General features: G+C 72.4%; 42 protein-coding genes and 1 rRNA gene (1 of these 43 running past the window's edge). 23 read left to right on the top strand and 20 right to left on the bottom strand.

The window, feature by feature from the left end; translation table 11 throughout:
• Positions 1 to 133 precede the first annotated feature (133 nt).
• Positions 134 to 250 (top strand): 5S ribosomal RNA (gene rrf, locus JL475_RS11805).
• 107 nt (positions 251 to 357) lie between these two features.
• Here the strand turns inward: rrf and JL475_RS11810 are convergent.
• Genes JL475_RS11810 through JL475_RS11830 form a run of 5 tightly spaced genes read right to left on the bottom strand, consistent with a single transcriptional unit; the run spans position 358 to position 5977 of the window.
• Entirely contained in the window at positions 358 to 1668 is a 1311-nt protein-coding gene (locus tag JL475_RS11810; protein WP_202277514.1) for a DUF58 domain-containing protein, read from the bottom strand.
• Positions 1668 to 2657, bottom strand: coding sequence for a MoxR family ATPase (locus JL475_RS11815; RefSeq protein ID WP_202277648.1), 990 nt, complete (start codon positions 2655 to 2657; stop codon positions 1668 to 1670). The genes JL475_RS11810 and JL475_RS11815 overlap by 1 nt, the downstream gene beginning before the upstream one ends.
• Positions 2657 to 3856 (bottom strand): DUF4350 domain-containing protein, encoded by a 1200-nt coding sequence (locus JL475_RS11820; RefSeq protein ID WP_202277515.1) that lies wholly within the window; start codon positions 3854 to 3856, stop codon positions 2657 to 2659. Before JL475_RS11820 ends, JL475_RS11815 begins: the two co-directional genes overlap by 1 nt.
• Positions 3853 to 4641 (bottom strand): DUF4129 domain-containing protein, encoded by a 789-nt coding sequence (locus JL475_RS11825; RefSeq protein ID WP_202277516.1) that lies wholly within the window; start codon positions 4639 to 4641, stop codon positions 3853 to 3855. The genes JL475_RS11820 and JL475_RS11825 overlap by 4 nt, the downstream gene beginning before the upstream one ends.
• Before the next feature lie 4 nt (positions 4642 to 4645).
• Positions 4646 to 5977, bottom strand: a complete 1332-nt coding sequence (locus JL475_RS11830) for a glycerophosphoryl diester phosphodiesterase membrane domain-containing protein (RefSeq protein WP_202277517.1) — start codon at positions 5975 to 5977, stop codon at positions 4646 to 4648.
• 156 nt (positions 5978 to 6133) lie between these two features.
• On the opposite strand from JL475_RS11830, the gene mtnA reads away from it, so the two are divergent.
• From mtnA to JL475_RS11865, 7 genes are all read left to right on the top strand, one after another.
• Positions 6134 to 7282 (top strand): S-methyl-5-thioribose-1-phosphate isomerase, encoded by a 1149-nt coding sequence (mtnA, locus tag JL475_RS11835; protein WP_202277518.1) that lies wholly within the window; start codon positions 6134 to 6136, stop codon positions 7280 to 7282.
• 4 nt (positions 7283 to 7286) lie between these two features.
• Entirely contained in the window at positions 7287 to 7976 is a 690-nt protein-coding gene (gene mtrA / locus JL475_RS11840; RefSeq protein WP_193478414.1) for a two-component system response regulator MtrA, read from the top strand.
• Position 7977: 1 nt separating this feature from the next.
• Positions 7978 to 10173, top strand: a complete 2196-nt coding sequence (gene mtrB / locus JL475_RS11845) for an MtrAB system histidine kinase MtrB (protein WP_202277519.1) — start codon at positions 7978 to 7980, stop codon at positions 10171 to 10173.
• 34 nt (positions 10174 to 10207) lie between these two features.
• Positions 10208 to 12019: an LpqB family beta-propeller domain-containing protein gene (locus JL475_RS11850; RefSeq protein ID WP_202277520.1), complete on the top strand. Its 1812-nt coding sequence runs from the start codon at positions 10208 to 10210 to the stop codon at positions 12017 to 12019.
• Positions 12020 to 12107: 88 nt separating this feature from the next.
• The gene (locus JL475_RS11855) at positions 12108 to 13118 is read left to right on the top strand and encodes a ComF family protein (RefSeq protein WP_202277521.1); all 1011 of its coding nucleotides are present in this window, start codon (positions 12108 to 12110) and stop codon (positions 13116 to 13118) included.
• A 312-nt stretch (positions 13119 to 13430) separates the two neighbouring features.
• Complete coding sequence (gene raiA, locus JL475_RS11860; protein WP_109378276.1) at positions 13431 to 14123, top strand: ribosome-associated translation inhibitor RaiA; 693 nt, start codon at positions 13431 to 13433, stop codon at positions 14121 to 14123.
• Positions 14124 to 14320: 197 nt separating this feature from the next.
• The gene (locus JL475_RS11865) at positions 14321 to 15103 is read left to right on the top strand and encodes a response regulator transcription factor (protein ID WP_202277522.1); all 783 of its coding nucleotides are present in this window, start codon (positions 14321 to 14323) and stop codon (positions 15101 to 15103) included.
• Between the two features lie 2 nt (positions 15104 to 15105).
• On the opposite strand, the gene JL475_RS11870 is transcribed toward JL475_RS11865, so the two are convergent.
• Complete coding sequence (locus JL475_RS11870) at positions 15106 to 16293, bottom strand: winged helix-turn-helix domain-containing protein (RefSeq protein ID WP_202277523.1); 1188 nt, start codon at positions 16291 to 16293, stop codon at positions 15106 to 15108.
• 109 nt (positions 16294 to 16402) lie between these two features.
• Positions 16403 to 16972 (bottom strand): GNAT family N-acetyltransferase, encoded by a 570-nt coding sequence (locus tag JL475_RS11875; protein ID WP_202277524.1) that lies wholly within the window; start codon positions 16970 to 16972, stop codon positions 16403 to 16405.
• A gap of 278 nt (positions 16973 to 17250) precedes the next feature.
• On the opposite strand from JL475_RS11875, the gene secA reads away from it, so the two are divergent.
• The gene (gene secA, locus JL475_RS11880) at positions 17251 to 20088 is read left to right on the top strand and encodes a preprotein translocase subunit SecA (RefSeq protein WP_202277525.1); all 2838 of its coding nucleotides are present in this window, start codon (positions 17251 to 17253) and stop codon (positions 20086 to 20088) included.
• A gap of 105 nt (positions 20089 to 20193) precedes the next feature.
• Here the strand turns inward: secA and JL475_RS11885 are convergent, their stop codons facing one another.
• Positions 20194 to 20853 (bottom strand): Rv3235 family protein, encoded by a 660-nt coding sequence (locus tag JL475_RS11885; RefSeq protein ID WP_202277526.1) that lies wholly within the window; start codon positions 20851 to 20853, stop codon positions 20194 to 20196.
• Between the two features lie 349 nt (positions 20854 to 21202).
• Between JL475_RS11885 and JL475_RS11890 the strand changes: the two genes are divergently transcribed.
• The 4 genes from JL475_RS11890 to JL475_RS11905 all read left to right on the top strand — a co-directional run bounded on the left by JL475_RS11890 (position 21203) and on the right by JL475_RS11905 (position 29544).
• Positions 21203 to 21703, top strand: a complete 501-nt coding sequence (locus JL475_RS11890) for a hypothetical protein (protein WP_202277527.1) — start codon at positions 21203 to 21205, stop codon at positions 21701 to 21703.
• A gap of 48 nt (positions 21704 to 21751) precedes the next feature.
• Positions 21752 to 22417 (top strand): HAD family hydrolase, encoded by a 666-nt coding sequence (locus tag JL475_RS11895; RefSeq protein WP_202277528.1) that lies wholly within the window; start codon positions 21752 to 21754, stop codon positions 22415 to 22417.
• 471 nt (positions 22418 to 22888) lie between these two features.
• A complete protein-coding gene (locus tag JL475_RS11900) occupies positions 22889 to 27817 on the top strand; it encodes an NAD-glutamate dehydrogenase (protein WP_202277529.1) in 4929 nt (1642 codons plus the stop codon).
• 236 nt (positions 27818 to 28053) lie between these two features.
• Positions 28054 to 29544 carry a hypothetical protein gene (locus tag JL475_RS11905; RefSeq protein ID WP_202277649.1) on the top strand — a complete coding sequence of 497 codons (1491 nt, stop codon included), beginning with the start codon at positions 28054 to 28056 and terminating at the stop codon, positions 29542 to 29544.
• Positions 29545 to 29553: 9 nt separating this feature from the next.
• Here the strand turns inward: JL475_RS11905 and JL475_RS11910 are convergent, their stop codons facing one another.
• From JL475_RS11910 to JL475_RS11925, 4 genes are all read right to left on the bottom strand, one after another.
• Positions 29554 to 31245, bottom strand: coding sequence for a glycosyltransferase family 2 protein (locus JL475_RS11910; RefSeq protein WP_202277530.1), 1692 nt, complete (start codon positions 31243 to 31245; stop codon positions 29554 to 29556).
• A complete protein-coding gene (locus tag JL475_RS11915) occupies positions 31245 to 33542 on the bottom strand; it encodes a CDP-glycerol glycerophosphotransferase family protein (protein WP_202277531.1) in 2298 nt (765 codons plus the stop codon). The genes JL475_RS11910 and JL475_RS11915 overlap by 1 nt, the downstream gene beginning before the upstream one ends.
• A 99-nt stretch (positions 33543 to 33641) precedes the next feature.
• On the bottom strand, positions 33642 to 34559 hold the full coding sequence (locus JL475_RS11920; RefSeq protein ID WP_307825027.1) for an ABC transporter ATP-binding protein: 918 nt from the start codon (positions 34557 to 34559) through the stop codon (positions 33642 to 33644).
• Positions 34552 to 35481 (bottom strand): ABC transporter permease, encoded by a 930-nt coding sequence (locus JL475_RS11925; protein WP_202277532.1) that lies wholly within the window; start codon positions 35479 to 35481, stop codon positions 34552 to 34554. Before JL475_RS11925 ends, JL475_RS11920 begins: the two co-directional genes overlap by 8 nt.
• 250 nt (positions 35482 to 35731) lie before the next feature.
• On the opposite strand from JL475_RS11925, the gene JL475_RS11930 reads away from it, so the two are divergent.
• The gene (locus tag JL475_RS11930; protein WP_202277533.1) at positions 35732 to 36370 is read left to right on the top strand and encodes a TetR/AcrR family transcriptional regulator; all 639 of its coding nucleotides are present in this window, start codon (positions 35732 to 35734) and stop codon (positions 36368 to 36370) included.
• Positions 36371 to 36380: 10 nt separating this feature from the next.
• On the opposite strand, the gene galE is transcribed toward JL475_RS11930, so the two are convergent.
• From galE to JL475_RS11945, 3 genes are all read right to left on the bottom strand, one after another.
• Complete coding sequence (galE, locus tag JL475_RS11935) at positions 36381 to 37361, bottom strand: UDP-glucose 4-epimerase GalE (RefSeq protein ID WP_202277534.1); 981 nt, start codon at positions 37359 to 37361, stop codon at positions 36381 to 36383.
• Positions 37362 to 37424: 63 nt separating this feature from the next.
• Entirely contained in the window at positions 37425 to 39053 is a 1629-nt protein-coding gene (locus tag JL475_RS11940; RefSeq protein WP_202277535.1) for a glycosyltransferase family 2 protein, read from the bottom strand.
• Positions 39054 to 39151: 98 nt separating this feature from the next.
• Positions 39152 to 39679, bottom strand: coding sequence for a MarR family winged helix-turn-helix transcriptional regulator (locus tag JL475_RS11945; protein ID WP_237406892.1), 528 nt, complete (start codon positions 39677 to 39679; stop codon positions 39152 to 39154).
• Positions 39680 to 39818: 139 nt separating this feature from the next.
• Here JL475_RS11945 and JL475_RS11950 point away from each other — a divergent pair, with 139 nt between their 5' ends.
• On the top strand, positions 39819 to 40232 hold the full coding sequence (locus tag JL475_RS11950) for an organic hydroperoxide resistance protein (protein ID WP_202277537.1): 414 nt from the start codon (positions 39819 to 39821) through the stop codon (positions 40230 to 40232).
• 244 nt (positions 40233 to 40476) lie between these two features.
• Here JL475_RS11950 and JL475_RS11955 read toward each other — a convergent pair whose 3' ends face one another.
• The 4 genes from JL475_RS11955 to JL475_RS11970 form a co-directional block, all read right to left on the bottom strand.
• Positions 40477 to 41382, bottom strand: a complete 906-nt coding sequence (locus tag JL475_RS11955; protein ID WP_202277538.1) for a carbohydrate ABC transporter permease — start codon at positions 41380 to 41382, stop codon at positions 40477 to 40479.
• A complete protein-coding gene (locus tag JL475_RS11960) occupies positions 41379 to 42725 on the bottom strand; it encodes a carbohydrate ABC transporter permease (RefSeq protein WP_202277539.1) in 1347 nt (448 codons plus the stop codon). Before JL475_RS11960 ends, JL475_RS11955 begins: the two co-directional genes overlap by 4 nt.
• A 7-nt stretch (positions 42726 to 42732) precedes the next feature.
• Positions 42733 to 44169: an ABC transporter substrate-binding protein gene (locus JL475_RS11965; RefSeq protein WP_202277546.1), complete on the bottom strand. Its 1437-nt coding sequence runs from the start codon at positions 44167 to 44169 to the stop codon at positions 42733 to 42735.
• Between the two features lie 228 nt (positions 44170 to 44397).
• Positions 44398 to 48009 (bottom strand): FHA domain-containing protein, encoded by a 3612-nt coding sequence (locus tag JL475_RS11970; RefSeq protein ID WP_202277556.1) that lies wholly within the window; start codon positions 48007 to 48009, stop codon positions 44398 to 44400.
• 520 nt (positions 48010 to 48529) lie between these two features.
• On the opposite strand from JL475_RS11970, the gene JL475_RS11975 reads away from it, so the two are divergent.
• The 4 genes from JL475_RS11975 to JL475_RS11990 all read left to right on the top strand — a co-directional run bounded on the left by JL475_RS11975 (position 48530) and on the right by JL475_RS11990 (position 53812).
• On the top strand, positions 48530 to 50215 hold the full coding sequence (locus tag JL475_RS11975) for a serine/threonine-protein kinase (protein WP_202277558.1): 1686 nt from the start codon (positions 48530 to 48532) through the stop codon (positions 50213 to 50215).
• A 154-nt stretch (positions 50216 to 50369) separates the two neighbouring features.
• Positions 50370 to 51647, top strand: a complete 1278-nt coding sequence (locus JL475_RS11980) for a serine/threonine-protein kinase (protein WP_202277560.1) — start codon at positions 50370 to 50372, stop codon at positions 51645 to 51647.
• A gap of 100 nt (positions 51648 to 51747) precedes the next feature.
• The gene (gene prfB / locus JL475_RS11985) at positions 51748 to 52854 is read left to right on the top strand and encodes a peptide chain release factor 2 (protein WP_202277561.1); all 1107 of its coding nucleotides are present in this window, start codon (positions 51748 to 51750) and stop codon (positions 52852 to 52854) included.
• Between the two features lie 307 nt (positions 52855 to 53161).
• The gene (locus tag JL475_RS11990) at positions 53162 to 53812 is read left to right on the top strand and encodes a hypothetical protein (RefSeq protein WP_202277563.1); all 651 of its coding nucleotides are present in this window, start codon (positions 53162 to 53164) and stop codon (positions 53810 to 53812) included.
• Positions 53813 to 53958: 146 nt separating this feature from the next.
• Here JL475_RS11990 and JL475_RS11995 read toward each other — a convergent pair whose 3' ends face one another.
• A complete protein-coding gene (locus JL475_RS11995) occupies positions 53959 to 54150 on the bottom strand; it encodes a hypothetical protein (protein ID WP_109378301.1) in 192 nt (63 codons plus the stop codon).
• 264 nt (positions 54151 to 54414) lie between these two features.
• Here JL475_RS11995 and ftsE point away from each other — a divergent pair, with 264 nt between their 5' ends.
• The 4 genes from ftsE to smpB all read left to right on the top strand — a co-directional run.
• Positions 54415 to 55104 (top strand): cell division ATP-binding protein FtsE, encoded by a 690-nt coding sequence (gene ftsE, locus JL475_RS12000; protein ID WP_109378302.1) that lies wholly within the window; start codon positions 54415 to 54417, stop codon positions 55102 to 55104.
• Between the two features lie 29 nt (positions 55105 to 55133).
• Positions 55134 to 56051 carry a permease-like cell division protein FtsX gene (gene ftsX / locus JL475_RS12005; RefSeq protein WP_202277565.1) on the top strand — a complete coding sequence of 306 codons (918 nt, stop codon included), beginning with the start codon at positions 55134 to 55136 and terminating at the stop codon, positions 56049 to 56051.
• Between the two features lie 68 nt (positions 56052 to 56119).
• Positions 56120 to 57280, top strand: a complete 1161-nt coding sequence (locus tag JL475_RS12010) for a S41 family peptidase (protein WP_202277566.1) — start codon at positions 56120 to 56122, stop codon at positions 57278 to 57280.
• Positions 57281 to 57336: 56 nt separating this feature from the next.
• Positions 57337 to 57671 carry the 5' portion of an SsrA-binding protein SmpB gene (gene smpB / locus JL475_RS12015; protein ID WP_109378307.1) on the top strand. 145 nt of this gene lie beyond the right edge of the window, so 335 of the gene's 480 nt are visible here — the first part of the coding sequence; the start codon lies at positions 57337 to 57339; its stop codon lies off the right edge, out of view.

The raw sequence follows: 57671 nt of genomic DNA on the forward strand, positions 1-57671 counted from the left end.
AAGGTGTGGAGTTGACCGGTACTAATAGGCCGAGGGCTTGTCCTCAGTTGCTCGCGTCCACTGTGTTGGTTCTGAAACCACGAACGACCCCATGCCCGCGGGTGTGGTGCGGTTGTTGTCAGTTTCATAGTGTTTCGGTGGTCATAGCGTGGGGGAAACGCCCGGTTACATTCCGAACCCGGAAGCTAAGCCCCAGAGCGCCGATGGTACTGCAGGGGGGACCCTGTGGGAGAGTAGGACGCCGCCGAACAAATCGTGGGAAAGCCCCGCACCGATATGGTGCGGGGCTTTCTGCGTTTCAAAGGCGGGCCTTCACCCGCCTTTTCTGGCCGCTTTTCCTGGTCGTTGGGTTCTTTGTCAGAGGCGGCCCGCTGCTTTCAGCGCCAGATAGGCGTCGGCCAGTGCCGGCGCCAGGCTGTCCGGGGTCGCGTCGACGACGGTGACGCCGTGGCGGCGGAGCTGCTCCGCTGTCCGGTCGCGTTCGGTCTGGGCCTGGGCGGCCGCCGCTGCCTCGTACACCGCATCGGCGTTTCCGCGGGCCTTCGACATCTGGGCCAGGTGTGGGTCCGCGACCGATGCGAGCAGGACTGTGTGCCGCTGGGTGAGTTGAGCCAGTACGGGAAGCAGGCCCTCCTCGATGGGGGCCGCGTCGAGCGTGGTGAACAGGACGATCAGAGAACGGCGGGGAGCTGTCCGCAGGGCCGTGGCGGTGAGGCTTCGGACGTCGGTTTCGACGAGCTCCGGTTCGAGCGTGGCCATGGCGTTGACCAGGGACGGGAGGACATCGCCTGCAGACCGGCCCTGTACGAGGGCGCGGAGGCGGCGATCATGGGCGAGGAGGTCCACGCGGTCGCCGGCCCTGGAGGCGAGCGCCGCGAGGAGCAGGGCCGCGTCCATGGAGGCGTCGAGGCGGGGGATGTCGCCGACACGGCCCGCGGAAGTGCGGCCGGTGTCGAGGACGAGCAGGATGTGGCGGTCTCGCTCGGGGCGCCAGGTGCGTACCGCCACGGCGGACTGGCGGGCTGTGGCACGCCAGTCGATGGAGCGGGTGTCGTCGCCGGGAACGTACTCGCGCAGGCTGTCGAACTCCGTGCCCTCACCGCGGGTCAGGACGCTGGTGCGGCCGTCCAGTTCGCGCAGGCGGGCCAGTTTGGACGGCAGGTGCTTGCGACTGGTGAACGGCGGCAGCACCCGTACCGTCCAGGGAACCTGGTGCGTGCCCTGGCGGGCGAAGAGACCGAGCGGGCCGTAGGAGCGGATGGTGACACGGTCGGCCCGGCGGTCGCCTCGGCGGGTGGGACGCAGCCTGGTGGTGATGCGCCGGCGTTCACCGGCGGGGACCGACAGGAGGTGGCGGGAGGCCGCCACCTCGCTGCCGGGCTGCCAACTGCTGGGAGGCCAGGCGTCACGGATGCGGGCACGGAGCGGACGGCGGGACGTGTTGGTGAGTGTCAGGGTGACGTCCGCGCTGTCGCCCAGCCGCACCGAGGTGTCGCCGGAGCGGCTCAGGCCGAGCCTGCGTACGGGGGCGGCCAGGGCGAAGTCGCAGGCACAGGCCACCGCCAGGGGAGCGTTGACGGCGAGGATGCCCGTCCAGCCGGGTTCCCAGATGCCGACGGGGAGGGAGCCGAGTGCCGCGAGGAGGGCGGCGCGTCCGGTGAGGGCCATCAGCGGGGGACGGGGACGTGGGCGAGGATGGCGTTGATGACCGAGTCGGTCGTGACGCCTTCCATCTCGGCCTCCGGCCGGAGCTGTACGCGGTGGCGGAGGGTGGGGAGGGCGAGAGCCTTGACGTCGTCGGGGATGACGTAGTCGCGTCCCGTCAGCCAGGCCCAGGCGCGGGCGGTGGACAGGAGGGCGGTGGCTCCTCGGGGGGAGACGCCCAGGGCGAGGGACGGCGATTCGCGCGTGGCGCGGACGATGTCGACGACGTAGGCGGTGATCTCGGGGGAGACCGTCGTCCTGGCGACCGCGGCGCGGGCCGCTTCCAGGTCGGCGGCGCTCGCGACGGGGCGTACCCCGGCGGCGCGCAGGTCGCGGGGGTCGAAGCCCTCGGTGTGGCGGGTGAGGACGTCGATCTCGTCCTGGCGGGACGGGAGGGGGATGGTGAGCTTGAGGAGGAAGCGGTCGAGCTGTGCCTCGGGGAGGGGATAGGTGCCCTCGTACTCCACGGGGTTCTGGGTGGCGGCGACCAGGAAGGGCTCCGGGAGGAGACGGGGGGTGCCGTCGACGGTGACCTGGCGTTCCTCCATGGCCTCCAGGAGCGACGCCTGGGTCTTCGGGGGCGTGCGGTTGATCTCGTCGGCGAGGAAGAGGTTGGTGAAGACGGGGCCGGGCTGGAAGGAGAACTCCGCGGTGCGGGCGTCGTAGACCAGGGAGCCGGTGACGTCGCTCGGCATCAGGTCGGGGGTGAACTGGACGCGTTTGGTGTCGAGTTCCAGAGCAGCGGCGAGGGTGCGGACGAGAAGTGTCTTGGCGACGCCGGGAACGCCTTCGAGGAGCACGTGGCCGCGGCACAGCAGGGCGACGGCGAGGCCGGTGACAGCGGGGTCCTGGCCGACCACGGCTTTGGCGATCTCGGCGCGCAGGGCTTCCAGGGAGGCCCTGGCGGCGGCCGGATCCCCGGTGTGCGCGGCGTTGTCAGTGGTCGGGTCCATCATGGACGGCGTACCTCTCTTTCGAGGGCGTCGAGTCGGTCGGCGAGGGAGGTCAGGGCTGCGTCGTCGCCGGGCGGCGGGCCGAACAGGAGATCGTGCGGGGACGGCTGTCCATCGCCGTGCAGGCGGGCGGACAGGGCGGGCAGCAGGGCCTCGGGCGCGTGTGCCTGGGAGGCGGGGACGCCTACGAGGGGGGCGAGGCGGGTGCGCGTGGTGGAGCGAAGAGCGGCGGCCGCGCGGTCCCGGGCGTTCGCCTTGCGATAGAGGCGGGCGCGGCCTTCGACGGTTTCGGAGGCGCGGATCGCGACGGGAAGTCTTTCGGGCACGAGGGGGCCGAGCCGGCGTGCCCGCCACAGGGCGGCCAGGGCTGCGGCGATGAAGAGCTGCAGGGTGCCCCAGAGCCAGCCGGAGGGGAGCAGGTCGAAGAAGCCGCGTTCGCCGTCCTCGGAGGCGGCGGGAGCGTCGGCGAGTGAGGGGAGGTACCAGACCAGATGGGGGCGGGAGCCGAGGAGTTGGAGGGCGAGCGAGGCGTTGCCGTGCTCGTCGAGGTGTTCGTTGAGGAGGATGTCGGGAGCACCGATGAGGACGGTGTCGCCGTCGCCGGTGGCCGCGGGGATACGCAGCAGGGTGGCCAGGCGCTCGCTGGGGTAGCACTCGTCGGCGTCGAGATGGGTGGTGGTGTAGCGGATGCCGCCCGTGTCCGCGGTGCCCGCGCTGCGGGCGGCGGGCAGGGAGCAGCGGGGGGAGAGGGTGGAGCCGAAGCTGGTGACCGGGTCGGCGATGACACCCGGGGCGAGCCGGTCGACGGACGCGCTGCCGGAGGAGACCAGGACGGTGCGGCCGCCGGAGTCGGCGACCGCGGCGTGCAGTCTCGACTGCTGGCGGTGGGTCAGGCGGTCGGGGACGGCGACCAGGAGGGTCGTGTCGGGGTTCGCGGCGGCGGACGCCTCGTGCAAGGTGGTGACCACGCGCGTGTCCACACCGCGGTCGGCGAGGAGTTCGGCGACGGCGCGGCTGCCGTAGGGGTCGGCGGAGCGCGGGTCGAGTGCGCCGTGTCGGGCGTCGGAGCGGACCACGGCGATGACGACGGCCGCCGCGATCAGCAGGACGAGCGCGAGGGCGACACCTCGCGCGCGGGTCCACACCTGGCGGGCGGTGGGCGAGGCCGAGGTGGAGGGGAGCGTGACCTCGGTCGTCATCCGGCGGCTCCCTGGCGGGCGCTGCCGCCCGTGTCGTCGCTGCGGTCGCTGGTGTTCGTGCCGTTGCCGTGGCCGGCAGCGGTGCCCGCGAGCTGGGGTTTGCTGCGTTCCAGGTCACGGTCGAGTTCGGTGAGGTGCCGGTACGACTGTTCCGTCGCGGTCCGGCCGCCGTATGTGACGTCGTCGAAGCTCCGCGCGGCGGTGTGCAGCCGGTCGGTGTGGACGGGCAGGACGCGGCCCGCCTCGGCTGCCGCCTCGTCGGCGGTGCGGCCCGGGCGGATGTCGAGCAGGGCGCGTTCCTCCAGGGCGCGGACGACGGCGCGCATGCGTTCCTGCACGGCCTGGTTCCAGTGGCCCTGGGCGGCGTGTGCCTCGGCGGCCGCGCGGTGTTCGGCGGCGCTGCGGGGCCGGTCGTCGAACAGCGCGGGCGCGGAGGCCGGCCGGCGTCGCGGGGTGCCCAGCCGCCACCACAGGGCGCCCAGGACGGCGACCACGGCGGCGATGACGACGATCAGTCCGAGCGCGCCGCCGGGCGTCGCGGTGGCGGCGGCGTCGAACAGCTTGCCGACCCACTCCCAGAAGGCGTCCAGGGCCCGCTGGAACCAGCTGGGCTCGTTCTCGTGGTACATCTGCTTGGACAGCTCGCGCCGGGCAGCCTCCCGCGCGGGGTCGCGCGGGATGGTGACGGGCGGCTCGCCGTCGCCGCTCAGCAGCGTGTGCACGGCGCCGCCGACGGCTTCGGGCAGCGCCCGTGCCGAAGTGAGAACTCCCCCCACGGTGTGCACCCGCTCAGCTCCCCGGGGTGGTGCCGGGACCGTAGCCCTGGACGCCGGCGGCGCGGCCCAGTTCGAGGTCGAGGGCTTCGCGGCGGATGCGCTGGTCGACGTAGAGGAGCACGGCGACGCCGGCCGTGATCGGGAACGTGATCGTGGAGCCGATGACCGCGCCGATCCCGCTGATGATGAGGAAGGCCCAGCCGATGTCACCGCCTGCGCTGTCGAGGAAAGCGGAGACGCCGTCACTGCTGAACACCGTGGCGAGAAGGGCGAAGGGGATGATGATGATCGACGCGACGACGTTCGCGATGATCAATGCGAGCAGTTGGATGCCGAAGATCCGCCACCAGGAGCCGCGCACCAGCTTCGCGGACCGGCTCAGCGCCTTCATGACGCCCTGCTTCTCCAGCATCAGCGCGGGCGGGGACAGCGAGAAGCGGACCCACAGCCACACGGTGACGAGGATGCCGCCGATGCTGCCCAGCACGGTGAGCGCCACGCCGGGCGGCCCGCCCACGAGGATGCCGGGCAGCGCGCCCACGGCGATGGCGACGAAAGTGATGAGCAGCAGCAGGAAAATCAGGCCGCACAGTTTCAGGACCTGGGGGCGGGCGTCGCGCCAGGCCTCGGCGGCGGTGACCGAGGTGCCGAGCACGGCACGGCTGGTGACCGTCGCGAGCAGGGCGGTGGCGGCGAGGGTGCCGATCAGGGTGATCACGGAGACCACCCCGCTGTTGAGCATGGAGACGCCCAGGGCGCCGGTCAGCTCGTCGAGGGTGGCGCTCGGGTCGCCGAGTACCGCGGCGCTGGAGCTGTTCAGGAAGAGTCCCTGGACGAGGACGACGACGATCTGGATGAGGACGGCGATGGTCAGCGAGATGCCGAGGACCGTGCGCCAGTGGGTGCGCATGGTGGAGACCGCGCCGTCGAGGATCTCGCCCACACCGAGCGGGCGGAGCGGGATCACACCGGGCTTTGCGGCGGGCGGGGGGCCGCCCCAGCCGCCGCCCCAGGCCCCGTAACCGCCGGGGCCTCCGTAACCACCTGGGCCGCCGTATCCTCCGGGCCCCGCGGGGCCGCCGGGGGGCGGGGTGCCCCATCCCGGGCCGGGCGGTGCGGGCGGGGGAACCCGGCCGGGGCCCGTGGCGCCGGGCGGGCCGGTGGGCGCGGACCACTGGCTGGGCGGCTGCTCCTTCGACCACTTGACGCCGGGCCCCTGGGGCGCGTTCTGCCCCGGCTGCTCGGGGTTCGGGCGGTCTGCGGGCCCGGCAGGTCGGGACTCGCCCGGCTCCTGCCCGTCGGACGGGGCGGATCCGGGCGAGGCCCAGCCCGGAGTGTCGTTCATCGTCGCTCCTTCACGGTGCCCGTCCGCGGTCGCGGCGGCAGGTTCGCAGCCATCGTGCCATGGGGGGTTCGTCAACGGACCTGCCGGACCTGCCGGATCTGCCGAGGGACGGGCTGCACCTTCAATTGTCCGTGCCGCAGGGGGCAGACTGACCGCATGGCTGATCAGTACGCACACGGCGGCGACAACAAGCGGCCGACCGAGATCCCTGCGCTCCGCTGGGAGGAGCCACCCGAAGGGCCCGTTCTGATCCTTCTCGACCAGAGGAGACTGCCGGCCGAGGAGGTCGAGCTGGTCTGCACGGACGCGTCCGCGCTGGTGGAGGCGATCCGCTCGCTGGCCGTGCGTGGTGCGCCGCTGCTGGGCATCGCCGGTGCGTACGGCGTCGCACTCGCCGCCGCGCGGGGCTTCGACGTGGACGACGCCGCGGCCGCGCTGGAGAGCGCCCGGCCCACCGCGGTGAACCTCGCGGTGGGGGTGCGCCGGGCCCTCTCCGCCCACCAGGGCGTCATCGCCCGGGGCGGCGACGAACGGAAGGCGGCGGTGGCCGCGCTGACCGCGGCACGGCGGCTGCACCGCGAGGACGCCGAAGCCAGCGCGCGGATGGCCGAGCACGGACTGGCGCTGCTGGACGAGCTGCTGCCCGGTGGCGGACACCGGATCCTCACCCACTGCAACACCGGCTCACTGGTGTCGGGCGGCGAGGGAACGGCGTTCGCGGTGGCGCTGGCGGCGCACCGGGCGGGCCGGCTCAGGCGGCTGTGGGTGGACGAAACGCGTCCGTTGCTGCAAGGTGCTCGCCTGACGGCATACGAGGCGGCCCGCAGCGCAATGGCGTACACCCTGCTCACCGACAGCGCGGCGGGATCGCTGTTCGCGGCCGGTGAGGTGGACGCGGTACTCATAGGGGCGGACCGCATCGCGGCCGACGGTTCGGTGGCGAACAAGGTGGGGAGCTATCCGCTCGCGGTGCTGGCGCGGTACCACCACGTGCCGTTCATCGTCGTGGCCCCGGTGACGACGGTGGATCCGCAGACGCCGGACGGGGCGTCCATCGAGGTCGAGCAGCGCCCCGGACATGAAGTGACCGAGGTCACCGCACCGCGGGTGCCGGTGGCCGGAACCGAAGCGGGAGGCGGGATTCTTGTGGCACCCCTGGGGACCCAGGCGTACAACCCGGCGTTCGACGTGACACCACCGGAACTGGTGACGGCGATCGTCACGGAGGAAGGTGCCGTCTCACCCGTGACGACCGAGGCCCTGGCCGAGCTGTGCGCCAGGTCACGCCCGGTCACGATGAGCTAATGGGATGATGTCGTTTATGAAGGGACGAGTCCTTGTCGTCGACGACGACACCGCACTGGCCGAGATGCTCGGCATTGTGCTGCGTGGTGAAGGTTTTGAACCGTCTTTCGTAGCCGACGGCGACAAGGCGCTGGCCGCTTTCCGTGAGGCCAAGCCCGACCTGGTGCTGCTCGATCTGATGCTGCCCGGCCGGGACGGTATCGAGGTGTGCCGCCTGATCAGGGCGGAGTCCGGTGTGCCGATCGTGATGCTCACGGCGAAGAGCGACACCGTCGATGTCGTGGTGGGCCTGGAGTCCGGTGCCGACGACTACATCGTCAAGCCGTTCAAGCCGAAGGAACTGGTCGCCCGGATCCGGGCGCGGCTGCGCAGGTCGGAGGAGCCGGCGCCGGAACAGCTCGCCATCGGCGACCTGGTGATCGACGTGGCCGGGCACTCCGTGAAGCGGGAGGGGCAGTCGATCGCGCTGACCCCGCTGGAGTTCGACCTGCTGGTCGCGCTGGCCCGCAAGCCGTGGCAGGTGTTCACGCGGGAGGTGCTGCTGGAACAGGTCTGGGGGTACCGTCACGCGGCCGACACCCGGCTGGTGAACGTCCATGTCCAGCGGCTGCGCTCCAAGGTCGAGAAGGACCCGGAGAAGCCGGAGATCGTGGTGACCGTCCGTGGCGTCGGATACAAGGCAGGACCGAGCTGACATGTCCGGGGACAGTGCCGCTCCGGCGCCCGGCCGGTCCGGGGACCGATCGGAGCGGCCTGTCGGCCGGTCGTCCGGCAGCCGGGCGTCAGGGCGCTCCCGCTGGGGGCGCCTGCTCAAGGACGGGCTGCTGCAGGGCGGGGTCCAGGGCAGCCCGGTGATCCGCCTGTTCGTCCGCTGGGTGCGTCGGCCGTTGTTGCCCGTCATGCGGCTGTGGCGGCGGAACATCCAGCTGAAGGTCGTCGCCACCACGCTGCTGATGTCGCTGGGCGTGGTCCTGCTGCTGGGCTTCGTCGTCATCGGCCAGGTGCGCAACGGTCTGCTGGACGCCAAGGTGAAGGCGTCGCAGATCCAGGCCACTGGCGGGTTCGCGGTGGCCAAGCAGCAGGCAGACGAGGCCACGAGCGGCACCGGCGAGAACGCGGTCGCGGTGGGCGACCGGTCCTCGCAGAGCGTCATCCAGTGGATGAGTGACCTCGTGGAGTCGCTCTCCAGCGGCGGCCAGGGCGCCTTCGACGTGGTCACCCTGCCCATGGGCGACGAGAGCGGCGGCGGGCGCGGCCCGCGTGCCTCGGGGCACGTCGACCCGTCGCAGAGCGTGCCCGGGGACCTGCGGGACAAGATCGACACCAACCCCTCGGCGGCGCAGCGGTACACGCGGATCGTCTACAGCAACGGCGCGGACTCGCAGCCCGGCCTGGTCATCGGCAAGCAGGTCAACGACCCCAACGGTGATCCGTACCAGCTGTACTACCTCTTCCCGCTCACGCAGGAGGAGAAGTCGCTGAGCCTGGTCAAGGGCACTCTGGCGACCGCGGGGCTGTTCGTCGTCGTCCTCCTCGGGGCGATCGCCTGGCTCGTGGTGCGGCAGGTCGTGACGCCGGTGCGGATGGCCGCCGGGATCGCGGAGCGGCTGTCCGCCGGGCGTCTCCAGGAACGGATGAAGGTCACCGGTGAGGACGACATCGCGCGGCTCGGCGAGGCCTTCAACAAGATGGCGCAGAACCTCCAGCTGAAGATCAACCAGCTCGAGGAACTGTCGCGGATGCAGCGCCGTTTCGTGTCGGACGTGTCCCACGAACTGCGGACGCCGCTGACGACCGTACGGATGGCCGCGGACGTCATCCATGAGGCGCGTGAGGACTTCGACCCGGTCACCGCGCGGTCGGCCGAACTGCTCGCGGACCAGATCGACCGGTTCGAGTCGCTGCTTTCGGACCTGCTGGAGATCAGCCGCTTCGACGCGGGCGCGGCGGCGCTCGAGGCGGAGCCGATAGACCTGCGCGAAGTCGTACGGCGCGTGGTCAGCGGGGCCGAGCCGCTCGCCGAGCGCAAGGGCACGCCGATCAAGATCGTCGGCGACCAGCAGCCCGTCGTCGCCGAGGCCGACGCGCGGCGCGTGGAGCGCGTCCTGCGCAACCTCGTCGTCAACGCCGTGGAGCACGGAGACGGCAAGGACGTCGTCGTCAAGCTCGCCGCGGCGGGCGGGGCGGTCGCGGTCGCGGTGCGGGACTACGGTGTCGGGCTCAAGCCCGGTGAGGCGACCCGGGTCTTCAGCCGCTTCTGGCGGGCGGACCCGGCCCGCGCGCGGACCACCGGCGGTACGGGACTGGGGCTGTCCATCGCCCTGGAGGACGCACGGCTGCACGGCGGCTGGCTCCAGGCATGGGGCGAGCCGGGCGGCGGCTCGCAGTTCCGGCTGACGCTGCCCAGGACGGCCGACGAGCCGTTGCGGGGCTCCCCGATCCCCCTGGAGCCCAGGGACTCACGGCGCAACGGCGGACTCCGCGGCGCCGGAGAGCCGCAGGGCGGCGGGAACGGCGGGAACGGCGGGAAACAGTCCACCGTGCCCGCGCGGTCCGTGGACACCGACGGATCGGCCCGCGCGGCCCGCGATCCGCTCGCGACGCTCTCGGCCACCGTGGCCCCCACGGCCGATCCGACGGCACTGCCCGGCAACGGCGCGCGCGTGGTGTCGCGGCCGTCGGGGGGCGGGGCGCGGCAGGGAGAGCCGGCGGGGGCCGGGGAGCCGGCCGACGCCGAGGCGGGCGCCGGTTTCGGCGAGCCCGGCGGGGAGAACGGGACGACGGCCCCGGGGAACGGGACGACGGCCCCGGACCGGCGGGAGAACGAACCCGAGGACCGGCCCGGGGGCCGGCAGACGGACAGGCAAGGGGAGGCTTCGCGTGGGCGGTGAGCGCGCAGGGCGCTGCAGGACGGCACCGGCACGAATGGTGGCGTGCGCCACCAGCGGTGTCGTACTGCTGGCCGGGTGCGCCTCGATGCCCGACAGCGGGGATGTGCGGGGTGTGGAGTCCACGCCCCGCCAGGACGCGCAGGTGCGGGTGTTCGCGATGCCGCCGAGTGAGGATGCGGCGCCGCACCAGATCGTGCAGGGCTTCCTGGAGGCGCTGACCAGTGACGATCCGGACTACAGCACCGCGCGCCGGTATCTGACCGCCGAGGCGGCGAAGGCCTGGCAGCCGGAGCTGTCCACCACGGTGCTGGCGGACGGGCCGGGTGCCCAGGCCGGCCCGTCGGGCCGCGAGGACGACGGGGAGCTCTCCTTCAAGCTGACCGGCGACAAGGTCGCCACCGTGGACGCGCAGCAGGCGTACACGGCCGACTCCGGGCCGTACGACCAGCTCGTGCACCTCACACAGGACGTGAAGACCCGACAGTGGCGCATCGACGGGGTGCCGCAGGGCGTCGTCATGGGCAAGTCGGACTTCCAGCGCAACTACATGTCCGTCAGCAAGTACTACTTCGCCTCGAACACCGCGGGAGCCGGTGGGTCCGAGGCGGACGGGCCGCCGGTGGCGGTCGCCGACCCGGTCTACGTGCGCAGTCACGTGGAGCCCACCACCCAGATGGTCCGCTCCCTCCTGGGCGGGCCCACGAACTGGCTGGACCCGGTCGTCAGGTCGAGCTTCCCCACGGGTACGGCGCTGCGTGAGGACGCCGGTCCGCTGACGGCGGACGACCAGGGCAGGCTGACCGTGCCGCTCAACGACAAGGCGTCCGACGTCGGTGCCAAGAGGTGCGGGGAGATGGCGGCCCAGCTGCTGTTCACGCTGCGCAACCTCAGCCCCGCCGTGGACGAGGTCGAGCTGCGGGCCGCCGGGAAGAAGCTGTGCTCGCTGGCCCAGGGGGCCACCGAGAGAGTGGCCGACCGGGGGTCGCTGGACCACCCCGACTACCTGTACTTCATCGACGAGGAGCACCGGCTGGTACGGATCGTCGCGGGCGACGACGCCACCCAGCCGGATCCGGTGCCGGGGCCGCTCGGCGAGGGCGCGGCGCCGCTGCGGTCGGTGGCGGTCTCGCGGGACGAGCGCACCGCGGCCGGGGTCGCGCTCGACGGGAAGTCGCTGTACGTCGGATCGCTGGTGCCGGGCGGTTCGCTCGGGGAGCCCGTGTTGACCAGCGCGGGCAAGTCCGAGGGCGACCGGCTGACCGCGCCCAGCTGGGACGCGCACGGCGGCCTGTGGGTGGCCGACCAGGACCCGGGGAACCCCCGGCTGCTCCTGCTGGAGGAGGGCGGGGGCGAGCCGCTGGAAGTACGCACACCGGGCCTGGACGGGCGGATCCAGGCGGTCCGGGTCGCCGCCGACGGGGTCAGGGTCGCGCTCGTCGTGGCCAAGGGCGACCGGCGGTCCCTGATGATCGGGCGGATCGAGCGGGACGGCCCGGACGGGCAGGAACGGACCACGGGCGAGCGGCCGACCGTCACCGTGCTGGAACTGCGGCCCGCGACGCCGGAGTTGGAGAAGGTCACCGCCATGTCCTGGACCGGGGACAGCCGGCTCGTGGTGGTCGGGCGGGAGGAAGGGGGTGTGGAGCAGATGCGGTACGTCGAGGTCGACGGCTCCATACCCGAGGTGCCCCAGCCCGCCGCCCTGACCGGCGTCAAGGCGGTGACCGCCTCCCCCGACGAACGGGTACCGCTGGTGGCGTACTCGGTGGACGGGATCGTGCGGCTGTCATCGGGTGCGCAGTGGCAGCAGGTGACGGAGGGGACCGCGCCGGTCTATCCGGGGTGACCGGTCCGTCCGGGGTGACCGGGCTGCGGGCCGTGCGAAGTTTTCCACAGGGGTGGCCGGAGGCCGCGGGCGTTGGCACAGTGGGGCCATGCGGGGCTGGTGGCAGGACCTGAGCGACCTGGTGCTCCCTGCCGAGTGCGGCGGGTGCGGCAGACCTCGTGCGGTGCTCTGCGAGCGGTGCCGTACGGCACTGAGCGGCGCCGCGCCGCGCGGGGTGTGCCCGGTGCCGCGGCCGGCCGGGCTGCCGGTCGTGCACGCCGCCGCCCCCTACGCGGACGAGGTGCGTGCCGCGCTGCTGGCCCACAAGGAGCGGGGCGCCCTGGCCCTCTCCCGGCCGCTGGGCGAGGCCCTGGCGAAAGCGGTGCGCGCGGGGCTGCGGGAGACGGGTCTGCTGGAGGCGGCGCGGTCGGGCCCCGGTGGGGTCCCGGGGGCGGTCCTGCTGGTGCCCGTGCCGTCCGCGCGGCGGGCCGTGCGGGCCCGTGGACACGACCCGGCGCTACGGATCGCGCGGGCGGCGGCGGGTGCGCTGCGGCGCCAGGGGCTACCCGTTTCGGTGCTGCCCGCGTTGCGGCATCGGCGGGACGTGGCCGACCAGTCGGGGCTCGACGCCCGGCGGCGGCTGGCCAATCTCGCCGGTGCGCTGGCGGTGGCGCCGGGCTGTGACCGGCTGCTGCGCGAGGGTTCCGTCGTGCTCGTCGACGACCTGATGACGACCGGGGCGTCGCTGGCGGAGGCCGCGCGCGCGGTGCGTCTCGCCTCGCACACCGAGCCGCGTGCGGGGGCGCTTGTGGGGGCGCGGGGGGCGCGAGGGGCGCGCATGGAGGTGGATGTCGGGCCTGATTCGAGTATTTCGGCGTCCGCGTTCGTGTACAGGGGTGAGACATGGGAAAGGAGAGGGGCACGAGGGGAAAGACAAGAACGACGGGTACGACGGGCACGACGGGAACAACGAAACGGATCGGCTCACGAGAGGGTGGATCAAGGGTCAGGCCGTTCGCCCCTGGCGGCGGGTACGGGTGGGGCCGATCGGCCCATTGACGTGAAGTGCGCGGCGGTTGTTGCGGCTTCACCAGATTCTTTCGAAATAAACCGGAACTGACTGGGAACTTGCATCGTTGCAGGTAGTGAGAGGGTAAATTCACCTGAACGGAGGTACGCGACAGTAGAGGGTGACGACATCCGTCCGGGCGAGATATGTTCGGTTGAGAGGGAAAGCCGCAGGCCACACCTCTCGAATCCGAATGCCGTGCCACGGGTTTTCTGTTATCACCCGGGCTGGTGGACTGGAGATCTCGTCCATGGGGGATGGAGGTGGAAGTCACCGAGTCCGAGGTTCCGGGGTCGACCGGGGCCTGGTGCAAAAGGGAGACGCTCCGCACCGAGGCGGAGTGATCCGGGAACGGAGTTCTGCGTGGACATCGTCGTCAAGGGCCGCAAGATCGAGGTGCCCGAGCGGTTCCGGAAGCACGTGGCCGAGAAGCTGAAGCTGGAGAGGATCCAGAAGCTCGACGGCAAGGTGATCAGCCTCGACGTCGAGGTGTCCAAGGAGCCCAACCCCCGGCAGGCCGACCGCAGCGCCCGAGTGGAGATCACGCTCCATTCCCGCGGTCCGGTGATCCGGGCGGAGGCAGCGGCGAGCGACCCGTACGCGGCGCTCGACCTGGCAGCGGAGAAGCTGGACGCACGGCTGCGCAAGCAGCACGACAAGCGTTATTCACGGCGCGGCGCGCGCAGGATCTCGGCAGCGGAGGTCCCCGACCACGTCCCGGGCGCGGCGACGCTCAACGGGACGGGCGCGCATTCCCCCGAGGAGGGGCAGGACGCAGTCCCCACCAAGAAGATCGGCACGCTGGAAGTACAGGGTGACGGTCCCCTCGTCGTCCGCGAGAAGACCCACGTGGCCGCCCCCATGACCCTCGATCAGGCCCTCTACGAGATGGAATTGGTCGGGCACGACTTCTACCTGTTCGTCGACTCCGAGACGAAGGAACCCAGTGTCGTCTACCGGCGGCACGCCTACGACTACGGCGTGATCCACCTCAGCACGGACACCATGGTCACGCAGCCGCATGCTCCCGAGGCGGGCGGGCCCCTCGGCGGCTGACAGTGGCTGAACCGGTGCCCCTGGGTGCGCGCGCGTGCGCCCCCAGGGGCACCGGTGTGCGACCACTTCGCGTCCCCCGGCGGCACCCCGGTGTCGTCCGGGCATGGAATCATGGCGGCAACGGCCCAATCGGTGGGCCGTTGCCTTGGGTTGGCGATGGCTCACGACCACGGCCACAGCCTTCAGGGGGAGGAACGATGGCGGACAGCTTCGGCCCTATGCGTGGAGAGGACTCCGACGACGGCGTCACCGGCATGGGACCGCACGCGGGCTCCAGGTACCAGGAGTCGGCCGGTGAACCGGCCGAGGAGGCGAGCAAGGAGCCGATCAGGGTTCTGGTGGTGGACGACCACGCGCTGTTCCGCCGGGGACTGGAGATCGTCCTCGCGGCCGAGGAGGACATCCAGGTCGTCGGCGAGGCGGGGGATGGCGCCGAGGCCGTGGAGAAGGCCGCGGACCTGCTGCCGGACATCGTCCTGATGGATGTGCGGATGCCCAAGCGGGGCGGCATCGAGGCGTGCACCTCCATCAAGGAGGTGGCCCCCAGCGCGAAGATCATCATGTTGACGATCAGTGACGAGGAGGCCGATCTCTACGACGCCATCAAGGCGGGTGCGACCGGCTACCTCCTCAAGGAGATCTCCACGGACGAGGTGGCCACCGCCATTCGAGCGGTGGCCGACGGGCAGTCGCAGATCAGCCCTTCCATGGCGTCGAAGCTGCTCACCGAGTTCAAGTCGATGATCCAGCGCACCGACGAGCGTCGGCTGGTACCCGCGCCCCGGCTGACGGACCGTGAGCTCGAAGTGCTCAAGCTCGTCGCCACGGGGATGAACAACCGCGACATCGCCAAGGAGCTGTTCATCTCCGAGAACACCGTGAAGAACCACGTGCGCAACATCCTGGAGAAGCTGCAGCTGCACTCCAGGATGGAGGCGGTGGTCTACGCGATGCGGGAGAAGATCCTCGAGATCCGGTGACGTCAGGCGAGGGCGCGGGTCAGTTCCCGGGTGAGCTGTTCGCGCAGTTCGGGCGCGTCGACGCGCTCCACGCGGACGTTCGTGCAGTCCACCCAGCTCGCCGCCTCGACCAGGGCCTGCGCGACGGCGGGGACCGCCTTGGGGCCGTCCAGTGTGATCTGCCTGGCCACCAGCGTGCGGCCCTCGCGCGCCGGGTCGACGCGGCCGACCAGCCGGCCACCGGCGAGTACGGGCATCGCGAAGTAGCCGTGCACCCGCTTCTGTTTCGGCACGTAGGCCTCCAGGCGGTGAGTGAAGCCGAAGAGCCGCTCGGTGCGCGCCCGCTCCCACACCAGGGAGTCGAACGGGGACAGCAGCGTCGTACGGTGACGTCCGCGCGGAGGCGCGGCGAGGGCCTCCGGATCGGCCCAGGCCGGCTTGGACCAGCCCTCGACCGTGACCGGCACCAGGCCCGAGTCGGCGATCACCGCGTCGACCTGCTCGCCCTTGAGACGGTGGTAGTCGGCGAGGTCCGCGCGGGTCCCGACGCCGAGGGACCGGCCGGCCAGACGGACCAGGCGGCGCAGGCACTCGGCGTCGTCCAGCTCGTCGTGCAGCAGGGCGTCGGGGATCGCGCGTTCGGCGAGGTCGTAGACCCGCTTCCAGCCGCGGCGCTCGACGCACACCACCTCGCCGTACATCAGGGCCCGCTCGACGGCGACCTTGGCACCGGACCAGTCCCACCACTCGCTGGTGCGTTTCGCGCCGCCCAACTCCGTGGCCGTGAGCGGGCCCTGGGCGCGGAGCTGCTTGACGACCCGGTCGTAGGCGCCGTCGGGAAGCTCGTGGTTCCAGTGCGGGCGGCCGCGGTAGGCGCGGCGGCGGAAGGCGAAGTGCGGCCACTCCTCGACGGGCAGGACGCAGGCCGCGTGCGACCAGTACTCGAACGCGTGCGGCGGCTGGGCGCCGGCCTTCCAGTACGCGGTCTCGACCGTTTCCCGGCCCACGGCGCCGAGGCGGGCGTAGGGGATGAGTTCGTGGGAGCGGGCGAGGACGGAGATGGTGTCGAGCTGCACCGCGCCCAGGTGACGCAGGACCCCCCGGACGCCGGAACGGCGGTCGGGGGCGCCCAGGAAGCCCTGGGCGTGCAGGGCGATGCGGCGGGCCTCTGCCGCCGAAAGGTCCGTGGCCGGACGCGGGAGAGTCGTCATACGTCCGCACGATAGAGGGCGGCGCTGACACCGGGCCCGGGTCCGGACGGACGCCGCCCCCTCCTCCGCTCCCGCCCCCCACCCGCCCCTCTTCCGCTCCCTCACCCGCTCACTCCCCGGCGGGCAGGTACGGCGTCGTGGACGGGAGTCCCAGGTCGGACGGCAGCAGGGAGCCCACCCAGCAGTCCCGCAGCACGTCCTTGTTGTTGATCGCGGAGCGCAGGGTGCCCTCGATGACGAAGCCCGCCCGTTCCGCCACCGCGCGGGAGGCCCGGTTGCCCACCTCGGCGCGCCATTCCACCCGGTCGATCGACATCTTCGTGAAGGCCCAGCGGGAGACGGTGACGACGGCCTCGGTCATGTAGCCGTGGCCGCGGTGCTCCTTGACGCCCCAATAGCCGATCTCGCCCACCCCCGGGGAGCGCATCGTGACGCCGAGCATGCCCGTGAACTCCCCGGAGCGGAGGAAGACGCCGAAGGTGAACATCGAACCGTCCGCCCAGCCGTCCGGACACATCTGCTCCGTGAAGCCCCGCGCGTGCTCGGGAAGATAGGGGGAGGGGACCGTGGTCCAGCGCTGGATGTCGGTGTCCTGGCAGGCGGCGTACACCGCGTCGGTGTCCTGCGGGCCGACCGTGCGCAGCAGAAGGCGGTCGGTGGTGAGCGTGACGGGTTCCATCGGCCGATTCTGCTCGTGGGGGAGTGATCGGCGCCAACCGTTTGCCGTACGTGAGGAAATGGTCACCCTTCGCACAATTCGACGGGTGGAGCGGCACCATCCGTGGGCTCCGGACGTTGTCCTCTTTGAAGCAGCCGTGAAACGGATATGAAGCCGTGCGTGGTCACCGTCGCGGCAGGCCTCCCGACGTGGTGGGGTCCTCGCATACGATGGCCGTTGCTCAGCAATGAAATGGAAACCGACCGTCCCAGGCCCGACCGGCAAGGAGACCACCCCCCGTGTCCGTCCTCTCGAAGATCATGCGTGCAGGCGAAGGCAAGATCCTGCGCAAACTGCACCGCATCGCGGGCCAGGTCAACTCCATCGAAGAGGACTTCGTCGACCTCTCCGACGCCGAGCTGCGTGCCCTCACCGATGAGTACAAGGAGCGGTACGCCGACGGTGAGAGCCTGGACGACCTGCTCCCCGAGGCCTTCGCCACCGTCCGCGAGGCCGCCAAGCGCGTCCTGGGCCAGCGCCACTACGACGTGCAGATCATGGGCGGCGCGGCCCTCCACATGGGTTACGTCGCCGAGATGAAGACCGGTGAGGGCAAGACCCTCGTCGGCACCCTGCCCGCGTACCTGAACGCCCTGGCCGGCAAGGGCGTCCACATCATCACGGTCAACGACTACCTGGCCGAGCGCGACTCCGAGCTGATGGGCCGCGTCCACAAGTTCCTGGGCCTCGAGGTCGGCTGCATCCTGGCCAACATGACGCCGGCCCAGCGCCGCGAGCAGTACAACTGCGACATCACCTACGGCACGAACAACGAGTTCGGTTTCGACTACCTGCGCGACAACATGGCGTGGTCCAAGGACGAGCTCGTCCAGCGCGGCCACAACTTCGCCGTCGTCGACGAGGTCGACTCCATCCTCATCGACGAGGCCCGTACGCCGCTGATCATCTCCGGCCCGGCCGACCAGGCCACCAAGTGGTACGGAGACTTCGCCAAGCTGGTCAAGCGCCTCAAGCGCGGTGAGGCCGGCAACCCGCTCAAGGGCATCGAGGAGACCGGCGACTACGAGGTCGACGAGAAGAAGCGCACGGTCGCCATCCACGAGTCCGGGGTCGCCAAGGTCGAGGACTGGCTGGGCATCGACAACCTCTACGAGTCGGTCAACACCCCGCTGGTGGGCTACCTGAACAACGCCATCAAGGCCAAGGAGCTCTTCAAGCGCGACAAGGACTACGTGATCATCGACGACGAGGTCATGATCGTCGACGAGCACACCGGCCGTATCCTCGCCGGCCGCCGCTACAACGAGGGCATGCACCAGGCGATCGAGGCGAAGGAAGCGGTGCCGATCAAGGACGAGAACCAGACGCTCGCCACGATCACCCTCCAGAACTTCTTCCGCCTCTACAAGCGCCGCGACCACAACGGCAAGGAACAGCCCGGTCTGTCCGGCATGACCGGTACGGCGATGACCGAGGCCGCCGAGTTCCACCAGATCTACAAGCTCGGTGTGGTGCCCATCCCGACCAACCGGCCCATGGTCCGCATGGACCAGTCGGACCTGATCTACCGCACCGAGGTCGCCAAGTTCGAGGCCGTCGTCGACGACATCGAGGAGAAGCACGCCAAGGGTCAGCCGATCCTCGTGGGCACCACCTCGGTGGAGAAGTCCGAGTACCTCTCCCAGCAGCTCAGCAAGCGCGGCATCCAGCACGAGGTGCTGAACGCCAAGCACCACGAGCGCGAGGCGACGATCGTCGCCCAGGCGGGCCGCCGGGGCTCGGTCACCGTGGCCACCAACATGGCCGGCCGTGGTACGGACATCAAGCTCGGCGGCAACCCCGAGGACCTCGCCGAGGCGGAGCTGCGCCAGCACGGTCTCGACCCCGAGGAGCACATCGAGCAGTGGGCGCACGCCCTGCCGGACGCCCTCGCACGGGCCGAGGACGCCGTCAAGGCCGAGAAGGACGAGGTCGAGCGGCTCGGCGGGCTCTATGTGCTCGGCACCGAGCGGCACGAGTCGCGGCGGATCGACAACCAGCTGCGCGGTCGTTCCGGCCGTCAGGGCGACCCCGGCGAGTCCCGCTTCTACCTCTCGCTCGGCGACGACCTGATGCGCCTGTTCAAGGCCCAGATGGTCGAACGCGTGATGTCCATGGCGAACGTCCCGGACGACGTGCCGATCGAGAACAAGATGGTCACGCGCGCGATCGCGTCGGCCCAGTCGCAGGTCGAGACGCAGAACTTCGAGACCCGTAAGAACGTCTTGAAGTACGACGAAGTCATGAACCGGCAGCGTGAGGTCATCTACGGCGAGCGGCGCCGCGTCCTGGAGGGCGAGGACCTGCACGAGCAGATCCACCACTTCATGGACGACACCATCGACGCCTACGTGCAGGCCGAGACGTCCGAGGGCTTCCCCGAGGACTGGGACCTGGACCGGCTGTGGGGCGCCTTCAAGCAGCTCTACCCGGCGAAGGTCACCGTGGAGGAACTGGAGGAGGAGGCCGGCGACCGCGCCGGGCTGACGGCCGAGTTCATCGGCGACTCCATCAAGGAGGACATCCGCAAGCAGTACGAGCAGCGTGAGGCGCAGCTCGGTTCCGAGATCATGCGTGAGCTGGAGCGCCGGGTCGTGCTGTCGGTCCTGGACCGCAAGTGGCGCGAGCACCTCTACGAGATGGACTACCTCCAGGAGGGCATCGGCCTGCGCGCGATGGCGCAGAAGGACCCGCTGGTCGAGTACCAGCGCGAGGGCTTCGACATGTTCACCGCGATGATGGACGGCATCAAGGAGGAGTCCGTCGGCTACCTGTTCAACCTGGAGGTCCAGGTCGAGCAGCAGGTCGAGGAGGTCCCGGTCGAGGAGGCCGAGCCGGAGCCGGTGGCGCAGGACGCGGTGCCCGCGCAGGCGGGTGCCCGGCCGGAGATCCGCGCCAAGGGGCTCGACGCCCCGCAGCGGCGGCACCTGCACTTCTCCGCGCCGACCGTGGACGGCGCGGGCGGCACCGTCGAGGGCGAGTTCGCCGAGGACGAGCCGGTGCGCTCCGAGGCCGACGGCCTCACGCGCGCCGAGCGCCGCAAGCAGGCGCGGGGCGGTCGCCGCCGCAAGAAGTGAGCGAGCCGCGAGGCTTCTGAGCCGGGCGAGCGGTGAGGCTCCGTACGGAGCCGTGAGAGCAGGCGGAGGGCCGGGCAGACCCCAGGGTCGCCCGGCCCTTCGGCGTCAGCGGCCGTGGGGGCGGGGCGGGCGGGTACCGCCCAGTTCCACGGCGGTGCAGCGCCAGCGCAGGTCCTGGCCCTGTTCCAGGCGGAAGGCCATGGCCCGCAGCCGGTCGCCGGCACCGATCCGGGCGAACACCTCGAGCGCGCCCTCGCGAGGGACGTAGTAGCCGATGTCCCGCACCACCGGACGGGTGCCACGGGTGCGCAGCGGACCGCGCTCGGCGAGGTCCGCCAGTTCGTCGTAGGCGCGGCCCGCGGTGTGCCGCAGCATCGAGTGGACGGGCCGCTGGCCGCTCAGGACGGCGAGCAGCAGCTCGGCGAAACGGTCGGTGGGGCGGGGCTGGGCCGGCAGGGGAGACCGGGGCGTGGGGGCCGGGAGAGCCGGGCGCCGTCGCAGCAGGGCCGTGGCCGTGGCAGTGGCCGCGGTCGTGGCCCTGGCGCCGGCTGCCGGCGTGAAGGACGGCGGGCGGTTGTCGGCGGGACGCGTGGAGGCCGGGGCGGGTACGGGAGAGGGGCGGCCCCCGCCGGGGGACGGGGCGGGGGCGGCACCTCCGGCGGGGGTGCGCGGCGGGACGGTGCCGCCGGTGGGGCGGCGTGTGTCGCGGCGGCCGGGAGGGCGGGTGCCGGTGCGGTGCTGCGCCCTGGTCATGACCTTGTTCACGGGGCTCCGTTCGACGGGCCGGGAGTCGCCGTCGACCGGGGACCGAGGCGATACCGGGCAGTAACTTCGGGGTTGGGGATCTTGTACGGGGCGGCGGAGTGCGGCGGCAAGGAGCCGTGAGCCGTGTCGGGGCGGCGGTGGGATTCACTTATCCGAGTGAATGACGGCCCCTCGGCCCCGCACTGGAGCGGGCGCACCGGGTGAATTTCGGGCTCGGAGTGGACGCGGCCCGGAGGGTGGGCGGGGACCCGATGGGGGACGCCCGCACGTATCCTGAAGGCCCAGCCGGCCGGGTGCGACCACCCCTCGACGGAACGCCGGCGGACCTCCGACCACGAAAGCGGCCGACATGCGCGTCTACGTCCCCCTCACCCTCCCGGGTCTCGCCGAGGCGTACCGGACGGGTGAGCTGGGCGCGGGCCCGTTCGCCGCCTACGGTGTGACGCCCGCGCTGCGCGAGTGGTACCGCTCCGAGGACGTCGAGGAGCTGGAGTACGCGGCACTGGGCGGCGCCGCGCTGGCCTCGCTGCGGCTGCTGGCGGCGGACGCCGCGGCGCCGCGGCGCCGGGTCGTGGTCGCCGTGGACGTGCCCGACCGGGCGGCCTCGGCCGACCCGGCCCCCGGCCCCGGTGCGGTGCGGGTCGACGGGCCCGTCCGGCTGGACAGGGCGGCGGCGGTGCACGTGGACGCTCCGGACGCGGAGGCGGACGTGGCGTCGGCCGCGGACGCGCTGCCGGCCGCGGACGGCGGGGACGGCAGCGCCCAGTCCACGGTGGACGGGGCGGAGGACCACGAACTGCTGTGGTACGCCACCCAGGAGATCCCGAACCTGCTGGGCCCGACGGCCTAGTCCGAGTCGGCAGCCCGGTTGTCGGTGCCGGCGGGTACTTTTCCTTCCATGGGGATGCACACGGACACGCACATCGTCTGGGACTGGAACGGCACGCTGTTCCACGACGTCGACGCGGTCATCGGCGCGACGAACGCGGCCTTCGCCGAGCTGGGCCTGGAGCCGCTCACGCTGGAGCGGTACCGGGAGCTGTACTGCGTGCCGGTGCCGAAGTTCTACGAGCGGCTGATGGGGCGGCTGCCGAGCGGGGCCGAGTGGGAGCTGATGGACGCGACCTTTCACCGGTACTACTCCGAGCACCGGGTGCGGTGCGTGCTCGCCGAGGGCGCGACCGAGCTGCTGGCACAGTGGTCGGCGGCGGGGCGCAGCCAGTCGATCCTCAGCATGTACGGGCACGACGACCTCGTGCCGCTGGTCCGGGGCTTCGGCATCGAGCCGCACTTCATACGCGTCGACGGGCGGACCGGGCCGTCCGGCGGGGGCAAAGCGGAGCACATGGTGCGCCACCTCGGCGCGCTGACCGGCGTCGACCCGACGCGCACGGTGGTGATCGGGGACGCCGCCGACGACGCGCTGGCCGCCCGGCACGTCGGGGCGAAGGCCGTGCTCTACACCGGCGGTTCGCACAGCCGGGCCAGCCTCGAAGCGGTCGGGGTGCCGGTGGTGGACACGCTGGCGGAGGCCGTCGCGGAAGCGGAACGCCTGGCCGGCTGAACGCCGGGCCGCGCGCACTCAGCACTGAGCACCGTGGGCGCGCACTGTGCGGAACGTCCAAGTTCCACCCCGTGTTTTGTACACATACGGCTCATGACGGGCCCCCTGCGGGGGGCGATAGCCTGGGTGGCGTGATCAGCGCGATAGCTCGCGGGGGCCTCGCCGTTCCCGCCGTGCGCCCGGAGAGCACGGACGACATCCGTGGCCGGGCGGAGCTCGCTGGTCCTCGCGGGCGGGAGAGGACCCGAAGGGTTCCAGGGACGCGCGGCACTCCCCGGGCGCGGACGCGGAAGAGAGCAGCGTCACACCCGGCGGGCGCGTCGAAGTTGGCAGAGAAGCCCCCGCTCGTCTCATCTTGCGGCATAGCGTCGGAACGGACCGGACACCCCGCGTCGTACCACCGCACCGCAAGCGCGGAGACAGTACTTCCTTCTACGTCACGCAACGGCGCGCGACAGGAGCCAGAGGACAATGCAGACCAAGCTGGACGAAGCAAAGGCCGAGCTGCTCGAAAAGGCCGCCCGGGTAGCTGAGAACAGCCCGGCCGGCGGGAAACTGCCGACCGGGACGACGGACAAGGGCATGCCCGACCGGGACACCGTGCTCGCGTTCCTCCAGCGCTACTACCTGCACACCGCCCCGGAGGACCTCCTCGGCCGCGACCCGGTCGACGTATTCGGAGCCGCCGTCGCGCACTTCCGGCTGGCCGAGAACCGTCCCCAGGGCACGGCCAACGTCAAGGTCCACACCCCGACCGTCGAGGAGAACGGCTGGACCTGCAGCCACTCCGTCGTCGAGGTGGTCACCGACGACATGCCCTTCCTCGTGGACTCCGTCACCAACGAGCTGACCCGGCAGGGCCGGGGCATCCACGTCGTCATCCACCCGCAGATCGTGGTCCGCCGCGACCTCACCGGGCAGCTGATCGAGGTGCTCGCCACCCCGCCCGCCGGCGACCTCCCGCACGACGCCCACACCGAGTCCTGGATCCACGTCGAGATCGACCGCGAGACCGACCGCGGCGACCTCAAGCAGATCACCGCCGACCTGCTGCGCGTCCTGTCCGACGTCCGCGAGGCCGTCGAGGACTGGGGCAAGATGCGGCAGGCCGCCACCGAACTGGCCGAGGGACTGCTCGACGAACCCGTCCCCGGGGACGTGCCGGAGCAGCAGGTCGAGGAGGCCCGGGAGCTGCTGCGCTGGCTCGCCGACGACCACTTCACCTTCCTCGGCTACCGCGAGTACCAGCTGCGCGACGACGACTCCCTCGGCGCCCTCCCCGGCACCGGTCTGGGCATCCTGCGTGCCGACCCGCACCACGCCACCCCGGAGGGCCACCCGGTCAGCCCGTCCTTCGAGCGGCTGCCCGCCGACGCCCGTGCCAAGGCGCGCGAGCACAAGCTGCTCGTGCTGACCAAGGCCAACAGCCGGGCCACCGTGCACCGGCCGTCGTACCTGGACTACATCGGCGTCAAGAAGTTCGACGCCGACGGCAACGTCGTCGGTGAGCGCCGCTTCCTCGGACTGTTCTCCTCCGCCGCCTACACCGAGTCCGTCCGCCGGGTCCCGGTGATCCGCCGCAAGGTCGAGGAGGTCCTCGAGCTGGCCGGCTTCTCGCCGCACAGCCACGACGGGCGCGACCTGCTGCAGATCCTGGAGACCTACCCGCGCGACGAGCTCTTCCAGACCCCGGTCGACGAGCTCCAGGCCATCGCCACCTCGGTGCTCTACCTCCAGGAGCGCCGCCGCCTGCGGCTCTACCTGCGCCAGGACGAGTACGGGCGCTACTACTCCGCCCTCGTCTACCTCCCGCGCGACCGCTACACCACCGGGGTGCGCCTGAGGATCATCGACATCCTCAAGGAGGAGCTCGGCGGCATCAGCGTCGACTTCACCGCCTGGAACACCGAGTCGATCCTCTCCCGGCTGCACTTCGTGGTCCGTGTCCCGCAGGGCACCGAGCTGCTCCAGCTGTCCGACACCGACAAGGAGCGCATCGAGGCCCGCCTGGTCGAGGCCGCCCGCTCCTGGGCCGACGGCTTCGGCGAGGCGCTCACCGCCGAGCTGGGCGAGGAGCGCGCCGCCGAACTGCTGCGCCGCTACGCGGGCGCCTTCGCCGAGGGCTACAAGGACGACCACACCCCGCGCAGCGCCGTCGCCGACATCGTCCGGCTGGAACAGCTCGACGAGGAGAAGAACTTCGAGCTCAGCCTGTACGAGCCGGTGGGCGCGGCCCCCGAGGAGCGCCGCTTCAAGATCTACCGCCAGGGCGAGGCCGTCTCCCTGTCCGCCGTGCTGCCCGTGCTCCAGCGGCTCGGCGTCGAGGTCGTCGACGAGCGGCCCTACGAGCTGCGCCGCGCCGACCGCAGCGTCGCCTGGATCTACGACTTCGGGCTGCGGATGCCCAAGGCACCCGGCGGCGCCGACCACCTCGGTGACGACGCCCGTGAGCGGTTCCAGGACGCCTTCGCCGCGACCTGGACCGGCAAGGCGGAGAACGACGGCTTCAACGCCCTCGTGCTGAGCGCCGGGCTGGACTGGCGGCAGGCGACGGTGCTGCGCGCGTACGCCAAGTACCTGCGCCAGGCCGGCTCCACGTTCAGCCAGGACTACATGGAGGACACCCTCCGCGACAACGTCCACACCACCCGGCTGCTCGTCTCCCTGTTCGAGGCGCGGATGTCGCCGGAGCGGCAGGGCGCCGGGTTCGAGCTGCTGGACGCCCTGCTGGAGGAGATCGACGCCGCCCTCGACCAGGTCGCCTCGCTCGACGAGGACCGCATCCTGCGCTCCTTCCTCACCGTGATCAAGGCGACGCTGCGCACCAACTTCTTCCAGGGGGCGAGTGACGGCCGCCCGCACGACTACATCTCCATGAAGTTCGACCCGCAGGCCATCCCCGACCTGCCGGCGCCGCGTCCGGCGTTCGAGATCTGGGTGTACTCGCCGCGGGTCGAGGGCGTGCACATGCGCTACGGCAAGGTGGCGCGCGGAGGCCTGCGCTGGTCGGACCGCCGGGAGGACTTCCGCACCGAGATCCTCGGCCTGGTCAAGGCGCAGATGGTGAAGAACACCGTCATCGTGCCGGTCGGCGCCAAGGGCGGCTTCGTCGCCAAGCAGCTGCCCGACCCGTCCGTGGACCGTGACGCCTGGATGGCCGAGGGCATCGCCTCCTACAAGACGTTCATCTCGGCGCTGCTGGACATCACCGACAACATGGTGGCCGGCCGGGTCGTGCCCCCGGTGGACGTCGTCCGGCACGACGGGGACGACAACTACCTCGTCGTCGCGGCCGACAAGGGCACCGCGCGGTTCTCGGACATCGCCAACGAGGTCGCCGAGTCCTACGACTTCTGGCTCGGAGACGCCTTCGCCTCCGGTGGCAGCGCCGGATACGACCACAAGGGCATGGGCATCACCGCCCGCGGCGCCTGGGAGTCCGTCAAGCGGCACTTCCGGGAGCTGGGCGTGGACACCCAGACCCAGGACTTCACGGCCGTCGGCATCGGTGACATGTCCGGTGACGTGTTCGGCAACGGCATGCTGCGCAGCGAACACATCCGGCTGGTCGCCGCCTTCGACCACCGGCACATCTTCATCGACCCGAACCCGGACGCGGCCGTCGGCTACGCCGAGCGCCGCCGCCTGTTCGAGCTGCCGCGCAGCTCCTGGGCGGACTACGACACCGAGCTGCTGTCGGCCGGCGGCGGGGTGTTCCCGCGCAGCGCCAAGTCCATCCCGGTCAACGCCCAGATCCGCGAGGTCCTCGGCCTCGACGAGGGCGTCACCAAGGCGACCCCGGCCGACCTGATGAAGGCGATCCTCAAGGCGCCGGTGGACCTGCTGTGGAACGGCGGCATCGGTACGTACGTCAAGGCGTCCACCGAGTCCAACGCGGACGTCGGCGACAAGGCCAACGACGCGATCCGCGTCGACGGCAAGGACCTGCGGGTCGCCGTCGTCGGCGAGGGCGGCAACCTGGGCTTCACCCAGCTCGGCCGGATTGAGGTCGCGCTGCACGGCGGCCGGATCAACACCGACGCCATCGACAACAGCGCGGGCGTGGACACCTCCGACCACGAGGTGAACATCAAGATCCTGCTCAACGGCCTGGTCGCGGACGGCGACATGACGGTCAAGCAGCGCAACAAGCTGCTCGCCTCGATGACCGACGAGGTCGGCCGGATGGTGCTGCGCACCAACTACGCGCAGAACACCGCCATCGCCAACGCCCTGGCCCAGTCCAAGGACATGCTCCACGCCCAGCAGCGCTTCCTGAAGCACCTGGTGCGCGAGGGCCACCTCGACCGGGCCCTGGAGTTCCTGCCCACCGACCGCCAGATCCGCGAACGGCTGGCCGCCGGGCAGGGCCTGACCGGCCCGGAGACGGCCGTCCTGCTGGCGTACACGAAGATTACGGTCGCCGAGGAGCTGCTGAGCACCTCGCTGCCCGACGACCCGTACCTCAAGAGCCTGCTGCACGCGTACTTCCCGACCCCGCTGCGCGAGCAGTTCCTCGACCGGATCGACGGCCACCCGCTGCGCCGCGAGATCACCACGACCGTCCTGGTCAACGACACGGTCAACACGGGCGGTACGACGTACCTGCACCGGATGCGCGAGGAGACGGGCGCGTCGCTGGAGGAGATCGTCCGGGCCCAGACCGCGGCCCGCGCGATCTTCCGTTCCGCCCTGGTGTGGGACGCCGTCGAGGAACTCGACAACAAGGTCGACGCGGACGTCCAGACCCGGATCCGGCTGCACTCGCGGCGGCTGGTGGAGCGCGGCACGCGCTGGCTGCTCAACAACCGGCAGCAGCCGCTGGAGCTCGAGGAGACGGTGACGTTCTTCGCCGAGCGCGTCGAGCAGGTCTGGTCGCAGCTGCCCAAGCTGCTGCGCGGCGCGGACCTGGAGTGGTTCCAGAAGATCCACGACGAGCTGACGGGCGTCGGCGTCCCCGGTGAACTCGCCACCCGCGTGGCCGGCTTCTCCTCCGCGTTCGCGGCGATCGACATCGTCTCGGTGGCCGACCGCCTGGGCAAGGAACCGCTGGACGTCGCCGAGGTGTACTACGACCTCGCCGACCGGCTGCGCATCACCCAGCTGATGGACAGGATCAGCGAGCTGCCCCGCGCGGACCGCTGGCAGTCCATGGCCCGCGCGGCGATCCGCGAGGACCTGTACGCGGCGCACGCGGCGGTGACGGCCGAGGTGCTGGCGCAGGGCAACGGCGCGGCGTCACCGCAGCAGCGGTTCCAGGTGTGGGAGGAGAAGAACGAGGCCCTCCTCGGCCGGGCCCGCACCACCCTGGAGGAGATCCGCAGCTCGGACACGTTCGACCTGGCCAACCTGTCCGTGGCGATGCGGACGATGCGGACGCTGCTGCGCCCGCACGCGTAGGCCACGGCGCCGGCGAGGCGGCGACACGGCACTGACACACCCAGGGGTGCCCCGGACACGACGGTCCGGGGCACCCCTGTGGTGTGCTCGGGGTGCCCCGGAGCCGATGTGATGTTAAGGCTCTGAGAGTGACCGTCCGTCCCGCCCGCTCCGGCCGTCCCGGCCGCTCTGCCGGTACCCGGTCCGCCCTGCCCGGGAGGACCGGCGGGCCGCGGGCCGCGCCCCGGCCGGTGGGCATCGCCCGGACCGCCGTTCAGGTCGCCGCCGGGCTGACCCTGGTCCTGCTGCTCGCGGTGATCGTCCGGCTCCCGTGGGCCGGCGACCTCGGCATGCACGCGGCGACCCTGCAACGCCTGCGGCACGACCTGGCCGACCCCGGCAACCCCCTGGTCGACGCGGACACGCAGAGCCCGTACTACTCGCCGTGGACCGTGCTGCTCGGCGGCCTCGCCCGGCTGACGGGGCTGCCGGTCTTCGTCGTGCTGCGGCTCGCCGCCCTGGCCGGACTCGCGCTGCTGGTGACGGGCGTGTGGCGCTACGTACGGGCACTGACCGTGTGCGGGGCCGGGAACCGGGCCGCGCACGGGGCGGGGCAGCGGGCCGTCTTCGCGCTCGCCCTGCTGAGCCTGCTGTTCCTGTGGGGCACGGCCCCGTTCCTGTGGAGCGGCTTCCCGGGGCTCCACTCGCTCGCACTGACGGTCTCCTACCCGAGCACCCTCACCCTCGGCCTCGCCTTCCACCTCTGGGCCTGGCTGACGGCCGCGCTGCGCCGCCGGGCCGGGTGGGGAACGTGGGCAGGACTGGGCACGCTGTGGGCGGTGATCCTGCTGTGCCACCAGTTCGCCGGCGTCGTGGCCACGGTCGGCGCCCTCGCCACGGTGCTGTCGGCCCGGCCCGCGCGACTGCCGCGGGCGGTGTGGCCGCGGCTCGGCGCCGGACTGCTGCTGGGCGTCCTCGTGCTGTGGGCCTGGCCGTACTACGACTTCTTCGCGCTGCTGGGCGCCGGCGCCGGGCTGGAGTCGGTGCACCGGGAGCTGTACCGGGACCTGCCGGCCCGGTTCGGGCTCGTCCTGCTCGGCGTGGCCGCGCTGGCCGCGCGGTGGCGGCGCGACCGGTGGGACCCGCTCGCGCTGTTCTTCGCGCTGGGCGCGCTGGTCTTCGCGGCGGGCCTGCTGAGCGGCCACTACGCGTGGGGGCGCGCACTGCCCGCCGTGCTGGTCCCGGCGCAGCTCGCGGCCGCCCTGGAGACGTTCGGGGCGGCGCGGCGCACGCTGCGCGCCGGGTGGGCCGTCGTCCTGGCCGGTGCGCTGGCCGTCGGCGCGTGGGCGCAGGCGGGAGCGGTGGGCTACGTCGTCCCGCACGACGCACTGCCCCGGGCGGTCGAGGCCCGGTACCGGGAGCCGTGGACGGGGTACCACTGGATGACACCGTGGGTGGAGTACGGGGACGTCGTCATGGCGGAGACGGAGCCGGCCCGTCGGATTCCCGCGTACGGGCCCTACACGGTCGCCCCCGGTTACCCAGACTTCTTCCTGCCGGACGAGGAGCGCAGGGCGACGGCCACGGAGCAGTACTTCGCGCCGCGCACCCCGGAGCGGGTGCGCCGGGGCATCGAGCGGGCGTACGGAGTGCGGTGGGTGGTGGACACGACGGGCACACTGCACGACACCGGGCTGCGGGCCGTGACCCGGGGGCCGGAGGGCCAGACGCTCTACGCGGTGCGCTGACCGGGCACCTCACCGCCCCAGCAGGTTCGCCACCGGGCGGGCCAGGCGCCGTACCGCCGGGCGGGTCACCCGGGCCGTCACCCCCACGGGTTCCCAGCGGATCTGCAGGCGGCCCGCGCCGTGGCCCTCCGGTTCGACGGTGACGCGGTGCGGGGCCGTGCCAAAGCGGTACGGGACACGGGCGGTGAACGAGGGGAAGGCCAGGGGCGCCAGCAGGAGACCCGCGTTGCCCTGCCCCCGGAGGGTGAGGTGGAGCAGCGGATGGCGCACCCCGGCGAACCCGCCCACCGGCAGGGGGACGGCCGCCGGGTCGAGGCCGACACGGCCCTCGAAGACACCGGGGCGGACGGGGGAGAGGCGGAAGGGCACGGTGAGGCGGCGCCGGCCGGGAGAGACGAGGAGGGTCGCGCGCTGCGGGCCGAGCGGGAGGCGCAGCGCCGGATCGTAGGTGCGCACCGTCAGTTCGACCGAGGCGCCGGAGCCCCGGGCGATGTCCGTGATCTCGTGGCGGAACAGGGCGGTGGGGAAGGGGCGGGTGTCCGGTTCCAGGTCGGAGAGGTCCAGTTCGGCGCGGGCGGCGGCGGACGCGGGGACCCGGTCGCCCCAGTAGGCGCGGCCGTCCGGGCCCACGGTCAGCTGCCTCGGGGCGATGTCGTGGCCCAGGCCGCGGGCCGCCTGCCGGGCCTCGGACAGGCGGCGGTCACGGAGCAACCGGAGGACGACCCGTTCGGCGCGCGGGAGGCGGGCGTACGCGCTGGGCGACAGCGTCTCCAGGTACGGGTTCAGCAGGTCCGCGAAGCCCGCGAGCCACTCGTCGTCCCGGTGGGGCAGGTCGCCCGTGTACATCCGGACGTCGTGCTTGAGGAACTTGTGGTCCTTGTCCGCGCGCAGCGACGCGTGCCCGCTCTCCGTGAGGAAGGCGTCGATGAGGTGCTGGACGCGGACCCGGTCGCGGACGTTGGCCGGCTTGTGCCGCTGGTTGGAGATGGACGCCGACTCCTGGGCGGCGTAGGGGGCTATGTACCAGAGGTACACCGGCTCCGGGACGATCGTGAACCTCCTCGCCAGGCAGTACGCCTGCGCCGAGAACAACTGGTCCTCGTAGTGGATGCCCTCGGGGAAACGCAGGCCGTGCCGGTCGAGGAAGGCCCGGGAGTACATCTTGCCGGTCGACAGGTGCTCGAAGAACAGCCGCGGATCGGCCTCGATGCCCTCCAGGGTGCGGCGCTCGCGCACCAGGTGCGGCATCCAGGTGGAACGGCGGCCGGTGTCGGTGCGGACGCGCCGTACCGCGCCCATCGCGAAGTCGATGTCCCGTTCGCGATGGGCGGCGAGCAGCAACGCCACGGCGTTCGCGGGAAGTTCGTCGTCGCTGTCGAGGAACATCAGATACGGCGCGCGGGCGGTCTCCAGGGCGCGGTTGCGGGGCGCGCTGCAGCCGCCGCTGTTGTACGGCAGGCGCAGATACCGGATGCGCGGGTCCGAGGCCGCCAACCGCCGTGCCACCTGGGGGGTTTCGTCCGTCGAGTGGTCGTCGCTGATGACGATCTCGAGGTCGCGGTGGGTCTGCCGGCGGACCGACTCGACCGCGCGGGGGAGGCGTTCGGCGTCGTTGTAGACGATGACCGTCACGGTGACGTCCGGTGCGTCGGGTACGTCGGGTGTTTCTCGGAGGCCGCTCGCCTCGGGGGGTGGCCTCATCAGGAGCCCGCCTCCTCGGGGCCGGGCGCCGGGGTGCGCTCCTCCAGGGGCAGCACCGGCGGCAGCGACTCCTCGCCCTGGCCGAGGAAGACCCGGCGCACGACGCGTTCGGCGGCGCGGCCGTCGTCGTACTCGCAGAACCGGCGCCGGAAGACGGCCCGCGCCTTCGCCGCGCTCGCGTCGTGCCAGGCGTCGGTGGTGAGGATCCCGGTCAGCTCCTCCTGGGTGCGGGCCACCGGACCCGGTGCCTCGGCCGTCAGGTCGAAGTAGACGCCGCGCGTCTCCCGGTAGACCTCCCAGTCGTCGGCGTGGATCACCAGGGGGCGGTCCAGGTTGGCGTAGTCGAACATGATCGACGAGTAGTCGGTGACCAGCAGGTCGGCGGCCAGGCACAGGTCCTCGACCGGGTCGTAGGACGAGACGTCAACGATGCGGGCGCTGCGGCCGCCGCGCCGCAGCGAGGTGAGGGGGGAGGCGCCCCCGGCGGTTCCGGCGCTCCCGTCGTGGAAGTAGTGGCCGCGCACCAGCAGGACGGTGTCCTCGCCGAGGCGGTCGGCGAGCGCGGCGAGGTCCAGGTGCGGGACCCAGCCCGCCTCGTAGTCGCGGTGCGTGGGCGCGTACAGCACGGCCCGGCGGCCGGGGGCGATGCCGAGGCGTTCGCGGATCGCGCGGACGTCCTCGGCGCCGGCCGTGTAGTAGACGTCGTTGCGCGGATAGCCGTAGTCGAGCGAGACGTGGCGGGACGGGTACGCCCGCTGCCACATGCGGGTCGTGTGGCTGTTGCTGGAAAGGCTGTAGTCCCACTTGTCGACGCGCTCCAGCAGGGCCTGGAAGTCCAGGCCCCGGGCGGCGGCCGGGAACGGCAGCTGGTCCACGCCCATGCGCTTGAGCGGGGTGCCGTGGTGTGTCTGGAGGTGGACGGCGTCGGGGCGTTTGACCACGGCGTCCGGGAAGTTGACGTTGCTGACGAGGTACTTCGCGGTGGCGAGCACCTCCCCGTAGCGGCGGGTGCCGGGCACCACGTGGTCCGTGCCGGGCGGGAGCAGGGCGGCGTTGTGGGCGGTCACCACCCACACCGGGTGGATCCACGGGGCGAGTTCGGCGAGCTTGGCGGCGATCGCGGCCGGATTGCAGGCGACACCGCGGTTCCAGTACGCCGTGAACACCGCCAGGTCCGGGTCGACGGGTCGGCGCAGGGCCCTGCGGTAGTGGTGCTCGCCGAGCAGGGCGCCGAGCTGCCGCCTGCCGGTGCGCGCCGCGGAACCGGCGGCGCGGCGGGTGCGGTTGGTGGCCTGGAGGGCGCGGTACCGGGTGTAGGCGCCCTCCTCGAGCAGCGAGCGTCGGACGCCCTCGAGGCCGGCCGGGCGCCGGTGGTCCTCGGGACGGTGACGTACGGTGGCCAGCGAGGCGCGGCGGAAGAACTCCCGGGCGACCGGATCGGGCATGCCGCCGCGGACGAAGGTGCGCAGACAGTCGTCGACCATGAGCTCGTACAGCACACCGTGGACGGCGGGGCGGTCACCGGCGAGGCCGAGGAGGGCTTCGTAGTGCTCGACGAGGGCACAGCGCTGCTCGGGGGTGACCGGCGGGAGAGCGGCGGGACGCAGCCGCCGGTCCTCGTGGGCGACGCGGGGCAGACAGGCGACGCGGTCGGCGAGCAGGAGGGCGGCGCGGGCGGCGTACGGTTCGTCGAACGTGGCGTCGGCCGTGGTGCCGATGGCGGTGAGCCGGGTGTGGTGGGTCCGCCAGAAGGCGGCGCGCAGGACGCGGGTGCCGAGCAGCGGGGTGAGGCGCAGCAGGGGCGCACAGTCGTCGAGGGCGAGGCCGGCGCGGCCCGCGTCGGCCTCGCGGACGAGCAGGGGGCCGTCCGGGGAGGGCAGGCCGGAGCTGCGCCAGGTGCTGCGGACGTGGTCCAGGAGCAGGACGTCCACGGTGTCGGGGAGCCGGGCGAGGTGCTCGGTGACGGTCCGCGGACCGCCGGGCGGCAGGCCGTCCTTGGCGTGGACGAAGTGCAGCCAGCGGCCGGTGGCCAGGGTCGCCCCCGCCGCCCTGGCCGCCGCGTCGGAGGTGCCGTCGGGCAGGGGCAGCACCTGGACGTCGGGGGTGTGCCGCTCGGCGGTCTCCCGGGCCCAGTCGCCCACGGCGGCGACGATGACCTCGATGTCCGGGAAGGGAACTCCATTGCGGGTGGTGCGGGTGGTGAGGGCGAGGGAGTCGGGGGAGCAGAGGGATTCGAGGAGGCCGGTCAGGTGGTCCTGGGTGTTCGGCCCGTGGACGATGACGCTGAGCTCGGGCATCTCGGGGCTCCTTCGTCTCGTCACCGATCCGGGCGTTCCCTTCGGTCATAGTGGCATCAATGCGACGAAGGGGCCGCCCGGAGACGGACGGGCGGCGCTTCACGAGGGGGCGGTGGCGGCCTCCGGCTCGGTCACCGTCGTGGGCTCGGTCGCGGCCTTCGGTTCGGTCGCGGTCTTCGGCTTGGGCTTCGGTTTGGGCTTGCGGGCCTTGTCCGGTCCGCCGGTGAACGCCTCGTACTCCTTGAGTACCTCGTCCGTCGGCCCGTCCATGCGCAGTTCACCGCGCTCCAGCCACAGCACGCGCTCGCAGGTGTCCCGGATCGACTTGTTGCTGTGGCTGACCAGGAAGACGGTGCCGGCCTGCCGGCGCAGCTCCCGGATGCGCGCCTCGGAGCGCTTCTGGAAGGAGCGGTCGCCCGTGGCCAGCGCCTCGTCGATGAGGAGGACGTCGTGGTCCTTGGCGGCGGCGATGGAGAAGCGCAGCCGGGCGGCCATGCCGGAGGAGTAGGTGCGCATCGGCAGGGTGATGAAGTCGCCCTTCTCGTTGATGCCGGAGAAGTCGACGATCTCCTGGTAGCGCTCCCGGATCTGCTCGCGGGACATGCCCATGGCGAGCCCGCCGAGATGGACGTTCCGTTCGCCCGTCAGATCGTTCATCAGGGCCGCGTTGACACCGAGCAGGGAGGGCTGGCCGCCGGTGTAGATCCGGCCGTTCTCCACCGGGAGCAGTCCGGCGACGGCCTTGAGCAGGGTCGACTTGCCCGAGCCGTTGGTGCCGATCAGGCCGATGGCCTCGCCCCGGTAGGCGACGAAGGACACGTTCCGCACCGCGTGCACCGTGCGCACGCCGGCCGCCTTCTCGGTCTTCCGGCGCCGCACGATGCGGTTGAGGGCGGCGGTGGCGGAGCCGCGTCCGGCGCCGGTGCCGTTGACCCGGTAGACGATGTCGACGCCGTCGGCGATGACGGTGGGGATCTTCTCAGCAGTGTTGTCAGTGTTGTCAGCGTTGTCAGCCACGACCGTAGGTCTCCTCGGCCTTCCAGAAGTAGACGAAACCGATCACCCCGGCCAGCAGCGCCCAGCCCCCCGCCACCGCCCACACATGCGGCGGCAGATACGACGAGCCGTAACCGTCGATCAGCGCGAAGCGCACCAGATCCATGTAGACCGCGGCCGGGTTCCACTGCAGCACGTCGGTCAGCCAGCCCGGCACGTCCTTGTCCGCCAGCATCACCGGCAGGCTGAACATCACCCCCGAGGCGTACATCCAGGTCCGCAGCACGAACGGCATCAGCTGGGCCAGGTCCGGCGTCCGGCTGCCCAGCCGCGCGAAGATCAGCGCCAGCCCGGTGTTGAAGACGAACTGCAGCCCCAGCGCGGGCACCACCAGCAGCCAGGACAGCGCGGGCAGGCTGCCGAACGCCAGCACCACCGCCACCAGCACCACCAGCGAGAACAGCAGCTGCTGCAGCTGCTGCAGCGCGAAGGAGACCGGCAGCGCGGCGCGCGGGAAGTGCAGCGCCCGCACCAGCCCCAGGTTGCCGGAGATGGCCCGCACCCCGGCCAGCACCGAGCTCTGGGTGAAGGTGAACACGAACACCCCGGTCACCAGGAACGGCACGTAGACGTCGCCCGGGATGCCCCGGCGGGCGCCCAGCAGCAGCCCGAAGACGAAGAAGTACACCGCCGCGTTCAGCAGCGGGGTGGCCACCTGCCACAGCTGGCCCAGCTTGGCCTGGCTGTACTGCGCGGTCAGCTTCGCCCGGGAGAAGGCCAGGATGAAGTGCCGGCGCGCCCACAGCCGGCGGACGTACTCGGCCAGCGACGGGCGGGCGCCGCTGACCGTCAGTCCGTACCGGGCGGCGAGTGCCGGAAGGTCGTCCTCGACCGGGACCGGGCGGGCCGGTGGGGAAGGCGGTGTGTGGAGGGCCTGACTCACATCCGCTTCTTTCGCTAGGGGGTGGGGGTGGCGGCGGTGCGGTGCGGTGCCGTGTTCCGCCCGGTGTTCCCCGCGGGTCTGCGCGCGTTCACTCACGTCGGGACGGCACCGTATCGTCGCAACGTGAGCGTAGGGCGAACGCACGTCGGAACGCAACCGTTCCGTCGTGGCAGCCAGGGCGCGGCGCCACTCTGTGCCGGATCGGTGTACGTGTCGGCGTCAGAACGGGTCCGTATCGTCGTCACGCCCTATGCTGGGCCGCATGACGACCAACGCCGACGAGCCCCAGCCACGTCCGCGCCGCAGGGCCCCCGCCGGGGCCGCCGTACTGCGGGAGGACGTGACGGAGGCCATCCGGGCGGCCGTCTTCGAGGAACTCGCGGCCGTCGGCTACGCGCGGATGTCCATCGAGGGGATCGCGCGCCGCGCGGGCGTCGGCAAGACCGCGGTGTACCGCCGCTGGCGCTCCAAACTGCACCTGGTCCTCGACCTGGTCTCCGCCATCGCCGTGCAGGGGCTGCCCGCGCCGGACACCGGCTCCCTGGAGGGAGACCTGCGACTGCTGTACGAGGTCACCTCACGCGCCCTGCGCCACCCCGTCGCCTCGCAGATCCTCCCCGACCTCCAGGCCGAGGCCGCCCGCAACCCCGACATCGCCGAGGCGCTCCAGAAGGCGCTGCGGGAGGGTCAGGACGGGGTCGCCAGGGGTGTCGTCACGGCGGCGCAGCAGCGGGGCGAGATGCGCCCCGGCGTCGACCACGCCCTGGCCCTCGACCTGATCTCCGGCCCCCTGTACTGGCGCTCGGTGGTCATCCGCAACCCGAAACTCCCGAAGAGCTACCTGCCCGCCCTGGCCAGAGCCACGACGGCGGCCCTCAGGGCGCTGTGAGCGGGCGCGGTCACGCCGACGGGTGGAGGCGGAGCCAGCCCTTCCAGGCTGAGGTGATCATGTCGTCGACGGTGTGGCGGGCCTTCCAGCCGATTTCGGTGGCGGCGCGGTCGGCGGAGGCGACGACGCTCGCCGGGTCGCCGGGACGGCGGGGGGCGACCGTGGGCGGCAGGTCGTGGCCGGTGAGGGCGTTGATGCGGTCGATCATGCCCCGGACGGAGACGCCCTCACCGCGGCCGATGTTGAGGGTGAGGTCCCGGCCGGGAGCGGCGCGCAGGGAGCGGGCCGCGGCCACGTGGGCCTCGGCCAGGTCGACCACGTGGATGTAGTCGCGGACACAGGTGCCGTCCGGGGTCGGGTAGTCGTCGCCGAAGATGCACGGGGGCGCCTGCTCGGTGAGTTTCTCGAAGACCATGGGGACGAGGTTGTAGACGCCCGTGTCGGCGAGCTCCGGGCTCGCGGCGCCCGCCACGTTGAAGTAGCGCAGGCAGGCCGTGGACAGACCGGCGGCCCGGCCCGCCGCGCGGACCAGCCACTCGCCGGCCAGCTTCGTCTCCCCGTACGGGGACATCGGCGCGCAGGGGGCGTCCTCGGTCACCAGGTCGGCGGCGGTCTCCGGCATGCCGTACACCGCCGCCGAGGACGAGAAGACGAAGGACGACACGGCACCGGCCGCCGTCACCGCCTCCAGCAGGACGCGCAGGCCCTCGACGTTCTCCCGGTAGTAGTGCAGGGGCAGTTCCAGCGACTCGGCGACCTGCTTCTTCGCCGCCAGGTGGACGACGCCGGTGGCCTCGTGGTCGGCGAGGGCGCGGGCCACCCGCTCGCCGTCCAGGGTCGAGCCGACCACCAGCGGCACTCCGTCCGGCACCCGGTCGGGGATGCCGGTGGACAGGTCGTCGTACACCACCGCCCGTTCGCCCGCCTCGGTCATCGCCCGTACGACGTGCGCCCCGATGTAGCCGGCGCCGCCGGTGATCAACCAGGTCATGTGCGGACGTCCCCTCGTCGTTGGCCCGCGGTGGGTGGTCGGTTCCCGCCGCTTCCCCGGATCTTAGTGAAGCAGGCGCCGGAGTCTCCCGCGTACGACCGAGGCGGCACCGCGTACGCCGAGCGCGACCCGCAGCGCCAGCGCGCCCGAGTGGGTGGCGTACGGCCGGACCAGCACCACGCCGTGCCGGACGCTCGGCACCGCGCGGCGGCGCAGCAGACCGGGGCCCGCACACGCGTGCGCGGTGACCTCGCGGCTCGAGCCGTCGCCGAAGCGCACCCGCAGGCGCAGGTCCCAGGCGCCCGCGCCGAGCGCGGCCAGCCGGGCCGGCCGTACGGTCGTCTCCGCGGACCAGCCGCCCCCGGCCGCCGCCCGCAGCGGTACCGTGCACGCCCTCCTGCCGCCGCCGTCCCGGTGCCGCCACTCGATCTCCAGCTCCGAGGGGTGCGCCCGCTCCAGCAGGCCGTACAGCTCGTGCAGGTGAAGGCGCAGGTGCAGGCGGGCGGTACGGGCGCGGGGGCGCAGCTCCGCGTCGACGGCGAGCGGCAGCCGGGTCACGGGACGGGCCGGCAGGGGCTCCAGGGTGACCCCGGGCAGGTCGGCGGACCAGCAGGGCGTGCCGTCCGCCGTGCGGGGGTACGGCGGGCACAGCCGCGCCGGGCGGCCCGCCAGTTCCTGGAGGCGGGGCAGGTCGCGCGGCTCGGGGGAGGCCAGCAGGACCCGCCCGATCAGCCGGCCGGGCGCGACCGGGTCGCGGGCCCAGTCGGCCGCGTCGTACTCGGCGAGGAACGCGCGCGTGTGCGCCCACCACGCGCGCCGGTGGTCCGCGTCGTGCAGCCGCAGCTCCCGCACGTACATGCGCAGCTCGTGGTCGAGGAACTTGGCCCGCGCCGCCCGCGCCAGCTCCTTCTGCCCGGCGGCCAGCAGGATCTCGTACGCCGTGCGGCACGCGCGCGTGCGGTCCCGCCAGTTGTCGAGGCCCGCGCGGTCCAGCGAGATCGACAGCCGCCGGGCGGACCGGCGCACCTGCCAGACGTAGACCCGGTCCGGGACCAGGGCGACGCGCGGGGCGGCGGCCCACAGGTGCGCGGTGAAGACGAAGTCCTCGTAGGGGAAGTGTCCCTCGGGGAAGCGGATGCCGTGCGCGCGCAGGAACGCCGTCGCGTAGAGCTTGTTGACGCAGAGGGTGTCGTGCACCAGGCGGGGGCGCCGGGCGGGGTGCGGGAGCACCCGGGGCGCCGCGTACAGGCCGGGCTGCCACGGCACCTCGCGCCCCGACGGCAGTTCGCGGCGCACGCACAGCCCGCCGGCGACGTCCGCGTCCGCCGCGCCCGCCGCGTCGAGGAGCGCGTCCACGGCACCGGGCGGGAGGACGTCGTCGCTGTCCAGGAACATCACGTACGGCGAGGTCGCCGCGTCGAGCCCGGTGTTGCGCGGGGAGCCGCAGCCGCCGCTGTTGGCGCGGTGCCGGATCAGCCGGAGGCGGGGTTCGGTGCCGGCCAGCCGGGCGAGCAGGCCCGCGCTGCCGTCCGTGGAGCAGTCGTCGACGGCCACGACCTCGCGCACGGCCGGCCCCTGCTCGAGCGCCGAGCGCACGGCGTCGGTCACATGGGCGGCGTCGTCGTGGCCTATCACCACGACGGTGACACCGGTGCCGCCGTCGGCGGCGGTCTGGGGGCGATGGGGGTGCATAGGCGTCCCCTGGGGCTCGAGTGACTGGTCACTGACCTTTTGCCCGTTAAAAGGTGCTTTGTACCCCCGCGTCCGTTGCGATGATGCCGCGGTGGCCGTCAGGCGCCGTTCGCCGCCGCCGTGTCCAGTGCGGCGGTGAGCCGGTCGAGGCGGGCCCGCAGCGACTGGATCTCGTCGATCCCGAAGCCGGTCGCGGCGACGATCCGGCGCGGGACGTCCACGGCCCGCTCGCGCAGCGCGGCGCCCTCCTCGGTGGGCCGCACCTCCACCGAGCGCTCGTCGAGCACGCTGCGCTCCCTGTGCACCAGGCCGGCCGTCTCCAGCCGTTTGAGCAGCGGGGACAGGGTGCCGGAGTCGAGCCGCAGGTGTTCGCCGAGCTTCTTGACGGGCAGGGTGCCGTGTTCCCAGAGGGCCAGCATCACCAGGTACTGGGGGTAGGTGAGGCCGAGGTCCTTGAGGACCACGCGGTACACGCCGTTGAAGGCGCGCGAGGTGGCGTGCAGGGAGAGGCAGATCTGCCGGTCGAGGCGGAGCCAGTCGTCGGCGGAACCGGGCGGCGGGGCACCGGCCGGGTCCGTGGCCGGCGCCGAGGGCGCGGCCGGCGGAAGGTTCGGGGTCGGTGTCATGGCTCCAGGGTAGCCCTTTCGAGCCATTTGATTGTGCGCAATTGAATCGTGTGCTCTACTTATGGTCGTGCGGCGGCCGGAGCCCTCGAAGGCGGAGGGCTCCGGCCGCCCGGCCACGACTCGAGAGGGAAGGTTCCCCATGGACGCGCTCTACACCGCTGTCGCCACCGCCACCCACGGCCGCGAGGGCCGCGCCGTCACCTCCGACGGCAAGCTGGACCTCGGTCTCGGCGCCCCCGTGGAGCTGGGCGGCAGCGGCGAGGGCACCAACCCGGAGCAGCTGTTCGCCGCCGGTTACGCGGCCTGCTTCGGCAGCGCCCTCGGCCTGGTCGGCCGGGCGGCGAAGGTCGACGTCAGCGAGGCCGCGGTGACCGCCGAGGTCGGCATAGGCAAGCAGGGCGAGGGCTTCGCGCTCGCCGTGACGCTGCGCGTCGAACTGCCCGACACGGTGGACGAGGAGACCGGCCGCAAGCTGGTCGAGCAGGCCCACCAGGTCTGCCCCTACTCCAACGCCACCCGCGGCAACGTCCCGGTCGACCTTGTCATCGAGTGACCGAGTGACCGAGTGACCGAACAGCCGAGTAACCGAACAACCGGGTGATCGAGCGATCGAGCAGCCGACCCGGCTCACCGGCCGGGTCGCCCCGAAGGCCGTCCGGAGGGCCGCCAGGTGGGCGGCCGGGCCGCCCGGGTCACGCCGTGTACGGCGTCCGAGGGCATCCCCCACCCGACGGAGCGGACCCGGGGCCCTTTGTGCGGAGCCCCGGGTCCGTCCTCCGACTCTGCCGCCGTGCGGCTCACTTCACGGCGCCCGCCATCACACCGGAGACGAACTGCCGCTGGAAGGCGAAGAACACGGCCAGCGGGATCACCATCGAGATGAACGCGCCCGGCGCCAGCACGTCGATGTTGTTGCCGAACTGCCGTACCTGCGTCTGCAGGGCGACCGTGATCGGCTGGCTCCCGGAGTCCGTGAAGATCAGCGCGACCAGCATGTCGTTCCACACCCACAGGAACTGGAAGATGCCCAGCGAGGCGATGGCCGGCCCGGCCAGCGGCATCACCACCCGGGCGAACAGGCGCAGTTCACCCGCGCCGTCCAGCCGGGCCGCCTCCAGCAGTTCCTTCGGGATCTCGGCGAAGAAGTTCCGCAGCAGGAACACCGCGAACGGCAGACCGAAACCGACGTGGAACAGCACCACCCCGGCCAGCGAGCCGAAGATGCCGAGGCTGCCGAAGAGTTCGGCGATCGGGATCAGCGCCACCTGCACCGGCACCACCAGCAGCCCCACCACACCGAGGAACCACCAGTCCCGGCCCGGGAACTCCATCCACGCGAAGGCGTACCCGGCGAGCGAACCGATCACCACCACCAGGACCGTCGCCGGGACGGTGATGTACGCCGTGTTCAGCAGGGAGCCGGTGATGTCGCCGTTCTCCAACAGGGTCCCGTAGGCGCCGAAGGTGAGCTGCGAGGGCTCGGTGAACACCGTCCACCAGCCGTCGGCGGCCATGTCCTCGGGGGTGCGCAGACTGGCCAGCAGCAGCCCGATCGTCGGGACCAGCCAGAACATCCCGACGACGATCAGGAACGCCTGGACCAGCCCCCCGCCGACCCGGTCGGCGAGCCGGGAGGCGAGCGAACGGGAGCCCGGTGAAAGCGACTTGACCGGTGGCCGTGCCTTGAGCGGACGTGAGCTCATCGCCTGGCCTCCCGCCTCAGCCGCCGCACGTTGAACCACATCACCGGGATCACCAGGAGCAGCAGGAACACCGCGATCGCGCTGGCGATGCCCGGCTGGTCCTCGGAGAAGCCCTTGCGGTACAGCTCCAGCGCGAGGACGTCGGCGTCGTCCTGGGAGGAGCCGGGGGCGATGATGAAGACCAGGTCGAACACCTTCAGCACATTGATCATCAGGGTGACGGTGACCACCGCGAGCACCGGCGCCAGCAGGGGCACCGTGACCCGTCTGAACACCTGCCACTCGCCCGCGCCGTCGACCCGCGCGGCCTCCAGCAACTCCCGGGGTATGCCCGCGAGTCCGGCCGCGATCAGCACCATCGCGAAGCCCGCCCACATCCAGATGTACGAGCCGATGACGGCGGGCGTGACCAACGACGGGCCCAGCCAGTCCAGGCCGTTGTACGGCTCCTTGAAGTTGCTCGCCGGAAGCCGGAGTCGTGCCCCGTCCGCCTCGGACGACAGGGAGAACGTGCCGTCGGCCGCCGCCGTGGTGGTCTCCACCACCGTGCCGTCCCTGACCGCCTCGATCCTCATGCCGGGATAGCCCGACTCGTCGGCGTCGACGCCGTTCAGCGTGCCGACGCCCTTGCCGCGGGTGAAGTCCTGCCAGGTCGTGCCGGTGATCCGGTCCGGCTCCGGCTTCGGCGCGGCCGCCCGCTCGGCGTCGTCCGGGATCAGGTCCGGGGCGACACCGACCAGCGGCAGCGTGACGGTGTCCCCGACGCGCACCGTCCCCTTGGTGACGAAGGCGCCACCGTCGGCCGCCTCCAGCGGCGACTCGCGGCCCGGGTGCGCCTTCGGGTACGCCGACGACTCGGCGAAGGTGTCGTGCACCCCCACCCACACCGCGTTCGCGACGCCCTTGTCCGGGTCCTGGTCGTACACCAGGCGGAAGATGATGCCCGCCGCCAGCATCGAGATCGCCATCGGCATGAAGACGACCAGCTTGAACGCCGTGCCCCAGCGGATCCGTTCGGTCAGCACCGCGAAGACCAGACCGAGCGCGGTCGCGACCGTCGGCGCGAACACCACCCAGATGACGTTGTTCTTCAGGGCGGTGCGGATGCCGTCGTCGGTGAACAGGGCCCGGTAGTTGTCGAATCCGGCGAAGCCGCCACCGGACTGGTCGTAGAAGCTGCGGATGACGGAGTACCCGATCGGGTAGACCACGAGCGCACCGAGCAGCAGCAGCGCGGGCAGCAGGAACAGCGCCGCGACGGTCCTGCGGGTGCCGGTGACGCTCCTGCGCGACTTGGGGGCGGCAGGGGCCTCGGGGACCCCCGCCGCCGTGTCCGACGCCATCGCCGGATCAGTCCCCGTACGCCGCGGCCGCGTCGGCCTCCAGCTTCGCCTGCGTCCCCGCGATGTCCTTCGGGTTCTTCAGGAAGTCCTGCAGCGCCTTCCACTCGCCCTTGCCGGGGGTGCCGCCGAACGCCTGCGGAGCCTGGTCGGACATGTCGAAGCGGAAGTCGTCACCGGCGTCGATGAGCGCCTTGGCCATCTTCTGCTGCACCGCGTTCGGATACGCCGAGTTCGGCACGTTCTTGTTCGGCGAGAGGTAGCCGCCCAGCTTCGCCTGGACACCGGCCGCGTCCGGGGAGGCGAGGAAGGTCGCCAGGGCCTGCGACGCCTTGGAGTCCTTCAGGATCACGGCCGCGTCGCCGCCGGACACCACGGGCGGGCTGTCACCGACCGCCGGGAACGGGAACACCTTCGCGTCCGTGCCGACCTTCGCCTTGGTCTCACCGATGTTGACCTGCACGAAGTCGCCCTCGTAGACCATGCCCGCCTTGGGCTGGTCACCACCGGTGAACGTCTGCGTCACGGAGGCCGGGAACTCGGTCTGCAGCGCGCCGCCCGGGCCGCCCGCCACGTAGTCCGGCTTGCCCCAGATCTCCGCCAGCGTGGTCAGCGCCTCCTCCACGGAGGGGTCCGTCCACTTGATCTCGTGCGCAGCGAGCCGGTCGTACTTCTCCGGGCCCGCCTGGGAGAGATAGACGTTCTCGAACCAGTCGGTCAGCGTCCAGCCGTCGGCGCCGCCGACCGAGAACGGGGTGACGCCGGAGTCGTAGACCGTCTGCGCCGCGGTGAGCAGTTCGTCCCACGTCTTCGGCTCGCTCGCGCCCGCGTTCTCGAAGACCTGGGCGTTGTACCAGATCAGCGACTTGTTGGCGGCCTTGTAGTAGACGCCGTACTGCTTGCCGTCGACCGTGCCGATGTCCTGCCAGCCCTGCGAGTAGTTCTTGGCGAGCTCCGCCCGCGCCTCGGCGCCCAGCGGCTTGGCCCAGTTCTTCTCCACGGCCTGCTTGACGGCGCCCGGCTGCGGCAGCAGCGCCACGTCCGGCGGGGCGCCGCCCGCGATCTTCGAACCGAGGAAGTTGACGATGGGGTCCTGGGCGGGGACGAAGGTCACCTTCGCGCCGGTGCGCTTCTCGAACTCCGCCAGGACCTTCTTGAAGTTGGCCTGTTCGGTGCCGGTCCACACGGCGGCGACCTCGAGGCTCTCACCGTCCAACCGGGGAAGCGTGACGGTGGCGGCGGTCTCGTCGGCGGGACCGCCCGCGCCGTCCGCACCGTCGGAGGTGCTGCCGCCGTCGCCCCCTCCGCACGCGGTGAGCGAGACCGCGAGGACACCCGCGACGACGGCGGCCGAGGTTCTCGCCGCCCTGCGGGTGCGGGGAGTCGCCGTTTCCGTAAGCGTGCCGGGCGACCTGCGTGTCCGGATGATTCTGCTCGTCCTGCGCATCACTGCCCCGTTCTTCGTATCTCGTCGAACGTCGAGCGCTGTCCCGTGGGCTCTGTGTACGCCCGGGAGGACGGGGCGGCAAGACCGCGTCCTGTGTCAAGTCCGGGATCGTGACCGCGTCGTGACTCTCCGGGGCCGTGGAGCGCCGGATCGGGGCATGCCGGGGCGGGGCCGGGCGTGTCCGTGCCGCGCGGTGGCTGACGCGGGGTCAGCCGGCTCGGGGTCAGGTCAGAGCAGGGACGGCACCTCGGTGGCCGAGACCTGGCGGGCCGCGCGTTCCAGCGCGCTGGCGAGCAGCGCGAGGTCGGTCGGGCCGTTGCCGAGTTCCCGGACCGGGCGGCGGGCCGGCGGATCGCCCATGCGGTGCCACTCCAGCGGCACGACCGTGGGCCGCAGCGTCGCCGTGCGCGGGATGCGGCCGGTCACCCGTCCGCCCTGGAACGCGGTCGCCGTGCCGTCCGGGTGGACCAACTGCCCGCGGCCCGGCGCCGGTTCTCCCCCGCTGTCCCGGCCCTGCTCGAACGGGGAGGTGTCCCCACGGCCGCCCGGCGCGGGCGGGTCGAGCGCCACGCGCAGGGTCGCCCGCCTCACCGGCTCGGTCTCCGCCGTACGGGCGCAGGGGCCGGTGGCGGCCACCAGGTGCACGCCCAGCCGCTCGCCCTCCCGCGCGACCGCCTCCAGCGCCCGCAGCACCGACCCGGCGGCGGGCCGCCCCGGCGAGCCGAGCGCGGGGGAGACCAGCGCGTCCAGGTCGTCCACGACCACCACCAGCCGGGGCAACGGCGGCGGGGCCTCCGTCCTGCGCCGCGCGGCCCCGGGCCGCAGCCGCAGCGTCGAACTGGGCGGGGCGTCCAGGTCCCCGGAGTGCTCACCGCCGGCGGCCGCCTGGCCGCGGGGCGCGGTCGTGCGCTGGGCGACCATACGGTCCGACAGCTCACGCCCGGTGTGCCACTCCACGAAGTCCGACCGGCCGAGCAGTTCGGCACGCCGCTTCAGCTCGGCGCTCAGCGACTGGGCGAACTCCCGCATCCGCACCGGATCGTTGGCGCTGAGATGCGTGGTGACGTGCGGCACGTCCGTACACATCCGCAGTCCGTCGCCCGGTGCGCCGCCCGACGCGGCGGCGCACCGGCCGTCCACCAGGACGATGCCCAGCCGGTCCGGCCGTTCGGCCGCGGCCAGGGAGGCGACGACGGCCCGGAGCAGTTCGGTACGGCCGCTGCCGGTCGGCCCCTCCACCAGCAGATGCGGCCCTTCGGCCGCGAGGTCGGCGGGGACCGGGCCGCGCGGGCCGGCGCCCAGCACCGCGGACACCCGGCCGCCGACGCTCTCCTTGTCGTCGGCAGCGTCCGCCCAGCGGGCCATCAGCGAGGCCGGGGTGGCGCGGGCCAGCCCCAACTCGTCCAGCAGCCGCGCCGACTGGGGCAGCGGCGCCGACACGCGCGTGTGCACCGTGCCGGGGACACCCTCCGGGCGCAGCGGCGCCAGCGCCCGCGCGAAGCGTTCGGCCCACGCCGGGGAGACCGCGTCGACCGTGGCGACCGTGCCGTGACCGACCGGCCCCCGCGTCGCCCCCGTACCGGTGCCGGCCACCCGCAGCAGCCGCAGGGTGGTCGCCACGTCCCCGCTGAGCAGGGCGACGGCACCGCACTCCCGGAACGCCGGGGTCACCGCGCAGGCCGCCTCGTACGTCTGCGCGACCGGGGACGCGGCGGAGGCGGCGGACGTCTCGGCGAGACACACCAGGTGGATCCCGGCCCGCGGCCCCTCCACGGCCAGCCGCACCAGCGCGTCGCGCACCTCCGGGGCACCGGGGTCACCGTCCACGACGACCACGGTGTACGGCCCCGCGAAGCCGTCCGCCGGGCCGGCGCCGTCGCCCACGGCCCAGGAGGGACGCCGGTGCTCGCTCCGGTCGGCGTCGGCGGGCCGGGGCTGCTCCGGGATGAACGGGGCGGCGGGGGCCGGTCGGGTGGGCGGGGCCGGTGCCGCGTGGTCGTGGTCCGCCAGGCGGCGCAGCAGTTCCTCGGTGCGGGCCGCGGCCTGTTCGCGGTCGTGGGCGAGGAGCAGCCGGCAGTCCTGGCCGTGCCCCGGGCGTACGTGCGGCAGCCAGCCCAGCCAGGCCCATTCGGCGGTCCGCTCCTCCAGGGGGCGGGAGCGGTCCGCGGTGATCAGGACGATCTCCAGCGCGTCGGGGGAGTGCAGCGCGGCGAGTTGGGCCAGCACCACGCGGGCCAGCCCAGTGAGCCGCTCGCGCGGGCCGGCCAGGCCCAGCGAGCCCACCTCGCGCAGTCCCGAGGTCATCGGTACGGCGGGCAGCAGGCCCGAGCCGCCCGGCACCGCCCGGTCGGCCGTGCCGAGGCGTATCGCGAGGGTCTCCGGATGGCCGGGCCCGCGCTCCCACAGCCGGGGGCCGGGGCCCAGCGCGGTCAGCAGCAGGGCGGCGGGGTCGGGCCAGGTCTCGGGCGGCCCCGGCGCGGCCACGGCCCGTTCGGGCGGGACGGCGCCGGCCGCCTCCCCGCCGGACCCGTCCGCCCCGGCGCTCTCCGGTCCCTGGCGTCCCCCGGCCAGGCGCCGCGCCCACGCGGAGAGCCCGCCGCGCCTGCGGGCGCCGGAAGGCTGCTGCGTGAGCCCGGCGCCGTCCAGGTCGGTGCCGCGCAGCGGGGTGCCCTTGCGGCTGGTGGGGGGAGGGGTTCCGGGGCCGCCGGTGCCCGAGTGGGTGAGCCCGGTGGGGGGCGCCGGGGGTGCCGGGGGCTCTGGGGGCGTCCCGCCGTACGGGTCGTCCGGGCGCCCGGTGTCCGGGTCGCCGTCGGCGGACCTCGGCTGCGACACCCGGCGCCCCCGGGGGACCCGCGGCAGCTCGCCCCGGGGAACGACGTGCACCGTGCGCCCGCCGGGACCGGAGGTGTCCGTCCCGTGGTTCTCGATCCCCGGTGCGCCGCCCTGGCCGGGGACCAGCGGCGTGTCCGCCCCGTACCCGCCGGAGGCGGTGGCCCAGGGTGCGGAACCGTGGCCGTGGTGGGTCAAACGGCCCGGCTGCACCGGCTGCGCGGCCGGTACCCGCGCATACCCCGACCCCAGCGTCCCCGTCCCCGAGGTCGTCCCGGCCGACGCCCCTGCCCCGGCCGGCTCCCCGCTGCCACCACCGCCGGCCCGGTCGCCGCCCGCGCGGGGACCCGGCACGCGTACGTGCCCCTCCCCGTCCGGGGTCGTCCGCGCGCGTGCCCCCGGCCCGGCGGCCGGGGTGAGGCGCAGGGCCGACTCGCCGATCCGCAGCAGCGCGCCCGGTGCCAGTGCGACCGGGCGCGGGCCCACCCGCCGGCCGTCCAGGGTCGTGCCGTTCGTGGAACCGAGGTCGGCGACCGAGACCCTGCCGTCCGGGCCGACCGTCACCGCGCAGTGCAGCCGGGAGACGTCCGGGTCGTCGAGCGGCACATCGGCGTCGGCCGAGCGGCCGATGCGGATCTCACCGCCGTGCAGCAGATGGACGCCGCCCGCGTCGGGCCCGGCGACGACATGGAGCCTGGTCGGGGTGTCGTCCAGCTCGGGATGCGGCTCGGGTGCGCCCGGGGCGCCCACGGCCAGCACCGCGCCGTCGGTCAGCGGAGGCTCGCCGAGGGTGCAGCGCTGGGCGTCCAGCCGCTGGTCACCGGCGTACAGCACCGGGGCGCCCGAGCCCGAGGAGGAGGAGCCGGAGCCCCCGTCGCCGCCGGACACCGCGGAGACCAGCGCGGCGGCCACCGCCGCCAGGGCCGTGCCGGCGGGGGCGGTGACGACCACGTGGCCCCGCTCGGGGGAGGGCGGGCCCAGCGGGTCTACGACGGTCAGCCGGATCTGCATCGCCGGGAGCGGTCCCTTCTGCGCGGGCGCCCGCGGCACAGGGGACGAAGCGGCCCCGCGGTCCCCCACCGCGGACTTCCCCCACCACCACACGCGCACGTACGGCCAGTACTGCAGGCATCCTCGCACCTGACACCGGCAACATGCCCGCCCCCCGGCATCAAATGATCTTGATTGGTCGGCTCTGCCCTCAAAAGTGCCTGACCAATACGCCGCGGATGATCGTTTCGGCGTCACTTGAGATCGGTCACGTCCGGTGTCCGGCAACCAAACGGACCGAGTCGAGCGTCTTTCGTCGAACGCGGACGGGAACCCGCACGTAGAACCTCACACGGCCCCTGCTGGAACCCGACACAGGGCGGAAAGCCGGCACGGACCCGACACGAAAAGGACGGGAAGACGTCGAAGTTGGCAAGCCGGTGTCCCGTGCGGCGGCACTACAGTGGGCGGAGCATTTCCGTTCCGCGGTACGACGAACCACGGTGTACGCCAGCCAAGCAAGCAGCAGGGAGCGCATGACGTGCGGCCGGTAGGGAGCAAGTACCTGCTCGAGGAGCAGATCGGACGCGGCGCCACGGGCACCGTCTGGCGGGGCCGCCAGAGGGAGACCGCGGGGGCCGAGGCGGCGGTGCCCGGCCAGCCGGGTGAGACCGTCGCGATCAAGGTCCTCAAGGAGGAGCTCGCGAGCGACGCGGACATCGTGACGCGGTTCCTGCGGGAGCGCTCCGTCCTGCTCAGGCTGACCCACCCCAACATCGTCCGGGTCCGCGACCTGGTCGTCGAGGGCGATCTGCTGGCTCTGGTCATGGACCTCGTCCAGGGCCCCGACCTGCACCGCTACCTGCGGGAGAACGGCCCGTTCACCCCCGTCGCCGCCGCGCTGCTGACCGCTCAGATCTCCGACGCGCTCGCCGTCAGCCACGCCGACGGCGTGGTGCACCGCGACCTGAAGCCCGCCAACGTCCTGCTCAAGCAGGACGGCGGCGAGATGCATCCGATGCTGACCGACTTCGGCATCGCCCGGCTGGCCGACTCCCCGGGCCTGACCCGCACCCACGAGTTCGTCGGCACGCCCGCGTACATCGCGCCCGAGTCCGCCGAGGGCCGCCCGCAGACCTCCGCCGTCGACATCTACGGCGCCGGCATCCTGCTGTACGAGCTGGTCACCGGCCGCCCGCCGTTCTCCGGCGGCTCCGCCCTGGAGGTGCTGCACCAGCACCTGAGCGCCGAACCGTGCCGCCCCTCCACGGTCCCGGACCCGCTGTGGACGGTCATCGAACGCTGCCTCAGCAAGGAACCCGAGCGCCGGCCCAGCGCCGAGAACCTCGCGCGCGGCCTGCGCGTCGTCGCCGACGGAACCGGTGTGCACGCGAACTCCGCGCAGATCGCCGCCGCGGAGAACGTCGGCGTGCTCCTCATGCCCGACCCGGCGCCCGCCCCCGTGCCCGGCACACCGGGCGCGCCCGGTGCCGCCGACCCGACGCAGGTGCTGCCGCACACCGGGGGCGCGTACGACCCCGACGGCGCGACCAGCGTCCTGCCGCACGCCGGTGCCCACCCCGGCGGGCCCTCCGGTGCCGCCGACCCGACCGCCGTCATGCCCCCGGTGCCACCGGGCCCGCCCGGCCAGGGCGGCCAGGGGCAGGGCGGCCCCGACGACCCGCACCCCTGGCAGAACCAGCTGCGCGCGGCCCGCGACCGCAACGAGCAGACGCAGGTCCAGTACCTCGACCCGGGCGAGGACCCGCTGCGCCGCCGCCCCCAGCGGCAGGTCGCCCGGCCGCCGCAGCCGCCGCAGCCGGCGCAGCAGCCGCCGCAACGTCGTCCGCAGCCCCAGCCCGCTCCCGGCTACGGACGGCAGCAGCAGCCGTACCAGCAGCCGCAGCAGTACGCCCCGCCGCCACCGCAGCGGCCGCGGCAGCCCGAACCGCAGCGGTACACCCCGCCGCCGGAGCCGCGGCGTCCCGCGCGCGAGCCCCGGCAGCGGCAGCGCAGCGCCAACCCGATGCGCATCCCCGGTCTCGGCTGCCTGAAGGGCTGCCTGTTCACGATCATCATCCTGTTCGTCGCGAGCTGGCTGATCTGGGAGCTGAGCCCGCTGCAGGACTGGATCGGCAGCGGCAAGGGCTACTGGGACCAGCTCACCGACTGGTTCGGCACGGCGACGGACTGGATCCAGGACCTGGGCGGACCCGGGGCGCCGTAGAGCCCCGACCACCATGGGCGCCCGCCCCCTCCGGGGGCGGTTCCGACTTGTTTGCCGATTTGTCGACACCCGGCGGGTGAATTCGGCGTCCCCGGTGAACGTCGGCTTTCGAGGCGCGTAGCTTTGGCGGCAACACGCGTCGGTAGGAGCAGTCTTGGCACGGAAGATCGGCAGCCGGTACACCGCCCACCAGATCCTGGGTCGGGGCAGCGCCGGCACGGTGTGGCTCGGCGAAGGGCCGCGAGGACCCGTCGCCATCAAGTTGCTGCGCGAGGACCTCTCCTCCGACCAGGAGCTCGTGGGGCGTTTCGTGGGGGAGCGGACGGCACTGCTCGGCCTGGAGCACCCGCACATCGTCTCGGTGCGCGACCTGGTGGTCGACGGCAACGACCTCGCCCTGGTCATGGACCTGGTCCGCGGCACGGATCTGCGCACCCGGCTCGACCGGGAGCGCAGGCTCGCACCGGAGGCCGCGGTGGCGATCGTCGCCGACATCGCGGACGGCCTGGCGGCGGCGCACGCGGCGGGGGTCGTGCACCGGGACGTCAAACCGGAGAACGTGCTGCTGGACATGCAGGGCCCGCTCGGCCCCGGCGGCTCGCACCGCGCCCTGCTGACCGACTTCGGAGTGGCCAAACTCATCGACACCCCGCGCCGCACCAGGGCCACGAAGATCATCGGGACGCCGGACTACCTGGCGCCGGAGATCGTGGAGGGCCTGCCGCCGCGCGCGTCGGTCGACATCTACGCGCTCGCCACGGTCCTGTACGAGCTGCTCGCGGGCTTCACGCCGTTCGGCGGCGGGCACCCCGGGGCGGTGCTGCGCCGCCACGTCACCGAGTCGGTGGTCCCGCTCCCCGGCATCCCCGACGAACTGTGGCAGCTGCTCGTGCAGTGCCTGGCCAAGGCGCCGGCCTCGCGGCTGCGCGCCTCGGAGCTGGGGACACGGCTGCGGGAGCTGCTGCCGATGCTGGCGGGGATGCCGCCGCTGGACGTGGACGAGCCGGACAACGATCCGGTGGAGCCGGAGCGGCCGGAGCGGCCGGAGCGAGGGGACACCCCGGCCTCCGGTCCGGCACCGGGCACCGGGGTGCCCGTGCGGCGGCGCGGCGCGGTCCCGCTGGTGCCGGGTGCGAAGCCGGCCGACTCCAACCGGGACACCCACACCTCGATGCGGGTGCCGTCCCCCGACGAGCTGCCCGGCGGCGTCCGCGGCACGGCCCGCGCGCCTCGCGCGAGCGGCGCCCGCCGTCCCGGTTCGGCCCGCAACCGCGCGCTCGCCCGCCGACGCCGGCTGACCCTGGCCGCGCTGACGGTGACCCTGCTGGCCGCGGTGGGCGCGGGCGCCTGGCTGGCCGCCTCGGACGACGAGCCGGCAACGAACCACAAGGGCAACGACGGCAGCGGCAACTCGGCCCCAGCCACCCCCTGAGCCGCACCCGCCCCACGCGTGACCGGTACTGACGTCACCGGTGGGGATTCCGGCCCGGTGTTCGGTAGGGGCGGCTCGAGCGAGCCGTTACGCTGGGGGTGTGGCAGTCGTCGATGTATCCGAAGAGCTCAAGTCCCTCTCCTCGACCATGGAGTCGATCGAGGCCGTTCTGGACCTCGACAGGATGAGGGCAGACATCGCCGTGCTCGAGGAGCAGGCGGCCGCGCCCTCCCTGTGGGACGACCCGGAGGCGGCGCAGAAGATCACCAGTAAGCTCTCCCACCTCCAGGCCGAGGTCAGGAAGGCGGAGACGCTGCGCGGGCGGATCGACGATCTCGCCATTCTCTTCGAGATGGCCGAGGAGGAGGACGACCCGGACACCCGCGCGGAGGCCGAGGCCGAGCTCACGGGCGTCCGCAAGGCGCTCGACGAGATGGAGGTCCGCACCCTCCTGTCCGGCGAGTACGACGCCCGTGAGGCGCTCGTCAACATCCGGGCGGAGGCCGGGGGCGTCGACGCCGCCGACTTCGCGGAGAAGCTCCAGCGGATGTACCTGCGCTGGGCCGAGCAGCACGGCTACAAGACCGAGGTCTACGAGACGTCGTACGCGGAGGAGGCCGGCATCAAGTCGACCACCTTCGCCGTGCAGGCGCCCTACGCCTACGGCACCCTCTCGGTCGAGCAGGGCACGCACCGCCTGGTGCGCATCTCGCCCTTCGACAACCAGGGCCGGCGCCAGACCTCGTTCGCGGGCGTCGAGGTGCTCCCCGTCGTCGAGAAGGCCGACCACGTCGACATCGACGAGAGCGAGCTGCGCGTCGACGTCTACCGCTCCTCGGGCCCCGGCGGCCAGGGCGTCAACACCACCGACTCCGCGGTGCGCATCACGCACCTCCCGACCGGCATCGTGGTCTCCTGCCAGAACGAGCGCTCCCAGATCCAGAACCGCGCCACCGCGATGAACGTCCTCCAGGCCAAGCTGCTGGAGCGGCGCCGCCAGGAGGAGCAGGCCAAGATGGACGCCCTCAAGGGCGACGGCGGCAACTCCTGGGGCAACCAGATGCGTTCGTACGTGCTGCACCCCTACCAGATGGTCAAGGACCTGCGCACGGAGCAGGAAGTCGGCAACCCCGAGGCCGTGTTCAACGGTGAGATCGATGGCTTCCTGGAGGCCGGAATTCGCTGGCGCAAGCAGCGGGAGAAGTGACCTCCGCGCTGACAGCGCTTTGTCGACAAGGCAACTGCCGCCCCCAGGGCGGCAGTTGCCTTTCGTATGCCGGTGATGTCGGGGTTTTACATCACACTCACGGCTTCGATGTCCGGCAAACCGCGCGTAGGTGGGCATCGCGTACGCAACGGCCTTGACGTTCATTTGAAAAGTGGGAAGGGTGAGGCGCGGCATGCGTATCTCTGGGGCGCATGTGAACCGGGGGGCGTTTCATCGCAGTCACCCCCGTTGATCACGGCCCCGAGCGCCGCCTCATTGACGATGAGCTACTGGGGGTAGCAACCAGATGACCAAGAAGACGCGTATCCGTGTCGCACGGATCGCGGCCGCTGCCGTGATCGCGGGCGGCGCCTCGCTGACCGCCGCCGGCGCGGCCTCCGCCCTCGGCATAGGTGTGAACGCCGGTGTCGGGAGCCAGGGCGCCAACGTCGGCGTCAACGTGAACGTCGGGGACGAGGACTCGGACGGCGGGGAGCCCACCCCGCCGGAGACCCCGCCGACCGAGCTCCCGACCGAGGACCCCACGACCGACCCGATCGAGGAGCCCACGACGGAGCCCACGACGGAGCCGACCGAGGAGCCGTCCGAGGACCCCACGACCGACCCGACCGAGGACCCCACGACGGCCCCGACCACCCCGGGTGCCGGCAAGGGTGACGGAGGCAACGGCAACGACAAGGGCAACGGTGGTGGCGGCAACGCCGCCAACCCCGCCGGGGGCTCCGACGTCTCCACCCAGGAGAAGGGCTCCTCGGCCCTCACCGGCACGGGCGACGAGCCCGCCACGTCGGCCCAGGGCAACGGCCAGGAGCTCGCCGAGACCGGCGCCGCCGAGATGACCTTCCTGGTGCTCGGCGCCGCCACGATGATCGCCGGCGGCATCGGCTTCCGCGTGCTGCCGCGCCTCATGACCGGCCGCGACGGCGCCGCCGCCTGACGGTGACGCCACGCGTACACACCGTACGCAGGGCGGGGAAACAGGCCGAGGGGCCCGGAGCGCAGCTGCGCTCCGGGCCCCTCGGGCGTGCTCAGGGTTCTCCGTGCCGGATGTGCCGGACGTACCGGACGGCGGATCCGCGACGGTCAGACGGTCTGGTGGGCGAGCAGTGCCACCGCCGCGACCAGGACCGCCAGCAGGGCGATCAGCGTCATGGGGTTCAGGCCCGCGAAGAAGTTCACCTGCTGCATCCGCTCGCGGCTCGCACGGCACACCGGGCACCGGCCCTCGCTCACGGGTGCGGCGCAGTTGGCGCACACCAGCCGGTCGTACGTCATCCGCTCTCCCTCCTCGCACCGGTTCCAGTCAGTACAACGCTCGCGGCGGCGCGAACGTTCCCCCCCACCACTGTGCCAGGTTCCCCGGAAATCGGCGCGGCCCCCGTACCCTGCCCGCCCCGCCCCCGCCTCCGGGCCGACGGGCCCGCCGCACATCCGGAATAAAGCGCGCAAGTGGCACGCAACCCACTCCGGTGACTGCGGTCGGGCTTCCGCTTCGCGTAAGGTCACGCACATCTACCCCCGGCGACCCGTGGTGCACCCGTGATCCGATTCGACAACGTCTCCAAGGCCTACCCCAAGCAGAACCGTCCCGCCCTCCGAGATGTCTCCCTGGAGGTCGAGAAGGGCGAGTTCGTGTTCCTCGTGGGGTCCTCGGGCTCCGGCAAGTCCACCTTCCTGCGGCTGATCCTCCGCGAGGAGCGGGCCAGCCACGGTCAGGTGCACGTCCTGGGCAAGGACCTCGCGCGCGTCTCCAACTGGAAGGTGCCGCAGGTCCGGCGCCAGCTGGGGACGGTGTTCCAGGACTTCCGCCTGCTGCCCAACAAGACGGTCGCCGAGAACGTGGCCTTCGCGCAGGAGGTCATCGGCAAGTCCCGGGGCGAGATCCGCAAGTCCGTGCCGCAGGTGCTCGACCTCGTCGGGCTCGGCGGCAAGGAGGACCGGATGCCCGGTGAGCTCTCCGGCGGTGAGCAGCAGCGCGTCGCCATCGCGCGGGCCTTCGTCAACCGGCCCAAGCTGCTCATCTGCGACGAGCCCACCGGCAACCTCGACCCGCAGACCTCGGTGGGCATCATGAAGCTGCTCGACCGCATCAACCGGACGGGCACCACGGTGGTGATGGCGACGCACGACCAGAACATCGTGGACCAGATGCGCAAGCGCGTCATCGAGCTGGAGAAGGGCCGTCTCGTCCGCGACCAGGCGCGCGGCGTCTACGGCTACCAGCACTGACGAGGAACGGAAAGGCTCAACCCCACGCCATGCGCGCCCAGTTCGTTCTGTCGGAGATCGGTGTCGGTCTCCGCCGCAATCTGACGATGACCTTCGCCGTCGTCGTCTCCGTCGCCCTGTCGCTCGCCCTGTTCGGCGGGTCGCTCCTGATGAGCGACCAGGTCAGCAGCATGAAGGGCTACTGGTACGACAAGGTCAACGTCTCCATCTTCCTGTGCAACAAGAGCGACGCCGAGTCCGACCCCAACTGCGCCAAGGGCGCGGTGACCGAGGACCAGAAGGGGCAGATCAAGGGCGACCTGGAGAAGATGTCGGTCGTCGACTCGGTCACCTACGAGTCCCAGGACACGGCGTACAAGCACTACAAGGAGCAGTTCGGCGACTCCCCGCTGGCCAGCTCCCTCACCCCGGACCAGATGCAGGAGTCGTACCGCATCAAGCTGAAGGACCCGGAGAAGTACCAGGTCGTCGCGACCGCCTTCGACGGGCGGGACGGGGTGCAGTCGGTTCAGGACCAGAAGGGCATCCTGGACAACCTCTTCGGGCTGCTGAACGGCATGAACTGGGCCGCCCGCGCGGTGATGGCGCTGATGCTGGTCGTCGCCCTGATGCTGATCGTCAACACGGTGCGCGTCTCGGCGTTCAGCCGTCGGCGGGAGACCGGGATCATGCGTCTGGTCGGCGCCTCGGGCTTCTACATCCAGGCGCCGTTCATCATGGAGGCCGCGGTCGCCGGACTCATCGGCGGCACCCTCGCCTGCGGGTTCCTGCTGGTCGGCCGGTACTTCATCATCGACAACGGACTGGCGCTGTCGGAGAAGCTGAATCTGATCAACTTCATCGGCTGGGACGCGGTGCTGACGAAGCTTCCGCTGATCCTCGCCACGAGTCTGCTGATGCCTGCCCTGGCCGCTTTCTTCGCGTTGCGCAAGTACCTGAAGGTGTGACTCTTGCCAAGAAGGGGCGTACGGTCAACCGGCCGTGCGCCCCTTCGCGTTGTCCTAGACTCGCCGGCATGTCAGGTCGTGCCCTGTTCTGTCAGCCCCGCCGCGTCCGTCGCGGATCCGCCCTGACGTTGGTGTTCGCGAGCGTCCTCGTGGCCGGCGCGGCCACCGGCAGCCTGCCCGCGGCCGACCGGGAACCCGCCGCGCACCCCACCCAGGCGGCCGCCCCCACCGGACGTCATGCGGAGGTCGCCGAGGCGGCCGAGGAGGCCATGGCGGCCGGCACGTCCCCGGTGGAGGCCGCCGAGCGCGCCGTCAGCCGCAGCGGGGACCGGTGGGGCGCCGTCTACTCCCCGGGCGAGTACGAGGAGTTCGAGGACGCCCTCGACGGCCGGTACACCGGCGTCGGCCTGTGGGCCCGCGAACGGTCCGGCCGTATCGAGGTGACCAGGGTGGGCAGCGACACCCCCGCGGCCGACGCCGGTATCCGCGCGGGCGACCGGCTGCGCAGCGTCGACGGCGAGCGGGTCGACGGGCGGCCCGTCACCGAGGTCGTCTCCTTACTGCGCGGTGACGACGTGGCCGAGTCCGCCGGCACCACCGTCCGCCTCGGTCTGGAACGCGGCACACGCGCGTGGAGCGAGACCCTGCGCCGGGTCAGGCTGTCCCGCGACACCGTCACCGTGGACGAACTCCTCGGCCGGATCATCGTCGTCAAGGTCGGCGCCTTCACCAAGGGCTCCGGAGACCAGGTCCGGGCCGCCGTGGAGGAGGCGCCGGCCGACGCCGGCCTCGTCCTCGACCTGCGCGGCAACTCCGGCGGCCTGGTCGCCGAGGCGGTCACCGCGGCCTCCGCCTTCCTCGACGGCGGCCTGGTCGCCACCTACGACGTCGAGGGCGAGCAGCGCGCCCTGCACGCCGAGCCCGGCGGCGACACCGCCAGACCCCTGGTCGCGCTCGTCGACGGCGGGACGATGAGCGCGGCCGAACTGCTCACCGGCGCCCTCCAGGACCGGGGCCGGGCGGTCGTGGTGGGCTCCCGCACCTTCGGCAAGGGCTCCGTGCAGATGCCCGGCCGGCTGCCCGACGGCTCGGTCGCCGAACTGACCGTCGGCCACTACCGCACCCCGTCCGGCCGGGGCGTCGACGGACACGGCATCACCCCCGACCTGGAGGCCGACGAGCAGGCGCTCCGGCGGGCGGGGACGGTCCTCGCCGGGCTCGGCCGGTAGCCGCGCGGGAAACGGCTTTCCGAAAACCCCCTCCGTAGTGCGAAAATGGGCGCACTATGGCTAAGGAAAAAGGGCGCAAGCTGATCGCGCAGAACAAGAAGGCGCGGCACGACTACCTCATCATCGACACCTACGAGGCCGGCCTGGTCCTCACCGGGACCGAGGTGAAGTCGCTGCGTCAGGGCAGGGCCTCGCTGGTGGACGGCTTCGTCCAGCTCGACGGCAACGAGGCGTGGCTGCACAACGTGCACGTCCCCGAGTACAGCCAGGGAACCTGGACCAACCACAGCGCGCGGCGCAAGCGCAAGCTGCTGCTGCACCGCGCGGAGATCGACAAGCTGGAGTCCAAGTCCCAGGAGACGGGGCACACCATTGTGCCGCTCGCCCTGTA

This window comes from Streptomyces sp. M2CJ-2, from assembly GCF_016757295.1.
Classification (GTDB): Bacteria; Actinomycetota; Actinomycetes; order Streptomycetales; family Streptomycetaceae; genus Streptomyces.

Bases quoted from the DNA above. Each gene is read 5' to 3' on its own strand.
- JL475_RS11830 (WP_202277517.1), bottom strand. From the start codon at position 5,977: ATGAACGACACTCCGGGCTGGGCCTCGCCCGGATCCGCCCCGTCCGAC.
- galE (WP_202277534.1), bottom strand. From the start codon at position 37,361: ATGACCTGGTTGATCACCGGCGGCGCCGGCTACATCGGGGCGCACGTC.
- ftsX (WP_202277565.1), top strand. From the start codon at position 55,134: ATGCGCGCCCAGTTCGTTCTGTCGGAGATCGGTGTCGGTCTCCGCCGC.
- JL475_RS11820 (WP_202277515.1), bottom strand. From the start codon at position 3,856: ATGACGACCGAGGTCACGCTCCCCTCCACCTCGGCCTCGCCCACCGCC.
- JL475_RS11900 (WP_202277529.1), top strand. From the start codon at position 22,889: ATGCAGACCAAGCTGGACGAAGCAAAGGCCGAGCTGCTCGAAAAGGCC.
- mtrB (WP_202277519.1), top strand. From the start codon at position 7,978: ATGTCCGGGGACAGTGCCGCTCCGGCGCCCGGCCGGTCCGGGGACCGA.
- JL475_RS11865 (WP_202277522.1), top strand. From the start codon at position 14,321: ATGGCGGACAGCTTCGGCCCTATGCGTGGAGAGGACTCCGACGACGGC.
- mtnA (WP_202277518.1), top strand. From the start codon at position 6,134: ATGGCTGATCAGTACGCACACGGCGGCGACAACAAGCGGCCGACCGAG.
- JL475_RS11910 (WP_202277530.1), bottom strand. From the start codon at position 31,245: ATGAGGCCACCCCCCGAGGCGAGCGGCCTCCGAGAAACACCCGACGTA.
- JL475_RS12010 (WP_202277566.1), top strand. From the start codon at position 56,120: ATGTCAGGTCGTGCCCTGTTCTGTCAGCCCCGCCGCGTCCGTCGCGGA.
- mtrA (WP_193478414.1), top strand. From the start codon at position 7,287: ATGATGTCGTTTATGAAGGGACGAGTCCTTGTCGTCGACGACGACACC.
- JL475_RS11955 (WP_202277538.1), bottom strand. From the start codon at position 41,382: ATGAGCTCACGTCCGCTCAAGGCACGGCCACCGGTCAAGTCGCTTTCA.
- JL475_RS11850 (WP_202277520.1), top strand. From the start codon at position 10,208: ATGGTGGCGTGCGCCACCAGCGGTGTCGTACTGCTGGCCGGGTGCGCC.
- JL475_RS11965 (WP_202277546.1), bottom strand. From the start codon at position 44,169: ATGCGCAGGACGAGCAGAATCATCCGGACACGCAGGTCGCCCGGCACG.
- JL475_RS11875 (WP_202277524.1), bottom strand. From the start codon at position 16,972: ATGGAACCCGTCACGCTCACCACCGACCGCCTTCTGCTGCGCACGGTC.
- JL475_RS11915 (WP_202277531.1), bottom strand. From the start codon at position 33,542: ATGCCCGAGCTCAGCGTCATCGTCCACGGGCCGAACACCCAGGACCAC.
- JL475_RS11970 (WP_202277556.1), bottom strand. From the start codon at position 48,009: ATGCAGATCCGGCTGACCGTCGTAGACCCGCTGGGCCCGCCCTCCCCC.
- JL475_RS11890 (WP_202277527.1), top strand. From the start codon at position 21,203: ATGCGCGTCTACGTCCCCCTCACCCTCCCGGGTCTCGCCGAGGCGTAC.
- JL475_RS11815 (WP_202277648.1), bottom strand. From the start codon at position 2,657: ATGGACCCGACCACTGACAACGCCGCGCACACCGGGGATCCGGCCGCC.
- JL475_RS11930 (WP_202277533.1), top strand. From the start codon at position 35,732: ATGCTGGGCCGCATGACGACCAACGCCGACGAGCCCCAGCCACGTCCG.
- JL475_RS11870 (WP_202277523.1), bottom strand. From the start codon at position 16,293: ATGACGACTCTCCCGCGTCCGGCCACGGACCTTTCGGCGGCAGAGGCC.
- JL475_RS11950 (WP_202277537.1), top strand. From the start codon at position 39,819: ATGGACGCGCTCTACACCGCTGTCGCCACCGCCACCCACGGCCGCGAG.
- JL475_RS11810 (WP_202277514.1), bottom strand. From the start codon at position 1,668: ATGGCCCTCACCGGACGCGCCGCCCTCCTCGCGGCACTCGGCTCCCTC.
- JL475_RS11945 (WP_237406892.1), bottom strand. From the start codon at position 39,679: ATGACACCGACCCCGAACCTTCCGCCGGCCGCGCCCTCGGCGCCGGCC.
- JL475_RS11895 (WP_202277528.1), top strand. From the start codon at position 21,752: ATGGGGATGCACACGGACACGCACATCGTCTGGGACTGGAACGGCACG.
- JL475_RS11995 (WP_109378301.1), bottom strand. From the start codon at position 54,150: ATGACGTACGACCGGCTGGTGTGCGCCAACTGCGCCGCACCCGTGAGC.
- JL475_RS11940 (WP_202277535.1), bottom strand. From the start codon at position 39,053: ATGCACCCCCATCGCCCCCAGACCGCCGCCGACGGCGGCACCGGTGTC.
- JL475_RS11855 (WP_202277521.1), top strand. From the start codon at position 12,108: ATGCGGGGCTGGTGGCAGGACCTGAGCGACCTGGTGCTCCCTGCCGAG.
- JL475_RS11960 (WP_202277539.1), bottom strand. From the start codon at position 42,725: ATGGCGTCGGACACGGCGGCGGGGGTCCCCGAGGCCCCTGCCGCCCCC.
- JL475_RS11990 (WP_202277563.1), top strand. From the start codon at position 53,162: ATGACCAAGAAGACGCGTATCCGTGTCGCACGGATCGCGGCCGCTGCC.